Consider the following 57,671-nt stretch of genomic DNA (forward strand, 5'->3'; position numbering starts at 1 on the left):
AGCATGGGCTAAGAATTTTCCCGGTTCGTCGGTGATGTTTATCGAAGTCGGTAAGCAGGTCAGTGTCGATGACTTAAACCACGGGATCATTATTCAATCTGGCAATGATGCTTGTGTTGCAATGGCCGAGCACATTGCTGGTAGCGAAAGTGCGTTTGCCGATCTGATGAATGCACATGCTGAAAAGCTAGGCATGACGAATAGTCACTTTATCAATAGCCATGGCCTAGACACCGATGAGCATTACACCACTCCAAGAGACATGGCGACTCTAGGTGCCGCACTTATTCGTGATGTACCTGACGAATACGCTTTATACAAGAAAAAGTCTTTTTCATACAATGGTATAAAGCAATATAACCGTAACTCACTACTTTGGGATGCAAGCCTTGAAGTGGACGGCATTAAAACCGGCCACACCTCAGATGCCGGCTACAGCCTTGTTACTTCAGCGGTTAAAGATGATATGCGTCTTGTTGCAGTCGTCATGGGTACTGAGAGTGAGCGAGCACGTAAAGTTGAAAGCAAAAAGTTGCTTAACTACGGCTTCCGTTTCTTTGAAACCATTACTCCTTACCAAGCCGGTGACGCTTTTGCCGATCAGCGCGTATGGATGGGTAACAAAGAAACCGTATCGCTTGGCATTATGGAAGACACGCCAATCACTATTCCACGTGGTCAAAGCAAGAACTTAAAGGCTAACTTTGAGTTAGATAAAACACTCGAAGCGCCGCTAGCAAAAGGTACTAAAGTTGGTACTTTGTTCTTACAGCTTGAAGGTGAAGACGTAGCACAATACCCGCTGGTTACGCTTGAAGAGATCCAAGAAGGTGGATTCTTTAGCAAGATCTACGACTACCTACGTTTACAGATCTCGCAGTAATTCCTTATCTGATAGGCCAGCCGAGACAAACTGGTTGGCTTATCTTTCCTATAAAGCTTATTTATTTCCCTTCACTTTCCTGACATTCATACTTTCTAATCTAGCCCCCTTTTCAACATACCACACGGCTGAAAACTCACTTTAAGTTTACAATTTAAAAACAATTTGTAATAATCAATTTCGGGTACAAACTCGAATTATAAATAAAAGGATATTTAAGTGATGATGGCGACAATCGCGGTAATAATGATGAAGTGTAGAAACTCCTTGTGACTGTGGAAATAATGACAGCGGTCCCAGTAGCTCTTCGGAGATTTTTGTTCAGCAGAGTATCCTGACTTGTACCGGTGATGACTGTTATGAATGAGAAGAAGTAGAGAGATGTTAATCTAAGAGGTGATACACAAAAGGCTTTCCTATGAACTACATAGATCATATATACCTAAAACCAGGCTTACCAGTAGCCAAGTTGACTATTGCAGTATTACTGCTTTTCTCTGCTATTTTATACAAGTCAAGCCTACTTTTATATATTGGTTTTTATATGGCGCTAATTGTACCTACTTGGGATTTATTATCCGTAGTGGCAAAAGAACAAGGAGCTTGTGCAAAAGTTACGCTCATAGCTTACTGTAAACAGCACTGGATACAGTTGCTACTTATGCTAGCGTTTGCTTGTATAAGTATTGCCGGGCTGCACCTTGAATACCTACTACTTACACTTTTTAATATTGCATTCGCTATGTTATTAGCAGCCCATGTTATAAGAATTGTGTATAAAATAAGAAAAATGTCCGCTATTGACGCGATAAAGGAGAGGTTAAAAACCAAGTCGAGGTTTATTCTTTCTGTTAACCTGGTACTCATTGTTGTGATGTGCACCACACCTTTTCTATCTATACCCGTAGAAGCGTTGGCTGCTAATTATATGGTTATTTTTAGCTGCTACATGCAGTACTTAAACCATATCATTAGTGAGGATATTTTTGAAACTGATTAAACTAGTTTAGAGTTCTCGCACTAGCCTATTTAGATAAACAGCGCAAATATCGAATGTAATCATCTTTTCTTTATAAGGTTTTTACCTCTGACAAGCATTAAATTAATTTATATAAAACAAAACAATAGAATCAAATGGAAAAATAAAAGGATAAATTAATGACTTTCATTGAACAAATAAAGTCCACTCCATTTTATATCTACATTAGCATGATGGCTTATCTTACCTTCCTTGCGTTAAGCTACCATTTAAAGATGCCAGAACTTTCATATATTGGATTTTATTTAATACTCTATTCCATGCTCTATGAGTTAAGTTCTTTAATAAAAAATAGCGATGCTAGCTTAGAATCAAGTCACAACTTTGGACACTTGAGATATTTATTTGCTTTCGTAGTAATATTTTTTGGTCTTATTGCTTTTCCACTTCGCCCTGTGTTCGTTACAGTAATCAATTTTATGGTGATTGCCGCTATCATCTATCAATTAATACTCGTTTTAAATACTAAGTTCTTACAATCTAAAGAAAATATTATTAATAGTTTTAAACGAAAAAAAACAGGAATTTTACTGCTACTATTCGTAATGACGGTATTGCAATTTTTCTTTGATGATCTAACCTTTGCTAACAATAGTCATTTTTTTCTTCTCATTCTCACCTCAGAAGTTTTCGATGATTGTAAGGGTTTAATCTCTAACACTCACTAAGCTCTATACGGCTTAGCAAAAACGTCCTGCGTATGGACGTTTTTTTTTGTCTTAAAAATGATAGAATGCGGCCAATAAATGACGACCTTGGAAACTCAAGGCTTGAAAGAGTCCCTAAGTGACCAAATAAAGGCGTCAGCAAGTAGTTCGTTGTGAGGATACCGTCGTGGTAAAACCAGTTAAAAATACTAAGTTTGATGAATACTTAGAATTTCCTTGCCCATTTACATTCAAAATTATGGGCCTAGCAAATGTCAATTTGACGGATCAGATCCTAGCCAAACTGCAGGTTATTGCACCTGGTGATTATGCACCAAAGGTTAAACCAAGCAGTAAAGGCACCTATGAAGCCGTATCTCTAGTCGTTACAGTAACCAGCAAAGAGCATATCGAGCAGATTTATACCGAGATCGGTGGCATCGAAGACGTCCGCTACATCCTGTAGTTGGTAAGGACCCTAGTTATGGAATCTCGTAAGTTAATTGTGCGCCAACTTGGCCTTTGTCGTTACGAACCAATTTGGCACAAAATGCAATCTTTTACCGACGAGCGTGATGACACCACAGCGGATGAAATCTGGCTGGTGGAACATGAGCCTGTTTTTACGCAAGGTCAAGCAGGTAAAGAAGAGCATGTTTTGGCGCCAGGTGACATTCCCGTCGTAAAAGTGGATCGCGGCGGTCAAGTTACCTATCACGGTCCTGGGCAACAAATGCTTTATGTGCTGCTCAACTTACGACGATTGAAAATAGGGGTACGTGAGCTCGTCACTTGGCTAGAAGAAAGCATTATCGACTCCCTAAAAGAATATGGGATAGAGGCTTATGCTAAAGCCGATGCACCAGGTGTATACGTCAACGATAGCAAGATAGCATCTCTTGGACTTAGAGTCCGTCGTGGCTGCTCATTTCATGGGCTCGCACTCAACGTCAATATGGATCTTGGTCCATTTTTACGAATAAACCCTTGTGGTTACGCGGGCATGAATATGGTGCAAAGTAGCGAAATTAATGGACCTCAAACCGTCGCTGATGCGGGGGCCGGTCTGGTAAAACACATGCTAAAACGCATTAATGCTGAGCATGTCGAATACACTGAAGGGTTTGAAAACGTATGAGTAAACCAGTCAAAATGGAGCCTGGGGTAAAGCTCCGCGATGCTGAAAAAATGGCATTGATCCCAGTAAAAGTCATGCCAACAGAACGCGAAGAAATGCTGAGAAAGCCTGAGTGGTTAAAGATCCGTTTGCCAAAATCAAGTGAACGTATCGATGGCATTAAACAAGCAATGCGTAAGCACGGCTTACACTCTGTTTGTGAAGAGGCGTCATGCCCTAACCTTTCTGAGTGCTTTAATCACGGTACAGCAACCTTTATGATTTTAGGTGCAATTTGTACTCGCCGCTGTCCATTCTGCGATGTGGCTCATGGTCGTCCACTAAAACCTGACGCCCAAGAGCCTGAAAAGCTAGCGCTCACTATCAAAGACATGAAGTTAAGCTACGTTGTTATTACCTCTGTTGACCGTGATGATTTACGCGACGGTGGTGCACAACATTTTGCTGACTGTATTCGTGAGATCCGTAAGCATAACCCAGGTATTACAATCGAAATTCTTGTGCCTGATTTCCGCGGCCGTATGGACAGAGCACTTGAAATTTTGAGTGAAACACCACCGGATGTATTCAACCACAACCTTGAAACTGCACCGAGACTTTACAAGCTAGCGCGTCCAGGTGCCGACTATAAGTGGTCACTCGAATTGCTACGCCGTTTTAAAGAAGCGCATCCAGAGGTAAGAACTAAGTCTGGCTTAATGGTTGGACTGGGCGAAGAAATCTCTGAAATTGAAGAAGTCTTAAGAGACTTGCGCGAGCATAACGTAGATATGCTTACGGTAGGCCAGTACCTACAACCTTCAAAGCACCACTTACCGGTAAAGCGCTACGTGCCACCGGCAGAGTTTGATGGGCTAAAAGAGTATGCCGACGAAATAGGCTTTAGCCACGCAGCTTGCGGACCATTTGTACGCTCTAGCTACCATGCAGATCAGCAAGCCGCCGGTAAAGAAGTAAAATAACTGCTGCTCCTGAACTTAAGTTCAAGTAAAACGTATATTGCTCCTAGCCGTAAGTAGGAGCAATATCCATGCAATTTCCACTCTCCCCCTACGCATTTTTGTAAATTCAATGTAAAATAGCCAAAGTTCAGTTACTTAACCTGAGAGAACTGCTCCCTAATTTTCGGACATAACTTTAATATGGAATACGGACCAATCAGCTTTTACGCTATTTTTATTGCCGTTGTGGTGCTTGGAGGCAGCTTAGGTGGGCTCTTACAAGCGATGCGTTCAACGTCGTCATATAAGTTTCGCAAACCTAAGTTTAAGAGTGCGAATAGCGCCGCCCCAGAGTATTGGGACTTAGGTGGATTCGGTGTCATTCTAGCCGGTGTGATCTCAGCATTTATGGCAATCGGTGTGCTCACCATGGCGGGCGCTGCAGACTTCAGCCCAGTCAGTAAGTATGCATTTAAATCATATCAAAATGGTGAGCACGACTCCCACCATCAAAACAATGACGAGATACTCATTCCCGTGGCAATGTTTTCATCTGCGCATAACGATAATGCCGTTGAGATCAACCGCATTATCAAAGTGGTCGTAGAGCACAATCTGAAACGGGAAAATGACTCAATTACCGGTTCTGATAAAGCATTTTGGACTTGGATTAAGATCTTTTCATTCTCTATTTTAAGCGGTTTTGGCGGTGTAGGACTCGTTTCTAGCGCCTACAAACGCTACGTTGGCGAAGATGAATTCAATGACATCCAACAAAAGGTTAAAGAAGAGTATGAAATAGCACGTAAGAATACCGTAGAGATCGCACTCCAACGTGCTAGGGAATTGATTGCAAACTCACAATACGATGAAGCAATTAAGGTTTGTGATGACATTCTTACCAACATTCACCCAAACCATGCAAGAGCAATTGGCATAAAAGCCAGAGCACTCAGCCGAGATGGTAAGCTCGCAGAAGCCATCAAGTTGCTAGAAAGCGCACTTTCCATTTCAGATATGAGTGAGTCCGTCAGAGCTCGTATGCATTGGAATATAGCCTGTTATCAGACTCGTATAGATTTTAGCGAAGGCTTACCTGAGGAGCTAGATTGTATGGTCCGGACGCTGGGTGAGATCCGCAGCCATTTGGAACGTGCAATTGCGCTTGATGAGCATCTAAGGTTGAAGCTACCTGACGGTGAAAGTGACCTTATTGTGCTAAAGTCGCTCAGTGCGAGAGGTCAAGATTGGTTTGACAATTTAGTACGAGCACAATAGACTCTTAGGTAAGTTAGCTTGATACGGTGCATTTTCATGAGAGATGAAGACTTTATATAAAAGTTAAGGGTACAAGCACAAATTCACTGGATGGAAATACTGGTGATTAGAATAAGCCGCATATTGATATGCGGCTTTTTTGTTTTTGACACATGAATTTTATACGCAAATTGGTATTAGCAGCAAAACGGTTTCAATTCCGTGCTATTCGTTATATCTTGCCTCACCAGATAATAATAATCAGGGGCAAAACGTGCTTAAGAATAAAACTTTGGGCAGCATGCTAATTGTAGCAGGTACTACAATTGGCGCAGGTATGCTCGCCCTCCCGATTGCATCCGCAGGACTCGGCTTTTCTACCGCTATCGCGTTATTAACAATCACATGGTTGCTAATGACCTATACCGCTTTACTTATGCTGGAAATACATCAGTACGCGGATCAAGACGCTACGCTAAATACACTGGCGAAAAACTTACTTGGTAAATCGGGCCAATATGTCGCTAACTTTTCTATGGTATTTTTATTCTATGCGCTGTGTGCAGCTTATATCGCGGGAGGTGGTGCACAACTTCAAAGCAAACTGATTAGTGTATTGGGTGACGGGATCACTCCCCAACTCGGTTCAGTACTACTTGCTGTTATCATTGCAACCATAGTGACATTAGGCACAAGTACCGTCGATAAGCTTAACCAATTACTATTTACCATTAAAGTTATCGTGCTCGCGAGTTTATTTTTTATCCTGACTCCCTATGTTCATGGCCAACATCTTATCGATATGCCTGTGGAGCAAGGGCTTGTAATTGCGGCAATTCCTGTAATTTTCACTTCATTTGGGTTTCATGGTTCAATCCCCTCAATCGTCAAGTACGTTGGTGTAGATATTCGTCAATTACGTAAAGTGATGATGTTTGGTGCCTCCCTCCCCCTTATCATTTATGTGTTTTGGCAATTACTAAGCCAAGGTGTTATGGGGCAAGAGAGCTTAATGGCAAGTGAGGGACTGCCGGGTTTTGTAACCAGTATTTCTTCTATCGCACACAACGACAACGTACAATTATTTGTAACTGTGTTTGCAGATCTTGCTCTCGCGACTTCATTCTTAGGCGTGAGTCTCGGCTTATTCGACTTTTTTGCAGATGCCTTTAAGAAGCAAGATACTAAGAAAGACCGCATCAAGACGGCATTCATTACCTTCTTACCACCGCTTGGCTTTGCCCTCTTTTATCCAAAGGGCTTTATTATGGCACTGGGATATGCAGCGATTGCGCTCGTGGTGTTAGCGGTATTTCTACCAGTTGCTATGGTATGGAAACAGAGAAAAACCAGAGGTAATGATGGATATCAGGTTAAAGGAGGTACGCTTGGACTAGGACTTGCCGCTGTTTTCGGTGTGATGATCATCACCTCTCAGCTAATGCAAATGGCTGGCCTTATTCCTAGTTTGGGGTGAGTATTTTTCAATAGCTGGCCGAACACTATCGGCTAGCTCCTGCTTTTTCCATATCATCGCTAATGTAATGAAGCTTCCAAAACATAATTATTGGAGCAAAAGCCAAACACAAAGTCACCACATTGGTGATGGGTATGATAGTTGCGTATAAATAAGTCGAATAACTCAAATCCATTAAATGGTAATCAGTTAATCTAAACAGTTGTAAAATAGGCGCGGGTAAAACAACGAGCTGGGCTAATATACTCTGCCACATATACATTTTATCTTTTACAGCCCAATACGCAACAATCCCCATAAATAGGATGTCATTCAAGGCCCAGTATACGTAACGGATGACTTGGTGCTCATCAATAGAGCGAACAAAGTCGCTCGAGAACGTACCCACAATATAAAAAATCGCAACAAGTAGTGAATATCTAAGCGCCTTTTTATCTTTTAACACAAAGCAAAGAAAAACAGAAAGCAAAGCAATCCACACACTGTTATGTGCAAAAAATATACGAATAGGTTCCCAAGCTTCTAACATAGCTAAACGCTACTCTGGCTTCTTTTCTACAGAACCATCATCGGCGTCACCACCATCGCCGTTACCACCTGGCAATCTATAATTTTGGGGCTTTTTTATTGAAATCATTCTATTTCTCCTTTAAGTAGAACCAAACGGAACAATAGCGAATTCCCTGTAATTTGGCAACAAACTGTAACTAATTTTTCCTAACTTCAATAGGGTCTGATTCTTTCGCTTTACCCTGTAAAATCGAGATTTCGACACGCCGGTTTCGGCGCCTATCTGCATCGCTGTCATTAGGTACTAAAGGTCTAGTGTCTGCATGACCAACTACAACCATTCTGTTCTTATCAAAGCCACGGACACGCTCCATTACAGTCGCAACGGCTACCGCTCTAGTTGCCGATAAATCCCAGTTATTCGAATAAAGTTCGTTAGTCACTCTAAAGTCATCAGTGTGACCCGACACTGTAATTTCACCAGGTACATCTTTGAGCAGCTCTGCAATTTCGGCAATCACAGGTTCAAATTTAGGTTGTAGAAACGCACTTCCCGCAGGAAAAGAACCATTTTCTTGGATGCGAATAATAATTTGCTGCCCTAATGACTCGAGTTCAATTGCACCATCCATAATTTGCTTTTCTAGCTGCTGTGCAATCTTTTTAACGAGCTCGTTTACTTGCTCTTGGTCCGCAGAAGCAACTGCTTGGGTTGACGCCATTTCCTGTGCAGTACTGGCAGACTCACCACCACGCTTATTGCCTCGTTGCTCCTGTCTGCCACCCGCCGAAGCCTCGTCACCAGCTTGGAACTCTAGCATTTGCTGCGTCATTTCTACGGTTTGCTGTTGAATCGTTTCAATCGGTGTTGGTTCTGGCTTTCCTGGAGTAAATTCCATCGCAATCACGCTGGTACCTTTAGGAATATCTTTTACTTCAATTTTATTTTGCACACCAAAAGCAAACTTCATCGATCCTGCAATTTGCTTAAACTTCAGTACATCCATTTCGGAGAATGCCAATAGCAGTACGAAGAAGCACATTAACAACGACATGAGATCAGCAAACGTTCCCATCCAGGCAGGAAGACCTGGGGGGGGACATTTACATTCTTTCTCATCTGACATGATTATTCCTCAGCCTCAGCGCCACGTTTAGATTCTGGCAGATAGTTTTTCAAGATACCTTCAATGACTTTTGGATTTTGGCCATCTTGAATGCCTAAGATTGCATCTAAGATAAGGCGCTGGTTTCGCTCTTCTTCATCTTTACGAAGTTCAAGCTTAACCTGAATTGGGATCGCAACCACGTTAGCCAAAAACGCACCGTATAAAGTTGTCAAAAGTGCAACAGCCATAGCAGGTCCAATTGCTTTTGGATCGTCCATGTTAGATAACATCGCTACTAGGCCGATGAGCGTTCCAATCATCCCCATAGCAGGAGCGATATCGGCGAGGGACTTAAATAAGCCAGCGCCTAACTCGTGTCTTGAGGACGTTAGGGCAATATCTTTTTGCAATGTGGCACGCACAACATCAGCATCATGCCCATCGACTAACATATCGACACCTTTACGCATAAACTGGTTGGGGATTTCGGCTTCTTCTAACGCTAAAAAACCACCTTTGCGAGCTGAATCAGCAAGCTCAACGGCTTTTTCAATCAGCTCTTCCGGAGTTTCAATCTTGAACATGAAGGCCTTCCCGGCCACTTTTCCAATTCCGAAAAACTGTCCAAGCGTAAAGTTAGACAATACGATAAAAATTGAACCACCAAATACGATAACGACGGAAGGCGTGTTATAGAACATAGCGATCTGGCCATCACTACTTAGTACCATGGACATTACAATTAAACCTATGGCACCCAGGATCCCTATTACCGTTGCTAAATCCACATGTCCTCCGGGGGAAGTTATTTGTGATAAATCACGCAGTTATTGTTGTTTGAGTTATCGGCAAGTTTTTCTACAACTTAACACTATTATATTAAAAAGTGTTTAAAATGCGAGTTTATAGCAGATCTTGTAATGCTGATACTCGGTCAGATCAAAAAGTCACTGGTTTTTTTGACCTTGGCGCACAATCACCCTAAAATTGCCACACTTTTACTTTACGGGTCAGCGTGACATATGGCAGTAAAAAAACCAGACAACTTGAGCTTTGAAGAAGCCATGCAAGAACTGGAGCAAATCGTTGCAGACATGGAAAACGGTAGCTTACCTTTAGATCAAGCACTTAAACAGTTTGAACGCGGGATAAAACTCGCAAAAGCTTCAAATCAGAAACTTCAGCAAGCTGAACAACAAGTCGCTATTTTAATGGGCGAGGATGAACAAGCACAATTACAGCCATTTGATAACGAAGCCTAATGTCGAAAAAATTACAAGAAAAGCTCCAGTTTGCTAAAACTCGTGTAGAAAACACCATTTTACACTATTTTGATAGTGTGCTTGAAACTGAAGAGAATATAAAAGCGGCTACACGCTATAGTATAGAAAACGGCGGCAAGCGCTTGCGACCGTTTTTAGTGTATTGTACTGGTGAATTATTTGGTGCTGCTCCAGAAGATTTAGACAAAGCTGCAGCCGCAATAGAGTGTGTGCATAGCTACTCTTTGGTGCACGACGATTTACCTGCTATGGATGATGATGATCTCAGACGCGGCCGTCCAACTTGCCACATCCAATTCGATGAGGCGACCGCGATTTTAGCTGGTGACGCTCTGCAAACGCTGGCATTTGAACTGCTAAGTGAACATTCATTCGCGGTAAGCCACCATGCCCAAATAAAAATGATTTCAGTGCTAGCCAAGGCATCGGGTCTACAAGGTATGATAGGCGGTCAAGCACTCGATATAGCAGCAACCAATCGTTTAATTACGATAGATGAGCTCGAACGTATTCATAAGCTAAAAACAGGTGCACTACTAAGCTGTGCAGTAGAACTTGGGATCTTATGTAGCGATCCGGAACGTGTTTCAGAGCAAGCACGTGATGCGATACGTACTTATGGACGTGCAATTGGCCTTGCATTTCAAGTCAGAGATGACATTCTTGATGTAGAAGGTGACACATTTGTGCTTGGTAAACCTCAAGGCTCTGATTTAGAACATAATAAATCTACCTATCCAGCATTATTGGGGTTAGAACAAGCAAAAGAAAAAGCTGAACATTTGATAGATGAAGCTTTAGAAGCGCTTACACGTATCAACGGTAATACAGAAATACTTGCAGATTTAGCAAAATACATCATAGATCGAGAATATTAAGCTGACGTATAAAATAGCTACGCCAAGCTAAGAAAATATTCACAAGAACTTTGTAAACGCTGGCTAACATAATATTATGACAAGTTAGTGAAGAATTTTAATAATTATGAAGTGGACCACGTGAGTAATTGCGCTGAGATTCACTTAGGACTCTGATAAATACCATGAAACTTGATAGTAGCAAGTATCCCTTACTCGCGTTAATTGACGAGCCAAGTCAACTCCGTCAATTACCCCAGCACAAGTTAACCGCCTTTAGTGATGAGCTTCGCGAGTATTTGCTGAACTCAGTCTCTCAAAGCAGCGGTCACTTTGCATCTGGTTTAGGCACTGTAGAGCTTACTGTAGCTTTACACTATGTGTATAACACACCAAGCGATAGGCTCGTTTGGGATGTAGGTCATCAAGCCTATCCGCACAAACTACTTACAGGTAGAAGAGATAGGATGCATACGATCCGCCAGAAAGATGGCCTGCATCCTTTCCCTTATAGAGAAGAAAGCGAATACGATACGTTTAGTGTTGGCCACTCAAGCACTTCTATATCAGCGGCACTTGGTATGGCTATCGCAGCTGAAAAAGAAGGGATTGGACGTAAGACCGTCGCCGTTATTGGTGATGGTGCAATGACCGCGGGCATGGCGTTTGAAGCCATGAATCACGCAGGCGACATCAATCCAGATATGTTAGTGATCCTAAACGACAACGAAATGTCTATCTCTGAAAACGTTGGCGCACTCACCAATCATTTCGCGAAGATCCTCTCTGGTAGCTTTTACACCAATATTCGAGAAGGCAGCAAAAAACTGCTGTCTGGTGTGCCGCCGGTAAAAGAGCTTGCAGGCCGTATGGAAGAGCATTTAAAGGGGATGATAATCCCTGGTACTTTCTTTGAAGAGCTAGGCTTTAACTATATTGGCCCAATTGACGGACATAACGTAGATACTTTGGTAGATACGCTGCGTAATATGCGTAACCTAAAAGGCCCTCAACTATTACACGTTAAAACCCAAAAAGGGAAAGGTTATAAACCTGCAGAAGCAGATCCTATTGGTTATCATGCCGTGCCTAAGTTCGATCCAAGCGTCCATAGCTTACCCAAATCAAAACCTAGTGCACCAACCTTTTCAAAGGTGTTTGGAGATTGGCTTTGCGATATGGCTGCACAAGATAATAAGCTCATGGCAATCACACCAGCAATGCGTGAAGGCTCGGGCATGGTACGCTTTTCTAAAGAGTACCCTGCTCAATATTTTGATGTTGCCATTGCTGAGCAACATGCTGTGACACTGGCAGCGGGTTTTGCTTGTGAAGACCTCAACCCAGTGGTTGCAATCTATTCTAGCTTCTTACAACGCGCATACGACCAACTCATTCATGATGTCGCACTACAAAATCTGCCAGTGTTGTTCGCTATTGACCGTGCCGGTGTCGTTGGTGCGGATGGTGAGACGCACCAAGGCGCATACGACTTAAGTTTCTTGCGCTGTATCCCGAATATGGTGATCATGGCACCAAGCGACCTTAATGAGTGCCGCCAAATGCTCTACACAGGTCATCGCCTAGATAGGCCAGCAGCAGTGAGATACCCCAGAGGTAGTGCGGGAAGCGCCGAGATTGATACGGAAATGACCGCAATAGAAGTTGGTAAGGGCAAGGTAGTAAGAGAAGGTGAAAAGCTGGCTATTTTAAGCTTTGGTACATTGCTTGAAAACGCTCAAGCCGTAGCCGAAGAGCTAAATGCCACACTTGTAGATATGCGTTTTGTCAAACCCTTAGACTGCGCCCTTATCGAAGAGTTGGTTGTAACTCACGAGCGCTTCGTCACACTTGAAGATAATGCTATTGCCGGTGGCGCAGGCTCCGCAGTAAGCGAGTATTTAATTGCTCAAGGCCATCAAAAACCAATTAAACTTCTTGGTCTACCTGACGAGTTTATTAAGCATGGTTCACAAACTGAGATCCATGCCGAGCTGGGCTTAAACAGCGAAGGCATCAGTCAACAAATTAAGGCTTGGCTTGCGTGAGTCTGCATTCAACCTAAAAAAGGCTTCCATTTGGAAGCCTTTTTGCTATGAGTTTTACCTCATCCATACACTGATTTCAGCAAGCCCATTACTTTGTAATAACTGTAATTGAGACTCTATATTCGCACTTTGTTCAAACTCAAAAGCATCTAACTGATCATCAAAAGTAATTGTTGCAGCACCATCCCCACCGCGTTGTTTAACTTGATGCAGCGCAATATCAGCCAAATTCACTGATGATTCCCAACCAATCACTTTGCCACCGAGTAGTGGTAGAGGGTAATAAGACCACCCCATAGAAACTGTCAGCTTAGTGGTTTTTCCATTAGGAAGTCGATAGTCCGTCTCAGCAATGGCTTTACATAAATCACTAACATACTCTTCAATGTCATCTCGACTGAAATCACGCAATAACAATAAGAATTCATCCCCACTCCATCTAACAACATAGTCTGAACCTTGAGTACGGGTATTTAAAAGTGTCGCTAACTGTTGTAAGCAACTGTCGCCACCAATAGGACCATAAGAATCGTTAATCTTACTAAAGTCATCGATATTCATGATCATGAGCACTAGGCTCTTATTTTGGGCTTGTAGTGATTGAGCATTGCGCTGGTAGTGCTCAACATCTTTAGGAAGTTGATCAAACAAAAAGCGACGACTTCGCAAGCCTGTCAGCTCATCGGAATGACTAACCAGCTTAAGTTGTGTATTAACTTGATTTAGCTTTTCATTTGCCTTTCTAAGCTCCGTTGTACGCTCTGCAACTAACGCCTCTAATGCGGCCTGCTTTCTTCTTTCTTGTGCTCTAAACACCCAAAAAATCAGATAGAACATAAAGATAAATGCACAAGTAATAAACAATCTAAAGTAAATCGTTTCGTCGAAGCGCCGAGGTAGTACAATTGATAAGCTTAGCACTTTAGCCTTTTCCCAATCTTGTCCTTGACGCTTAGCTTCTAACACAAAGGTAAAGTTGCCTGGAGGCAAATTGGTGTAAATGGCTTCACGCCGTGATTGTGCATCCCGCCATTGTGTATCATGGCCATTGAGTTTGTATCTAAACTCAATGCTATGAGGCGCATAAAAATCAATGGCTGTATAATTGATAGTTAAATCGCGTTCCGATGTTTCAAGCTGGATCACTTGATTTAATGATTCTGTACTAAATACTCTATCGTGGGTAGACAATGACTCTAGCCTTGGCAATAAATCCCCACCGCCAAAAAGCTGGACATTTTTAGGGATCTCAACAACGCCTTGTAAGCTGGGGTAAAAAATAGCTGACTCGGTTTCAACCACGGCATCATGCCCAAGGCCTGAACAACATTGGCTTGGTCTGCCATCAAGCTGCCTATCGAATGGGCTTATTACTTGTTCAACTTGCAAACTCTCTATAACGTGACCAAATTGCGCAACGGGCATGCGATATACCCCTTTCATTGTGCTCACCCAGATGAGCTGATTGCTCTTGTCATAATGCAAAGAAAATATCGATCCGTAAGGCAATCCATTTGAAGCATCAAGCTGATACCAATCACCGTCTGAGGTACGATAGAATAACCCATCGTTGAGAGAGCCAACTAAAGTCGTCACAGTATCCAAATGCAAAATACTGGTGATATAAGCGGTATCCAACGACGTTTGAGAACCAATTTTTTCGATGCCTTTATCATTGTAGCGATACGCACCTTTGTTAGTACCGATAAAACCATATCTCGGAAAATCCTCAACAAAAGTAACAAATTGACTACCAAGAAAAGCGTTGTAGGCAAATGGCGTTATCCCCTTGTAATCAAGACGATACAAACCTCTCCCTGTACCAAACCACATTCCCCCTCGGTTTGAAGGGCTTAGTGAAAAGACTGGATTCTGTCTGAGCTCTCGCTCAGTTAATTTTTGTAGTGTGCCATTTTCGTAGATAAGTGCACCACGGTCTGTCCCAAGAATGAGTTTTTCGCCAATAAACTCCAAGTCGTGTATCACGGAACGATTTAACTGCGCACTAGTTAGCACGGGTTGATAACTATCATTCAATCCCATAATGCCAAGCCCCTCACGACTAGCGACCCATAACTGACCAGAGGGCCCCTGTGTGATGGCTGAAATTGCTTGGTTTACTCTAGGACCAATATGATGCCGCTCCACTTTTCCTGAGTGGGCCAGCCACAAGCCTTCATTTAAACTGGCAAGCCAGATATTATTATCTTTGTCCATAAAGATATCTGCAAACCAGATACTTTGATCCAACTGAATTGGCTCGACAGCTTGCCAAACACCATTATTCTGTCGATATAACAGCCGACCATAAGTAGAGACCCATAGCCCGCCTTCCTTATCATTTAGAAACTTATATACGGCATTGTTACCCGCATCTTGATAACGGCGTAGTACTTCGTCAATATCTAGAAAATACGCACCCAACTCTGATGCTAAGAACAACTTACCATCGACCCAAGCTAAGTCATGTATAATGGTTTGCGCTAACTGCTCAGGTAGTGAAACCTTACTCGCCAGCTCAAGCCTAACGCCATCACCGTTGCGATTGCTTGATTCACTGATTTTAAGTAGGTGACGTTCATTCACTAGCCAAATACCATCAGGCACCAACGCCATTTTAGTCACAGAACCTACGATTTGGTTTATTTGAGTCACATCTAACGTACTTTGTTCGATGTTATTGGCGGCTAACGTCAGCTTTTTCGCAGAAACATAATACAGACCATTCGCAGCAATCCAGATCCCGCCATCTTCATCTTGCAAGATATCTCGTACAGGCCCCTGCAGATCGAAACGCCGAGCTTCTAAGGTTTGGGGATTGAGTCTTAACAATCCTCGACGCGTGCCAACCCAGAGCATGCCAAATCGATCCACCACCAATTTATTAATGGCATTACTATTTAAAAACTCGGTATTTTGGGTGTTGAAATTTTGGAATTGATGACCATCAAACCGACTTAAGCCAAACTGAGTTCCGAGCCAAATGTAGCCTTGATTGTCTTGAACGACACTCTTAACGCTTTGTGACGGTAACCCACTTTGGATATTCCACTGTTTAACTACGTAATCATCTATCGCCGCAAAACTCGTAATTGGTAGCAGCAAAGTGAAAATGAAAAACAATAGCCTTGTCATCTCGATTCCATCACATCAGCACAGTTAGACTAAAATGCCAGTTTTAAACAAAGCTTGCACGCAAATCAATGAAAAAATGCCAGCTAATACATCATCTAGCATAATCCCCGAGCCACCGTGCAAACGTTTATCGAGCCATCTTATCGGACCCGGTTTCAAAATATCGAAAAAGCGGAACAAAATAAAGCCAACGATTAATGACTGCCAGCTAAGCGCCGCCCCTATCATGGTAATATAAAAACCTGCCACTTCATCCCAGACAATGGCTGGGTGGTCATGAACATTAACATCGTCTGCTGTTTTACCACACACCCAGATCCCAAATAACGTCATGACAATCGCAACCAGACATTGCAGCCAAATTGGTGCGCCTTGGGTTGCAAAAATAAACGGTAATGCGGCGAAGGTGCCAAAAGTACCAGGTGCTTTTTTCGCTAAACCAAGACCAAACCCGAGTGCAAAGAATTGATGCGGCTTCTTTAAATTAAATACATACTGCTTAGCCAAACCAACTCCTAGCTAAAATGCTCAAAACCAAACCCTGAGAGCTGGTAAGGTTGACCTTTTTTGAGCAATTGAATTTCGCCATTATTAGCCGTAATTTGGCCAATACAAACTGGCTCAACACCATATTGCTTCAATCTGGTTTCCACGGCATTTTTGTTATTATCATTGACCGTGAAGAGTAACTCGTAGTCATCGCCAAAACCGAGCGCGAGCCGCATGCGTGCATCTTCATCAAGACTTGAGCGCAGCGCATCAGATTGAGGAACTTTATCGGCGTTTATCTTAGCGCCAACTAACGAGCTACGTAAAATATGCTTAAGATCCGCGAGTAGACCGTCTGAGATATCAATTGCAGAGGTAGCAAGACCCCTAAGAACTTGGCCCGCAGCAACCCTTGGTGCTGGGTAGTGAAACTTTTCAAGCGCCGCTTTGTAATGTTTTGGCTCAAGTGTCCAGCCCTGCTTTCGCGCTTCAATAGCAAGCCCTGCGTCACCAAGTGGACCTGTTACATAAATCCAATCACCCACCCGTGCTCCTGAGCGCTTGAGTGCTTTACCAGTTGGTACAATACCTTTTGCACATACAGTGATAGTCAATGGACCTTGCGTTGTATCGCCACCTATTACTTGTACGTTATAATACTCAGCAATTTCATGCATGCCCTCAGTGAAGGCTTCTAACCACTCCAAGTCAGCGTTAGGTAGCGTTAAACCAAGTGACACCCAAGTAGGTTCTGCACCCATAGCAGCTAAGTCGCTAAGATTCACAGCGATAACCCGATGGCCTAGTGCCCGAGGTGGAATATCTTCAAAAAAGTGCACACCCGCAACTAGCGTATCCGTAGTTACCGCAAGTTGATTGCCAGCAGGAACTGAAACCAAGGCGCAGTCATCACCGATCCCAAGCTCTACATCTCGGCGAGTAATGCCACGGCCTTTAAAGTAGTGATTGATTAGCTCAAATTCTTTCATACACAAAAAAGCCGGCCAAGGCCGGCTATTCCTATAGTAAAGCTTATTTGCGAATAAACTTAACCGCTTTGTCTAGTACACCGTTAACGAATTTGTGGCTCTCTTCAGCGCCAAACATTTTCGCTAACTCAATACCTTCGTTGATAGCCACTTTGTATGGCACATCTTCACGGAATTTAAGCTCATAAGCACTAACACGTAACACGGCAAGCTCAACCATATCCAATTCTTCAAGTGGACGAGCTAAATGCGGACGAATTGCTTCGTCTAGCTGCTTTTGGTTAACAACAACACCACGCGCTAAGTCTTTGAAGTATTCTACATCGACTTTAGTTACGTCGTTTTCGATCAGCATTTGCTGTTCGATATCGGCAATTGGGTTACCACTTAGCTGCCAAGAATAAATAGCTTGTAAAGCAAGTACACGTGCTTTGCGTCTAGCTGCTGGTTTCACTGAGATTCCTCTTAAATTTGCTCTAGCACGTTCACCATTTCTAGAGCTCCAAGGGCGGCTTCTCCCCCTTTGTTGCCCATTTTAGTGCCCGCGCGCTCGATAGCTTGCTCAATGCTTTCAGTAGTAAGTACACCAAAAGCGACAGGGATATCATAATCTAATGAAACGCTAGCTAAGCCTTTGTTAGACTCGTTAGCAACTAAATCGAAGTGTGGTGTACCACCACGAATAATCACACCTAGCGCAATAATCGCGTCGTGCTCTTTTTTCATCGCAACGCGTTTTGCTGCTAGTGGTAGTTCAACCGCTCCCGGTACATATACAACCGTGATGTCTTCATCGCTAACACCACCGGTACGTTTTAATTCATCTACAGCGCCTTCAAGTAAGCTGCTACCGATAAAATCGTTAAAACGTGAAATGACAATGGCAAATTTTTTGCCAGGAGCGTATTTATTACCTTCGATTACTTTCATTAGATGTTCCTAATCTGTATGAGCAATTGCCAAATTGAGGCGCATGATAGCACAGTAATGTGGCAATCGCCTACTATCTGAATATAGGCGATTGCGATCAATTTGGCATTTTGGAATTATTTTGGAATTATTTTGGTTCGACGTATTCAACCACTTCTAAGTGGAAACCAGACAGTGCATGATATTTTTTAGGTAGACTCATTAGGCGCATTTTCTGAATGCCTAAATCAGCCAAAATTTGCGACCCCACACCTACGGTACGCGAAGTACCTTGGAATTTACGGTAGTTCACCTGTTCACCCGCATCTTCCGCAGCAAATGCCTTAACCAGCGCTTCCATCTCTTCGCTGCGTTCTTGCTTACCAAGAATGACTAATACGCCTTCGTTGTCGGCGATGTGCTTCATGGCACTTTGCAGTGTCCAGCTTCTATCCGCGCTGCGATCTGAATGAAGAATATCGTTAAACGTGCTTTGCAAATGCACACGTACTAAATTGGCTTCTTCCGATTTGATCTCGCCCTTTACCATCGCATAATGCAGTTGATTATCAATGGTGTCTTTGTACGTCACTAGATTAAACTCACCAAACTCAGTAGGCAGTTTACACTCTGCTACTTTTTCGATAGTGGTTTCGTTTAAGTTACGATACTCAATTAAATCAGCAATGGTGCCGATTTTAATATCGTGTTCTTTTGCGAATACTTCTAGTTGTGGGCGACGTGCCATAGTGCCGTCTGGATTGAGAATTTCAACAATCACAGATGCAGGCTCCAGTCCCGCCAAACGCGCTAAATCACATCCGGCTTCAGTATGGCCTGCACGCGTTAAAACGCCGCCTGGTTGCGCCATGATTGGGAAGATATGACCTGGTTGTACGATATCTTCAGGTACTGCACCTTTGGCAACTGCAGCTTGTACTGTACGGGCGCGATCTGCCGCTGAAATCCCCGTCGTTACGCCTTTCGCAGCTTCAATAGACAAAGTAAAGTTGGTAGAGAACTGAGCGCCATTGGTTTTCACCATTAGTGGCAAGTTCAGCTGCTCACAGCGCTCCTGTGTCATGGTCAAACAGATTAACCCGCGACCATATGTTGCCATGAAATTAATTGCATCTGGTGTAATGTGCTCTGCTGCAATGATCAGATCACCTTCATTTTCTCGGTCTTCATCGTCCATCAAAATAACCATTTTACCGGCTTTAATGTCCGCGATGATTTCCTCAGCACTATTTAAACTCATAGTTTTCCCATTTTTACTTTGTCTATGGCTACTTTATAAAGCCAGCTTTCGCCAATAGACTGGTTGTGAGAGTGGACTCGCTGGCAGCGCTTGGCTCACCCTGAATTAGTCTTTCGAGGTAGCGGGCGATTTGGTCAACCTCTAGGTTTAATTTTGACCCGACTTGAAAACCTGCAATCGTCGTTTCTTGCGCCGTGTGTGGCACTATGGTCAATTTAAAGCGATTTTGTTCCACGGCATTGACCGTCAAACTGATACCATCAATGGCAACCGAACCTTTATACGGAATATACTTCATTAGCGATGACGGCGCAGCTAACCAATAGTCAGTCGCTCTGGCATTAGCGGTTATCTCAACCACTTCAGCAATACCATCCACATGGCCTGACACCAAATGACCGCCTAGGCGTGAAATCGGCTGCAGTGCCTTTTCAAGATTTACCTTTTGGCCTTGTTTGTACTCGGCAAAACGCGTCAAACTTAAGGTTTCGTTAGAAACATCGGCTTTGAAGCCATCATGAAACTTCTCAGTTACGGTCAGGCAAACCCCGTTCGTGGCAATACTATCACCCAAGTTTACATCACTCATATCAAGAGATGTCGTGGTCACACGAACAATTAAATCGCCGCCCTTGAGCTGCAATTGAGTTAATGTTCCTGTTGCTTCGATAATACCTGTAAACATTTTACTTCTCTTTAGTCGCGATAAGTTTGAGATCAGGCCCCACTTGGCAAACGTCGCCAAACACTAACTCAGGTATTTGCGACATGGCACTCAGTGGTGTGGTGTTAAACAGCCCTTTTCCAGCGCCAATTATTTTCGGTGCCAAATAGATGATATATTCATCGATTAGCCCTTGTTCATGCATTACCCCCGCAAGGGTGGCACCGGCTTCTAGCCAAACATAATTACAGTGCTTTTCAGCCAGCTTGTTGAGCACGGCTTTTAGGTCGAGCTTACCGTTGATTTCAGGCACGACAATTTGCTCTACGAAATGAGGCCATTGCACTGAATTATCAATAGTACGGCGGAAAATAATCACTGGAGATGCAATTGTAAATAGCGCAAGATCTGGTGTCAGACGATTTTGTGAGTCAATAATCGCACGTATCGGCTGGCGTAGCTCAGATTGAGGATAATCGGTGTCTTGCAAAAACTCCTCACGAACATTGAGTCTTGCGTTGTCTACCATAACCGTATCGGCTCCGGTCAAGACCACACAGCTCTGCGCGCGGTGGCGCTGTACGTCTAAGCGCGCTGCCGCTGAGGTAATCCACTTGCTCTGGCCATTGTTTAGTGCGGTTTTACCATCAACAGAAGCGGCCAGCTTACAAGTCACGAACGGCAACCCATACTCCATTCGCTTCAAGAATCCGGTATTCAGTGCCCTTGCTTGTGGCTCTAACAAACCAAAAGCCGTTGCAATTCCCGCGGCTTCTAACATTGCCAATCCACGCCCTGCAACTTGTGGGTTGGGATCAACCATGGCTGCAACCACTCTGCTGACGCCTGCGTCAATCAGACCTTTTGCACACGGCGGCGTTCTGCCATAGTGACTACATGGTTCAAGCGTTACATAGGCAGTTGCACCTGCGGCTTTAGCTCCAGCTTGCTTAAGCGCATGTACTTCAGCATGGCCTTCACCTGCTTTTAAGTGTGCACCTTCGCCGACGATTTCACCGTCTTTTACGATCACACAGCCGACGTTTGGATTGGGTGTTGTGGTGTATTTACCGCGCTTTGCAAGCGTGATGGCGCGGCTCATATAATCATGGTCTTGCGTTGTGAACTGGCTCAATCCCCCAACCTCGCAATTTCTTCACCAAACTCACGAATATCTTCGAAAGAGCGATATACTGAAGCAAATCGCACATAAGCCACTTTATCGAGCTTTTTGAGGGCTTCCATAATACATTCGCCAATCATGTCGCTTGGTACTTCACGTTCGCCAGTACCACGAATTTGAGATTTAATTTGGTGTACTACTTCTTCTATTTGTTCTGTACTAACAGGACGCTTTTCCAACGCTCGGTGCATGCCATTGAGTAACTTATCCTCATTGAAAGGCTCCCTGGTACCATCTTGCTTTATCACGCGCGGCATTAAGAGCTCTGCGCCCTCGAAGGTAGTAAAGCGTTCGTGGCATAAAATACACTCACGACGGCGACGGACTTGGTGGCCGGAAGCAACCAAACGTGAATCTATTACTTTGGTATCTTTGGCTGTACAGAATGGACAATGCATAGACGCTCTCGTTGACTCAAAAACAAAAAAGGCCGCTTGAATGCGGCCTTAATCATAACAAAAAACTGCTTTTTTGTGAGCGAAATTATGCGTAAACAGGTAATTTAGCGCAAATTGCTTTTACTTTTTCTTTCACTTGTGCCTGTACAGACTCATCATTGATGTTGTCTAGTACGTCACAGATCCAGCCAGCAAGCTCTTTCGACTCAGCTTCTTTGAAGCCACGACGAGTGATCGCAGGAGAACCGATACGAAGACCAGAAGTAACGAACGGTGAACGTGGATCGTTTGGTACAGAGTTTTTGTTTACTGTGATGTTTGCACGGCCAAGCGCTGCATCCGCATCTTTACCGGTGATGTCTTTATCAATCAGGTCAAGTAGGAACAGGTGGTTTTCAGTTTTGCCAGAAACCACTTTATAACCACGCTCCTGAAGTACCGCAACCATAGCTTGTGCATTTTTAACCACTTGCTCTTGGTATGACTTGAACTCTGGCTGTAGTGCTTCTTTGAACGCAACCGCTTTCGCAGCGATAACGTGACATAGAGGACCACCTTGACCGCCAGGGAATACCGCAGAGTTTAGCTTTTTATAGATTTCTTCATCATCACAAGCAGAGATGATAAGACCACCACGAGGACCCGCTAGCGTTTTGTGCGTTGTTGTTGTTACAACGTGTGCATGAGGCACTGGGCTTGGGTATATACCAGCGGCAACAAGACCTGCAACGTGCGCCATATCAACAAGTAGGTAAGCGCCTACTTTATCAGCGATTTCGCGGAACTTAGCCCAGTCAACGATACCTGAGTACGCAGAGAAACCACCGATGATCATTTTTGGCTTGTGCTCAAGTGCTAACGCTTCAACTTGCGCGTAATCGATTTCACCAGTTTCTTCGTTTAGACCGTACTGGATAGCATTGTACGTTTTACCAGAGAAGTTTACGTGTGAACCGTGCGTTAAGTGACCACCGTGAGCAAGGCTCATACCTAGCACAGTGTCATGTGGCTGAAGTAGCGCTTGGAATACCGCCGCATTTGCTTGTGAGCCAGCGTGAGGCTGAACGTTTGCGTAAGTCGAACCAAATAGCGCATTGGCACGGTCAATCGCGAGCTGCTCAACCACGTCAACGTGCTCACAACCGCCATAGTAACGCTTACCTGGGTAACCTTCAGCATACTTGTTTGTTAGCTGAGAACCCTGCGCTTCAAGTACACGTGGGCTACAGTAGTTCTCAGAAGCGATAAGCTCGATGTGCTCTTCTTGACGTGAAGTTTCTGCTTCAATCGCTGCAAATAGTTCTGGGTCAAAATCTGCAATATTCATGTTACGTTCTAACATGGTTTCTCCTAGGTAAACGTAAGGGTATTTTTAAAGACAATCTAGCATCATAAGATAACCAGTTTGCCTATGAAATCAGCATGGGCATATTTAAGCAGGGATTGAATTTATTTCACACCCCTATCGCGATGATATTTTTTTATTTAAACATTAATATTTTAAATAAGACAACCTAAGTTGCATTTGAAAAGCTAATATAGTCTTGGAATTGACCTTATCTGAGTGGGCGTTCTACCCACTCAGACAGGCTCTCTTATTTAGTTGAGTTTTGCTAACATTGCTGCCTTCAAAGCATCATAATCTGCACTAAGCGGCTCTGCCAAACATGGTTTTTGCAATGCATCGGCCAACGGCTTCGGCATATCAAGCTGCTGATTTAAAACACCTTCTACAGATTCTTTAAACTTCGCAGGATGCGCAGTGGCAAGGAAAATTCCGGTTTCATCCGCTTGAGGGTCCAGCGCTAATCCTTCGTAGGCTATCGCAGTGTGTGGCTCAGCCAAGTAACCTTTGTCATGTAATTCTTGCATTACCGCCTGAGTCCGTGCTTCCGATACCGAACGTGAATAAAAGTCATGTTTGTTAAAATCCCCTCTTTCTAACATGATTTCAACACGAGGCCAGTTATTAGGTTTACTCACGTCCATCGCATTAGAGAGTGACTCTAAAGTGTCGTTTGGTTGCCACTCACCCGAGGCAATGTAACGGGGCACAGTATCATTTTGGTTTGTCGTGGCACTTAACTTGGCAATAGGTAATCCAATCACCGCCGCAATCATTGCTGCACAGACGTTGCCGAAGTTACCACTTGGCACTGAAACATGCACTTTATCACGCTGAGATTTAGGTAATTGTGCTAGCGCTTCAAAGTAATAACACACTTGTGCCACTAAACGGCTGATGTTGATGGAGTTTGCCGAATTAAGACCAAGCTTTTGCTTTACTTCGTCATCAAGGAATGCAGACTTCACCATCGCTTGGCAGTCATCAAAGCTGCCATCTACAGCATAACAATGAATGTTTTTCCCAAGTGTTGTAAACAGCTTTTGTTGGGCAAGCGAAATTTTGCCATGAGGATAAAGGATCACCACATCGACATTTTCTTTTTCGTAAAATGCATGGGCAACGGCGGCGCCCGTGTCACCACTTGTTGCGGTGAGGATAGTCACGCGCTCACCTTGATTAAACATGCTAATGCATTCCGCCATAAAGCGGCCGCCAAAGTCTTTAAACGCCAATGTTGGCCCATGAAAAAGCTCTAAACAATGCTGATTTTTAGCAACTTCGACTAATTTAGCAGGGAAATTAAAGGCGCGTTTTACCATCGCATCGAGGGTATCTTGTGGTAGTTCATCACCAATAAGGTGATGTAATACCTTGGCACTGCGCTCAGCAAAAGGTAATTCAAGTAGTGCATCAACATCCGCAATACACTCAAATGTAGGAGGGAAAAATACCCCTTGGTTACGACCTAAACCAATTTTTACCGCTTCAACGAATGAGACTATCTGCTGTTCGTCTTTTAAATTCACTAATTTCATTACTTTTGATCCTTTAATTCTCTTGTGCCTAGCGTATCTAATCGGCAAATATGGCTAAAACCCGCTTCATTAATGTAATTTTGTTGCAACCATTGCTGCACTGCATTTGCCTGTTGCTCAGACTTACAAATAGCAAATAGCGTGGGCCCTGCCCCTGAAATACTTACCAGCTCGGCACCTAGGGCTGGTAGCGCGTCTTTTGCTTCGTTAAAGCCAGCAATGAGTGGCGCTCTCGCTTCTTCGGCAATGCTGTCTTTCATCATCGACAGTGCTTTGTCAAATTGACCTGACTGCATCAATAAACAAAAGCCCGACAGTCGCTGGGCAAACTCCACCGTATCATGCAAAGAAAACTGCTGTGGTAGTGCTTGCCTTGCTTTCGCTGTATTCAAGGCAAAGCCAGGATATGCAATAACATAAAACCAGCTTTCATCATGCGCAACGCTGATTGCTTTACTTGGAATGCAGTCTGCTGTCAGTTGTAGCCCACCAAGGTAGCAGGGCGTGATGTTGTCGTAGTGACGACCACCACTGACCTTAGCTTCAAAGTCGGCCATTAATTCAATAAGCGCCTCTTGGCTTAATTGCGTATTGGCAAAATCATTGAGTGCAGCAAAAGCGGCAACCACAGAGCAAGCGCTAGAGCCTAGACCTGAACCAACAGGAAGGCCTTTATACAAGGTCATGGCAACCGCCGGCATGTTGGGTGCCACATGCTGTTTGAAGTGCTGTAAACACTGAAACGCTAAATTGTCTTTAGGATCAGCGGAGAGCTTTTCAGCATATGGACCAATACAGTTGAACGTATCACGCTCTGCGGCTTCAACGCTGACCTGATCACCCAGTAAACTGCCATCAATAGGCTGGAGTGCGGCGCCAAGGGCATCAAAGCCAACACAAAAATTCCCCATTGACGCTGGTGCATAAAATGTTTTCATAGCTCCTACCTCGACAGCGTTTTTAGGATATCAGCAAATACGCCAGCAGAGGTCACTTCTGCGCCCGCGCCATAACCTCTGATCACAAAAGGCTTTGGTTGATAATATTGGCTCAAAATAGCCAGTGCGTTTTCACCGTCACGAATATCGTACAAAGCGTGCTCTTTATCTACCGCTTCAATGCCAACGCGGCATTTACCGTCAACAATTGAACCGACATAGCGTAGCACTTGGCCTTGTGCTTTGGCCGCCGCAATACGCGCTGCGAAAGCATCATCTAATTGCGGTAATTGCGCCATAAATTCATCAACACTGGCGCCCTCAGCAAACCCTTCAGGTAATACTGATTCAACTTCAATATCACTGAGTTCCAACGGCAGTCCCGATTCACGGGCAATGATAAGCAGCTTACGTGCGACATCCGTACCAGATAAGTCATCGCGCGGATCTGGCTCTGTAAAACCGCTTTGTTTGGCTTTCTCTGTCGCTTCCGATAGCGATAAACCATCCGACAATACGCCAAAAATATACGATAGCGAGCCAGACAAAATACCACTGAATGAAAGCAATTCATCTCCTGCGCCAAACAGCAATTTAAGGTTGTCTAATACAGGGAGTCCGGCGCCAACGTTGGTTTCGTATAGAAAGTGACGGCGTTTAGCTAGTGCAGCCTGCTGCAGTGACTGATAATACTCATAGCTGCCAGTATTGGCTTTTTTATTAGCCGCAACGACATGAAAGCCCGCGTTAAGAAAGTCTAAATAGCCATCGGCAACAAACTGAGCCGCACTACAATCGACAATCACAGGGTTAATTAAATGATTTTGTCTAACAAACTGGCTAACCTGTTGTAAATCAAAGCCCGACTCCGCTTTCTCAAGCGCCAATTCCCAGTTATCAAACGGAACGCCTTCAGGGTCTAAGTAACACTTACTTGAGTTTGCAATGCCATAGAGGTTCAAACGGATATTGCGTTTTTCAAGCCATGCTTGCTGCTTATGAAACTGCTTCATTAATTCTTGACCCACTAGACCGCAGCCAATCAAGAATACATCGATGGATGGCACGTGCGTGAAGAAGTTTTCGTGGCACACTTTTACTGCATCTTGGCAAAGTTCACCATCAACCACCGCCGAAATAGAACTCTCCGTTGAGTCCTGCGCGATGGCAACAATATTCACCTGAGCCTGTGCAAGTGACGCAAAGAATTTGGCCGCAAGACCTTTGTGCGCTTTCATGTTGTCGCCAACCAAAGTAACGATAGCAAGGTTACGTTGCACTTCAATTGGGTCGATTAATCCTGCTTGCGTTTCAAGCTCAAATGCCTGTTCAAGCGCAACCAGCGCAAGTGTTAAGTCTTGCTCATGGACACAGAAACTGATGCTGAATTCACAAGAAGATTGCGTAATAAGTACGATGGATACGTTATCTGCTGCCAGTGCAGAAAAGACCCGAGCAGCCATGCCAACCTTGCCTTTCATCCCAGGTCCTGCCACGGTCAGCATAGCAAGTTTATCAAGACTCGAAAGCGCTTTTACTGGAGCCTCGCCACCGCCCTGAGCACAAATCAGTGAACCCGGCACTTCTGGATCATGAGTATTTTTAATTTCACAAGGCACATCAGCTTTGGCGCAAGGTAAGATTGTTTTTGGGTGCAGCACTTTAGCGCCAAAATAAGATAGCTCCATGGCTTCTTTATAAGATAGCACGTCGACCTTAGTCGCTTTCTTTATCAGACGAGGATCTGCACTGTAAACGCCATCAACGTCAGTCCAGATTTGACAGATTTCAGCTTCAAGACACGCAGCTGCGACAGCTGCAGAGTAGTCAGAACCGTTGCGACCAAGCGTTGTCAGCTCGCCCGCTTCATTGCTTCCCGTAAATCCTGCCATGATATAAAAACGCGACGCTTGGGCACGCACTAACTCTGCAAAACATACTTTACTTAGCTTAAGGTCAACTTCAGCATCGAGATACCCGCCCTGCGTTTTTACACAAGCGTCAGCACTAAGCGCGACTGAATCTGATTGCAGCATGGTGTCCATCAGCGCAACGCTAATGCGTTCGCCAAAACTAATGACATAGGCTCTTGCTTGATCTGGACAATGTCCCAGTAACTTGGCCCCATCTAATTTATTCTTAAGTAATTCAAAGTCAGGCCAGCCTACAACACCACCGTACACCGCTTGTACTTCATCGTATAAGCCTTGGCTGCGGGAAGTAAATGACTGCCACTGGGAGTCAAACGCATCTCCTCGTCCAGCCAAATCAGCAAGCTCAACGAGCTGATCTGTCATGCCACCGGGAGCCGACAGCACGATAAGCGCTTGTTGTTGGCCATGGTCTTTAACTAGCTCGCTGACTCTTTGTAAACAGGCAAAATCTTTGAGGGAAGACCCTCCAAACTTTAGTACTCGCATCATTTTTCCTCATTCCAAAAACAAAAAAGGCCTGTGTTCTTAGTGAACACAGGCCTTTTTCAAACTCGCACTGACCTATGCCACTATCCCGTTAGGATGGTGGTTGTAATAATGGTCGTAGTGATAATATTCGTTTTCATAATTTTAGAGTGCCTGAAGTTTAGCCGCGCTGTCAATACGAAAGAGCAAAATAGATTATGCAAATTTTTAATAGTGACATTTGTAATTTGCATAGATAAGTTATCGGATACCAAACTGGTGCAGTAATCCTAATAACTGCTCTGCTTTAACCGGTTTTTCTAAAAACCCTAACGCCCCCAAATTTGCTACTCTTTCTTTCATCTTGGTCTGAACATCTGCCGAAATAACCACCACGAAACATTCAATTCGGTGTGCTTTTATTGCCTCTAACACAGCAATCCCATCAAGTATTGGCATGGTTAAATCCAGGCACAATAAATCTATTTGCTGGGTTTTCAGTAAATCAATCGCCTGCTGGCCATTCTGTGCTTGGTGCAAGGTCAGGTCTAATTTGCTTTGTAAGTTTTTAATGACTTGTTTACGGGCGACAGCCGAATCATCGCAAACTAAGACGGAATAACTCATAAAGTGGTCAGTCTTGTACTATCGTTAATAAAACGGTCACTGGATATCGCTATCTTATAACACATTAAACTTTCCTAGGTAAGGCGCTAAAAAGCATAATTAATGAAGATAATTATTTATTTTTAACCATTTATTGGCTAACTTTAAAAACAGATTATACAAAGGCGATGAACTTACCGTAGGAGCTCAGCTTAATTCATGCTGCAAAAAAGCCTCTCAAAAAAATTGCTCACCAATGTGCTGTCGGTTTACTTCCTTCTAACCTTTGTCGTCACATGTGGTCAAATCGTTGCCGAATACGTCAATACTAAAGACTATATTCGCAATGAACTTACTATGCTGCAAAAAACCTTTAGCCGCAGTTTGACCCGTGCCATATGGGAACTCAATACGAAACAGACCGTTACTACGGCTGAGGGGCTACTTGCGATCCCCATGATCGAAGGAATTATTGTACGAGATGACAGCGGCGAAATTATTTCACAGCTTGGCCGCTCACTAGATATTCACGAGCTGTATAGCCAACAGCTTGTTCAAGAAGAAGCAATAATCGAAGATACGCCATCCGGTTTGTTTGGTTATACGTTTCCGTTGATTTTTGAATTCTCGGGACGCGCAACGCAAGTCGGCGACGTAACATTATTTTCTAGCCGAGAGGTGGTCTTTAGTCGCATCATGATCTCTATCTACTTTTTGATAGGTAATGCGATGATCAAGACAACATTCTTGATTATTCTATTTTTAATTGCCTTCAGAAAGCTACTTACCGAACCATTAAGCGATCTCACCGAACAAATTGAAGACTTTGAGGTCGACAACGTTGATGGCCATAAAATAGATATCGGCGCAAAAGAGCGTAATGAACTAAAGATCATGGAAGAGGCATTCAATAAGCTAATTGATAAGGTCTCTGAATATCGTAAAAAGCTCGATCAAACTCAAAAAGAGCTTTTGATCAGCAATGAAAAACTTGATCAACATAACATTCAGCTGGAACAAGAAGTCGCACGTAAGACCTCAAACCTGAGCCAAGCGATGATGGATCTTCAGCAACAAAAATATGAATTAGAAAAGCAGAAGTTAACGCTCACAGAAGAGATTGATTTAAGAAAACAAACAGAAGAAGAACTATTAACGAAACAAAAAGAACTTGAGAAATACGTAGATGAGCTGAACATGGCACAAGAGCGCTTAGTCGGCTCTGAAAAAATGGCGGCACTTGGTGGTCTCGTTGCCGGTATTACGCACGATATTAATACCCCCGTTGGTATTGGCGTGACTGCGACGTCGTTCTTACAGGAGCGTTTAGATCAGCTTGAGGCGGCTTACAACGGAAAAACCTTATCACCAAAAGCGTTAGAAGAATTCATTAGCGAAGCAAAGCAAAGTGCTAGCCTACTTACAACCAATTTAGACCGCGCATCTGAGCTTGTCGCAAGCTTTAAACAAATTGCAGTCGATCAGGCCAGTGAGGCGGTTCGTACCATTAACCTGAAGCAATACCTTGGTGAAGTGATCCGCTCATTACATCCAAAATTGAAGAAAACTCATCATCAAGTGAATATTGAGTGCCCTGAAGACATGACACTAAATTTACCAGCTGGGGCAATTAGCCAAATATTCACTAATCTGATCATGAACTCTTTGATCCACGGTTTTGAAAATCAAGACCAAGGACAAATAGATATTAAGATTAAAGAAGACAATGGTATGGTAAATATCGTCTACAAAGACAACGGCAAAGGCGTAAGTAAAGCCCAACTAGACCGGTTGTTTGACCCCTTCTTTACGACCAAACGCGATCAAGGTGGCAGTGGGCTCGGTACCCATATTACCTTAAACCTCGTAAAACAAACCTTGAATGGGGATATCGAAGTAAATAGTGAAGAAGGCAAAGGCCTCACCTACTACATCAGTTTCCCAAAAGACTTACAAAAACCAATGGCGATGTTTAGCTAACCAAGTTTAGAGCACAACAACCGTCCAATACGCCATACTGCAAAGTGGCGTATTGGCGCAAGATATCTCCCCCACCACCAAACATCATCTAGTGGAATACAAGCTGTGACCTTTTTGCTATGATGACCGCAATTTTATTCCAGACGGGCATATTTCTATGTGGTTCAGTAACTTAATCTGCTACAAATTCAAACAAGATGTAACTTACGCACAAGAAGATTTCGAAAAAGCACTCGAGCAGGATATTTTTCGTCCTTGTGGTAGCCAAGACATGACCACTTTTGGCTGGACAAAAGCTTTTGGCAAACATGGCCAAATGCTTTCACATTTTTCTCAAGACAGTATCTTAGTTTGTGCTAAGCGTGAAGAAAAGGTGCTTCCTGCAGCCGTAGTCAATGAAATGGTCGCCGAAAAAATTGAGCTAATAGAACAACAAGAAAATCGTCCGGTAAAGAAAAAAGAAAAAGACGATATTAAAGAAAATATCCTAGCCACTTTATTGCCTCAAGCGTTCAAAAAATCGAGCCTGCAATTTGCTTTTATCGACCAAAAATCAGGTTGGGTGATTGTAAATAGTGCCAGCTTCAATAAAGCGGAAGAACTACTTGCATTACTGCGTAAGTCTCTGGGCACGCTTCCTGTTGTACCTGCGTTTGCAAACTACGATTTAGACTTACAGCTAACACACTGGCTCACCGAGTTTAGTGCACCTGAAGGCTTTGCAATAGGCACCGACGCAGAGTTGCAAGAGCCAGACGACAACGGCGCTCAAGTCAAGTTAAAACAACATGACCTTTCATCAGACGAAATCAAAACGCACCTAGAAAACGGTAAACGTGTGACTAAACTCGCGTTAGATTGGCGTGAGCGCGTGAAATTCGTTTTACAAAACGATGGTACATTAAAACGTTTAAGCTATGCAGAAGCACTTAAAGACCAAAATGCAGATATCCCAAAAGAAGATCTAGCCGTTAAACTTGATGCTGACTTTATTTTGGTATCGGAAGAAATCAAAGAGTTGTTAGAAGATCTAACCAAAGGTCTTGGTGACGACGAAGGCCTAGAGTCTTAATTTTACCATCTATAGTCTGTTGAGCTTTGGGTACGAAAAATTGATAGCGGATATGGCTATCAATTTTTCTTTATCCAGCTCAATACGCTATCTTCACAAGGTCACTTTGCGCCAATAGCAAGCAGATTGCACGCACTCAAGTACGAGCGTATAGTTACTGACTCGCGAGTTTATTTGCACTAACCAACGTATTTGTCGCGCTTTATTTACTCTTCAATGGCATGATAGCAATTCGGCTTCGGCAGTAACGCTTTGCTAACCTGAATTTCAGGCATCGAAGACAATTTACGCCAGTAGTCCGATACCCGAAAACGGTAACTCTTACAATTAAACGGAGTTTGACGCGCGTGAATGTAAAAAGCATTTCATTGGCTTTAATAGTAGTGATAATTTGGGGGCTTAACTTTTCGGTCATTAAATTTGGCCTAGCAGAGTTACCTCCTATTTTATTCTCAGGCTTGCGTTTTTTGGTAGTCGCGATCCCAGCAGTATTCTTCATTCCTTTTCCTAACACGTCGGTATGGAACGTACTCGGGGTTGGGCTATTTTTAGGTGTGCTTAAGTTTAGCTTGCTGTTTATTGCGATGGAATCAAATGCATCAGCCGGCATTGCTTCTTTGCTGCTACAAGCCCAAGTCATTTTCACGATTTTGCTAAGTGTTTTGTTGTTAAAGGAAACCATGAATCGCTTTCAAGTGGTAGGGATTAGCATTGCAACGTTTGGCTTTAGTTTGTTTTTTATCAACTCCTCTGGGTCAACGACAATGTTGGGCGCGGTACTCATTCTATTCGCGGCATTATTTTGGTCGTTTTCAAACCTCATTATGAAGCGCCTGCAAGACGTGAATTTACTCCATTTTATTGTTTGGGTAAGCCTAGTGCCGCCGTTACCACTTTTTACACTGTCTTATTTTATTGAAACTGACGCCCCATTGACCTTACTACTAAACACTACAACACAGTCTTGGTTATCCATTGCCTATGTGGGTTATATCTCGACACTGATTGCATTCGCAATATGGGGGTGGCTACTTAAAAATCACAAGGCCGCAGCAGTGACGCCTTTTGCTTTATTAATCCCTATTGTCGGCATTGTAGGTTCAGCCTTATTACTTAATGAGCGATTGATGCTAATTGAAGCCACCGGGGGTAGTTTTATTTTATGTGGCTTAACGATTTCAGTTACAGGTGCTCGGATAAGTAAAATATTTAGAAAGTCCCAAGCCGAGGCTATCCCCTAAACGGTAAAGACCTCAACAGAGGTCTTTATATTCACGGCAAACGAAGGCGCTGAAACTGCGCATTAAGTTACAAGGATTAGGCAAACATTGTTTTAACGTCTTCGAGTACATGCAAATAAGTGTCATCAGCAAACATATTCACCTCTCTTATTACCCCCTTTTCTTCATATTGCTTTAGCGCTGCAGACTTATCCGACACCTGCAAAATACCTTCTACAATCGCACCAACACGAATAAAGTCGACATAACAAACATGTTCAGGTCGATAATTAGGATTTGCCCAGCTTTCTGCAACTTCAACAAATTCATCGGTGAATTCCCACTCTCGCATTATTGCCCCCCCAATTTTGCCGCCTAATTTCTGGATTGCATGAGCCAAAAAGCTTGGATTGGCAAACACTTCAGGGTGACGTTCGGCCTCCGTCAAAATCGGTAAAACACCGATATTAAACACCAAAGAAGCCAGCGTGATTGTATCTTTGTTAAGCGACGTGTGCTTATTGACGCGAAGATAAAAATCCATCGTTGTTATCGCTTGGCAAGCAACTTTTAGCGTTTTCTGCCAAGCTTTGTCCATGTAAGTTTTAATAAGCTTGTTATTAGAAACAAATAGCTGCTCCATCGCCATTGCAGTCGCTATATTCTTGATTTGTCTGAGACCGATACGAGTTACTGCTTGGTTTAAGGTGTTTACCTTCACCGAACGGCCCATAAATGCGCTGTTGGCAACTTTGATCATACGTGCTGCAAGGGCTGGGTCGTGAGAAATAACATCTGCCATCTGCATCAAGTTAATTTCAGGGTCATCTGCCGCTTGCCTAACCCGCACTGCGATTTCAGGTAATGTCGGCAATACCAAGGTGTCGTTATTGATTCTGTCAGTTAGAATCGTGAGCAAAGCATTTTCTGTAGACATGAAACCAAATCCCTTAATAACTGAATAAAAGACCCGACTACAAGCGTAAGCTTATGGCAAAAGTAAGCACTTGCTTGCTGGAGGTCACACTGCTGATTTTTAGTATCTATGACGTAAGTATTGTCTAACTTTCGGATAAAGTTAAGAAAATCTAATAAAATAATATTTTATTTATATACCCTCAATAATTAGCAAGTTAGAATTCATAGCATATGGTGCTTTGTGGCAAACTTTGCCGCAAAAATACTGAAGATAACCCATAGCTGGACACAAATGATGACCTTTCACGTTAACAGCAGCTTGCGTATCACACGCCAACCTAAGTTAACTAAGTATTGTGATACAAAATCGTGTAAGGTGATCGCCACATAATTAAGACAACAAGGGAGCATTATGAAACACTCAATGATTTCGGTTGCAATCGCACTTGCAACAGGTCTCACCCTAACTGGCTGCTCTGAGCCATCAACCTCTTCTGAGAAACCTAGTGCACAAACTGAGCAAGCACAAGTTGATACTAAACAATCAGGCTATAAGCTAGTTAATGCATCTCAAGACCGGCTAGATATTTATACCCCAGTAACACTCGAAACAGACTTGAGTCACTTAAACGATAACCAGAAAAAGATGCTAGCTTTACTCATCGATGCTTCGGTTATTATGGATGATTTATTTTGGCAGCAAGCGTTCGGCGAAGACAAAGCAACATTCCTAAGCAAAATCTCAGACGAAAAAGTACGCCAATTCGCGGACATTAACTATGGGCCTTGGGATCGTTTAAATGGCGACCAAGTTTTTCTTTCTGGCTTTGAAGAAAAAGCACTGGGTGCAGAATTTTACCCAAGCGACATTACCAAAGACGAGCTAAATAACGCCGAAGTAAAAGATAAAACAGGATTGTATTCTGTTATCCGCCGCGATGAAAACGGCAAGCTATACAGCACTTCTTACTCATCCGCGTATAAAGCTGAATTGGATAAAGCCGCAGAGCTTTTACGCCAAGCAAGTAAACTGGCACAAGACAAAGAGTTTGCAAACTACTTAAACTTGCGTGCAGATGCGTTAGTCAATAATAGCTACCAAGCGTCTGATTTTGCTTGGATGGACATGAAGAATAACCCGATTGATGTGGTGATCGGCCCAATTGAAACCTATGAAGACCAGCTATTTGGCTATCGCGCCGCTTTTGAGTCTTACGTTCTGGTTAAAGACTTAGCGTGGAGTGAGCGTCTCGCTAAATTTGCCGCCTTCTTACCTGAGCTACAAACCGGCTTGCCTGTTGATGATAAATACAAGCAAGAAGTGCCTGGCTCTGATGCCGACCTAAACGCATATGACGTCATTTATTATGCTGGCCACTCAAACGCGGGTAGTAAAACCATTGCGATTAACTTGCCAAATGACGAAGAAGTGCAACTCCAAAAAGGTACGCGTCGCCTACAGCTTAAAAACGCTATGCGCGCAAAATTCGATAAGATCTTAGTACCAATTGCTGACCAACTTATCGTCCCTGAGCAACGTAAGCACATCACCTTTGATGCTTTCTTTGCTAATACCATGTTCCATGAGGTGGCCCATGGTCTAGGCATTAAAAATACCATTACAGGTAAAGGCACCGTGCGCCAATCACTGCAAGAACACGCCAGTGCGCTTGAAGAAGGTAAAGCCGATATCCTAGGTCTATACATGGTCGAGCAATTGCTTAAAAAAGGCGAGATCACCGAAGGTACGCTTGAGGATTACTACATCACCTTTATGGCTGGTATCTTCCGCTCAGTACGTTTTGGCGCATCCAGTGCACATGGTAAAGCGAACATGATCCGCTTTAACTTCTTTAAAGAAGAAGGCGCATTTTCTAAGAACACGGATGGTCTATATCAAGTGAATATGGAAAAGATGGGCGCAGCGATGGAGAAACTGTCTAACCTTATCCTAACGCTACAAGGTGACGGCGACTATCAAAAAGTAGATCAACTGATCGCCACACACGGCGATATCAAAGCGGAACTGCAAAAAGATCTAGATAAGCTTTCCAAAGCGAACATTCCTGTTGATGTTACCTTTAAGCAAGGTAAGCAGGTGCTAGGACTGTAACTTCAGTATCATCAAAAACAAAAGGCGCTTCATATGAAACGCCTTTTAATCCAATATTCACGCTTAAGCTTTTTCTTTACAGGTAAAGCTTGTCGTTGATACCGATTTAACATTACCCTTGCCACACTCTACAACAGCCATCTCAGCATGTTTTTCTACTAATTGAACATTGTTAGAAGAGGTACAGCCGATTAGAGTCAAAGGTAATACAAGCAAAACAAGTTTCATAATTTCATCCTTTAAATTACCCAAAAAAGGTAACTTCATCTTATCAAAAAATTCTCGCCAAACAAAACTCATTATAATTTAAACTTGAAAACACCATCTAATTACGAAACAACAGTATCAACATCTTACTTTTACTTTGCCTCTCATAAAAGAGCCATCAAACTATAAAAAATAAGCTAATTCAGATACTAACAAACGAATATTCCTGTTGATGTTACCTTTAAGCAAGATAACAGTTGCTCGGTAATTAACCCTAGATACAATAATCTTTGATTTCTCTTTGGTGTTTTTTGATGGCTTTTGTGGCTTTGTCAGATTTAGCAATCGCTAAATTTACTTTCGCATCATCGCATTTGTCTTGTAGCTCTTTGCGCATCAAATAGTTTTGATCTTGCTGTTGCTGCGCCAACCCTTCCACACCACTATATTCAGTTCTGGATTCTGGTTCACGATCTTTTTGATAAGGCTCTGGCACAGTCGCCTTACAGGCGGATAATAATGATACTGCCAAAATAACAACTAAACTTTTATTCATATCGCGTACTCCTTGATTTAAAACGGCAAAAGTCAATTTCAGTTATAACAGTTCCAGATATAAACACAAAACACGTAGAACTTAACAGTTTGTAAAGCGCTTGATGTGTTTACAGTCTCATTGCCTTTTTGAGGCTTTAAGCAAAACTCGCCTTTAGCTGCTCAATTTCCTCATCACTGTAGGGTTTTGCTGGATAGAGCCCCCAAACCGGTTTTGGCCATGCAATATCGGTTTTAAATCGTGCGATGTGGTGCACATGTAGTTGTGGCACCATATTACCAAGCGCAGCCACATTTAATTTATCTGGGGTAAAGGTGTCTTGTAACAGCTGACTAAGTTTGGCCGATTCTTGCCAAAATTGAACTTGCTGCGACTCAGGTAAATCAATAATTTCTTTCGCGCCCACAACCCTAGGGACTAAGATAAACCAAGGGTACTGAACATCATTCATTAACAACACGCTACACAGCGGCCACTCGGTAATTAAGATACAGTCTCGTTGTAATTCTTTAGCTAATTCAAATGACATAGTGAAATTCTATAAATCCTATTTACACGGCACTCTATCCGAATTTGTTGCTATTGCAAAGCGGCTTCATTACCATCCAATCAGACTTTAAAAATATAACAAGGTGGCTACCGTGCACTCTCGCATTAAACACTACACCATCGCTCTTCCATTAGCACTTGCCTCTGTCACCGCTAGCGCAGAGCAACTAACGCTAGAGCGACTTTTTGACGATCCGTCTCTTTCAGGTAAAGCACCTGTAAAACTGCAATTTTCTCCTGACGGTTCTCGTGTTACTTATCTTCAAGGTAAAAAAGAAGACTATAACCGTTACGACCTTTGGGAATACAATCTCAAAGACAATACAAACCGCTTGTTGGTAGATTCTGCGGCACTATTTTCTGGCCCAGAGAACCTCTCAGATGAAGAAAAAGCACGTCGTGAGCGTCAACGTATTTTTGGCCGTGGTATTTTAGAATACAAATGGTCAAAAGATGGCAAAGCGCTACTTTTCCCACTCAATGGCGACTTGTACTACTATGAAATCGCTTCTGGTAAGAGTAAGAAACTAACGGAAACGGAAGCATTCGAAACCGACGCTCGCTTCTCGCCAAAAGGCAATTTTGTTTCTTTTATTCGTGAGCAAAACCTCTATGCCATTGATCTTAAATCGGGTAAAGAAACGCAATTAACTAAAGACGGCGGTGGCGTAATTAAAAACGGCATGGCTGAGTTCGTTGCTCAAGAAGAAATGAGCCGTATGACAGGCTATTGGTGGTCGGGTGATGAGCAACAAATTGCTTTTACTCGCATTGATGAAAGCCCAGTTCAGGAAGCCATTCGTAACGAAATCTATGCCGAAGAGGTCAAGCTATTCAATCAACGTTATCCATACACCGGGACTGCTAACGTTGAGATTGAATTAGGTGTTGTAAAGATCAATGACCAAAAGGTGGATTGGATTGATTTAGGCGAAGATAAAGATATCTATATTGCCCGTGCAAATTGGTTAAAAGACAATAAAACATTGTCATATCAGTGGCAAAATCGCTCACAGCAAAAACTAGAACTGCGCTTTTACGATACTAAAAGCAAAAAGCAGCAAGTCGCCCTAACCGAAACCAGTGATACTTGGATTAACCTACACTTTGACCTTGAATTCTTAAAGGACAAAAAGCATTTCGTTTGGGCATCTGAGCGCGATGGCTTTAAACACCTTTACCTGTATAGAACCAATGGCCAACTGGTGCGCCAAATCACTAAAGGCGATTGGATTGTTGAGAGCCTTCAGGGAATTGATGAGAAAAAAGGCATCGTATACTTCTCCGGCCGCAAAGACACGCCGCTTGAAAGCCACCTATACAGCGTACCACTTTTTAAAGATGGCGATGCAAAACGTATTACCGAAGAAGGCAGCTATCATAGTGTCGTACTGGCAAAAGATAACCGTACCTTTATCGATAAAAGCTCTTCTGTAAACCGTCCACCAGCGGTTGCGCTACGAAAAGTGAATGGTGACTTTGTGACTTGGCTTGAAGAAAATGCGCTGAATAACGAACATCCGTTAACGCCTTATTTGAGCAATCTAGCTACGCCAGAATATGGCACACTTAAAGCGGAAGATGGTCAAACTATGTATTACCGCTTATTTAAGCCAGCAAAGCTTGAAAACGGTAAGAAATATCCTGTTATTGTGAACGTGTATGGCGGACCTCATGCACAACGCGTGACCAACAGCTGGCGTAGTAAAAACTTGTACTTCCAATATCTTGCCCAGCAGGGTTATGTGATTTTCCAATTAGATAACCGAGGTTCTTACAACCGTGGTAAAAAGTTTGAAGATCCAATCTACAAGCACTTAGGTGTAGTGGAAGTGGCTGACCAAATTAAAGGCGTTGAGTTCTTACGTACACTAGAGTACGTCGACCCTGAGCGTATCGGTATTTATGGTCACAGCTATGGTGGTTATATGGCGCTGATGACAATGTTTAAAGCAGGCGACTACTTTAAAGCTGGTGTCTCTGGTGCGCCAGTAACAGATTGGGCTCTATATGACACCCATTACACTGAGCGTTACTTGGGTCACCCAGATACAAATGCTAAGGGCTATGAGCAAAGCGCGGTGTTCCCTTATGCTGATGGACTAAAAGGCCCGCTGATGATCTATCACGGTATGGCGGACGATAACGTGCTATTTACCCATGCAACGAAACTATTTAAGCAGTTGCAGGACGAGGTTAAGCCATTTGAAATGATGACTTACCCTGGATCGAAGCACAGTTTACGTGGCAAAAAAGTACAAACCCACTTGCATCAAACCATTACTGACTTCTTTAATCGTCATTTTGAGGTTGAAGCTAAGTAAACACTTAATAGCGCCTAGCTTCCTATGAGCTGGGCGCTTCTTCTTTTCTCTCCATTTAGTTCTAATCCATTGGTCTAATTGTTTATTCTTCTAGACTAAGAAAAACTGAAATTATTGTTCTATCTCAAGTTATATATCAATTGCATTAAGTAAATGAGCTATTTGAAGCGGAGAAATAGCTTTAGTAGCAAGGCAAAAATTTTGCTATTTAGTTGTTCTAAATGAGAAATTTTTAACTAAGCTAATATGGTATTTCACCCTTCAAATTGGTTGGAGAATTAACGCAATTGGTATTACTACTAAGATTAACTAGTATGAATTGATGAGGCGTTCGCGCTTGCTACTTTCAATAATAAAAACGACATAAGGATTGCGTTATGTCCAAACAGTTTTTTCGAAATCTCACCATTTTCCAGCGCCTCGCGTTACTGATCATTGTCGTTATTATCGGCGTTATCCTTCAAAGCGCAGTAAGCTTATCGCAACAGTATGATGCTCTCGAAAAGCAGCAATATCATAAAACTCAAAACCTTGTTGAAAATGCCTATAGTTTAGTGGCTTACTTTCATCAACAATATGTATCAGGGAAACTCCCAGAAGCGCAAGCGAAATCCGCAGCTCTTGATGCCGTTGCCGCTTTACGATACGAAGGTAACAATTACTTCTGGATCAACGACTACCATCCCAAAATGGTGATGCACCCATTTAAAAGCGAGCTCAACGGCAAAGATCTCAGCCAATCAAAAGATCCCACAGGCAAGCGCTTATTCGTTGAAATGGTACAAGTGGCAGAAAAAAGTGGTGCGGGATTTGTTCCCTACCTTTGGCCAAAGCCCGGTAAAGAAGCCCCTGTCGAAAAAATATCTTACGTCAAAGCGTTTACACCTTGGGGTTGGATCATCGGCTCCGGTGTGTACCTCGACACTATCGAAGCTGAGTTTGCCTATATTCGAAATTTGCTATTAATTGAGATGGTGGTGCTTATTATTCTGCTATTCCCATTTAGTGCAATCATAGGTAAGAGCATCATCACCCCCATTCAACAAGCCAAAGACATGATGAAAGATATCGCTCAAGGCGAAGGCGATTTGACTCGACAACTCGACGAAAGCGGTAAAGATGAGATAACCGCGCTTGCCAAATACTTTAACTTGTATACTGAGAAGATGCGTCATTCCATCGCGACAGTGGCCCATAACGCTAAAGAAGTTGAAACACTGGCCAATCAGGTAAAAGCGGCTGGCGAAGAAAACTTGGCATTTATTGAGTCGCAAAATGACAATAGCCGCCAAGTCGCCACGGCTGCCGAACAAATGACCATGCAAGTTCGCGAGATCAGTAGCAATGCAGATACTGCAGAACATTCCGCCGCAGACGCACGCAATTACAGTGAAAAAGGCAAACAAACGATTTCTCAAACCATTGCCGCCATTAAAAAGCTGTCGGAGCAAATTCAATCTGTGAGCGTGACAACGACAAGCCTTGCACAAGAGAGTCAGCATATAGGATCGGTGCTCGATGTTATTCGAGGTATTGCGGAGCAAACCAATTTACTTGCACTAAACGCGGCAATAGAAGCCGCTCGAGCAGGTGAACAAGGACGAGGCTTTGCCGTAGTTGCAGATGAAGTTCGCACCCTTGCAAGTCGTACAGGTCAAAGCACAGATGAAATCCACAACATGATCGAGCGACTGCAAAAAGAAGCGCAGCAGGCCGTAGCAGCAGTTAAAGTTAGCCAACAAATCTCGGAGCAAACGGTTGAGCAGGTACAGCTTGCCGATAACGCATTAACCGAAATTGAGCACCTAATTGACGCTATCTCGGATATGAGTACCCACATCGCCAAAGCCACCGACGAGCAAAGTCTTGCAGCACAAGAAGTTAATGAGCGAATAGCTCAGCTTTCTGACTCCACCCATCACTCTTTGGATACCACGCATTCGCTCAACAACACCAGTGAGCAACTAACACGAGCAAGTCACGAATTGAGTGACATAGTTAACCGCTTTAGAGTATGATATCCACCCTGCAGAGCACCTGTCAGTGCTCTGCTTCTAGCCCAATAGATGATTGATATTCCTTATCTTGTCGATAAAAATAATCCGTGAGCGTCTAAGCTATTTTACCGCTATATTGCCAATTTATTTGCTGAGCAAAAATAGCCCGTGAAAATCTGTTTTATTATGTACCCTTGGGAGCGTGTAGAAGCTGAAAACGACAGCACGCTAAGACTTATCCACGAAGCCGTATCGCGCGGTCACGTCGTTGCCATCACCACCGTAAACAACCTCACTATTCGCGAAAGTGTCGCCAGTGCCTTCTGTGATGTATTTGTTGCGGGCCAAAAAGTATCTGACAACTTAGTGAGCTTTTACAACAAAGCTGAGTTTAAAAAAGTACAGCTTCCTTTGGCAGGTTTTGACGCAATATTTATGCGCGCCAACCCACCGCTTGATACCTTAGCGATGAACTTTTTAGACTCTGTTCGTGATGATACTTTCATCATCAACGACATCGATGGCCTGCGTATCGCAAATAACAAGCTATACACGGCATCTTTCCAAGGCATCGCGAGAGAATTTATTCCAAATACGCATGTATCTAAAAACAAAGAGTATTTAGAGCGTATATTCTCTGAATCAGAGCAAGAGAAAATGATCTTAAAGCCGCTTGATGGCTTTGGCGGTCGCGGTGTTATCGTCGTTGAAAAACGCGCGAAACAAAGCTTTAGCTCACTCCTTGAGTTTTATATTGGTGGCGACGAGGCTGGTAAAGGCAGCAACTACGTCATTTTACAAGACTATGTTGAAGGTGCCGACGAGGGTGATGTTCGTATTCTAATGCTTAACGGCGAACCGATTGGCGCCATGAAACGTGTGCCTGCAGCAAATGAAGTGCGTGCCAACGTACATGCCGGTGGCAAAGTAGTGAAACACAAACTCACCAACCAAGAAAAAGCGCTATGTAAGCACATCGGCCCTAAGCTTGTGCGTGATGGTTTGTATTTTGTTGGCATTGACGTGATAGGCGGCAAGCTTATTGAAGTTAACGTGCTCTCACCTGGCGGGATAACCCGTATTAACCGTTTAAACCGCTGTAAGCTGCAAGTGCAAGTTATCGATTTTGTAGAGAGTGTGGTGCACGCCAAAGAGCTAGTAACGCATCGCAAAAACCAATTCCGTCAAGTAATAGAAGATGCTCATGCTATCTGAACAAGCCATCATTGCCGCGCTTGAAGCCGGCAAACCCATCAGTGGGCAATTTGCTGAAGGTGCTTTTCACCTCGAAGTGAGGGAATACGTGCCTTATGTCGCCACTGCTGTACACGCAGGCCACCGCACCCGTGCTAGCCTAAAAGGCTTGTTCGCCATTAGCGATGCTGAGCGTTTACAAGAGGAAGATCCGTTTACCGACGGCATGATTGAATCATTACCCATCACGCTTATCGCGCGTGACTCACGTTACGAATACGATCTTAACCGTGCGCCAGAGCTTGCGATATACAAAGAAGCATGGGGTAAACAAGTGTGGAGCCAAGCGCTACCAAATGCAGACATAGATGTTAGCTTGTCTAAGCATGCAGCCTATTACCGTGTGCTCAGTGCGCTGTTAACCACGCTTGAGCGCAAGTTTGGTGCCTGCTTGCTATTTGATGTGCACAGCTATAATTATCAAATTCGTAGCTACCCTTATGCACCAACCTTTAATATTGGCACTGCACAACTTGATACCTTGCGTTTTCGTGCCGTATTAGATGAGCTGAAAAAACAGCTAGGACTGAAAAAACTGGCAGGCCAGCTGGTGGATTGTGCTGAAAATACCGTCTTTCAGGGCCATGGTTATCAAGCGCAATATATTACCAGCCACTTTGATAACACCTTAGTGGTACCGCTGGAAGTAAAAAAAGTCTTTATGGACGAAAACAGCGGCGAATTATTCCCTGTGGTGTTTGAAAAACTACAGCGCAACATGCATGTTGCTTTGAGCAAAACGGCAAAAACATTTGCTAAAAATCACTGCTATAAGCCACTTCGCAAAGCAAAATCAACGTCGCAGCTTGACCCTGCGCTGATTAACGTGGACTCTGCGCTGTACCGCATAGCCAGAAACCTTGAAACGCTGCATTATGTTAACCCAAGCAATATCGCCCAAGAGAAACGTCGCTTTTTCTCGAAACGTCATTATCAGCCTGCGTTTAAATATCGCCCGCTGAAAATTGACCCGTATGAGTTTAAAGAGCAACTCTATCGCTTGCCCGTTGGAAAAATCCAAGATCCGATCGTAAAAGATTTATATCGTAAAGTGATCGACAGCTACGCGACTAAAATCGAACTGATCACCCAAATTGGTCGCGAAGCCTTTTTGTATAACTCGCTACGCTATTATGGTGAGCCGGATTACAACGATATAAATAATGCGACCTTCTTGCTGCACGCGCGCGAAACAGAGACCTTGCCAAAAAAAGACATTACAGCCGAGCAAGCCTTGGTACGTTTTAATCAAGCGATTGAGGCTATGGGCTTACCTTGTAAGGTCGCTATATCAAGCAAGCTCGTTGCCAAAGCAATGGTCGACAATAGTAAGCGTCTTCTGCTTGTAAATAGCAGTGCGATGCTATCTGAGCTTGATATCAATGCCTTGATAGAGCATGAAATTGGCGTGCACTTACTCACGACTTTAAATGCTGACGCCCAGCAACTTAAAGTGCTGCACTTAGGTTTACCTGGCAATACCTATACTCAAGAGGGCCTTGCCATCTACCGCGAGTATCAATCTGGGCAAATAAATCTGACACGATTGAAAGTATTAGCGCTTAGGGTGATTGCGGTTAACATGCTACTTAAAGGCGATAAATTCTATCAAGTGTATGAGTTTTTAGCTGACTCGGGTGTATTAAACGTCAATGAAGCCTTTGCGCTGACCACTCGAATTTTCCGTGGTGGTGGCTTTACTAAAGATCATCTCTACTTAAAAGGCTTTAAAGACATAGTGCAGCTTGCCAATACCCGCAGCTTAGATAATTTATATCTCGGTAAAACGGGCATTGCGCACTTAGATGCACTGGACGCGTTAGTAGAACAAGGCATATTCACAAGGCCTAAATATCTGCCGGATACGAGCCGAGATCCCGAGCCAGATGCAATCCTAAGTTATTTAATTTCTTCAATTAAATAGGCCAAATTCGCCACTGTGGTTATACTAGTGCCATCTAGTATCTACCCAGTGGCTTTGTTTTGACACAACAGGAAATAGATTTACTCGCTTTTGAGCTGGCAAACCTTCGTCTCAATGCCGATCTCACGCTCGCACCAAAGTACAGTTATTTTTCAGATAAACCCTACCCGCTTGGTCGCTGCCTAGAAATTCGCGATGAAATGTTTAAACTCGTCACCACGGAGCTCAAGCAAAATTCAGAACGTTTATCTGTGCTCAGAAATTACATGCTTAAAGAGAATGCCGAGCTGAAAAAAGTATGGGGTTCGCTACGCGATGAGTACTTTCAAAATGCGATGTTGGTGGGAGATTGGTATATAGATACCGCAAACGATACCGTGAATGCAAACAAACCCAGAGTTGAAATCAAACCCATCGCACAATCAGGCTTTTCAGCCATCACTAATTTCGAGCAGTTTGTTAAGATTGCTCGCGCTTACTGGCAAGTGGAGGTGTTTAAAAACACCGCCTTTCCAGCCATCGCGCCTTATTTACCGTTAATTTGTGTCAACGCAAAAGGCGCTACTTGGTTAGCTGCGGCCAATGACGATATGATCAAGGTCGCTACCAACAGTGAGTTTAGGCTATCTGAGCAAATCCTCTGTCAGCTGCCAGAGCCTGACTCTGTTATCGTATCTCGCTGGCAACAGACCCTAACTGGCATCGATGCTTTAGATGACATCTTATTGCAAACAGGAAAGCCCGAGGGGTTTTGCCAACTATACAGAGCTGCCGAAAAGGCAACGGATTTAGCATTTAGGGATAGGGTCGTACGCGCCTATATGAGCTTACCCAAAGGCGCGTAGCGCGGCATATTAAAAGGAAGTGGGATAAGTCGGTTTTTCGTCTGTAATTTCCCATTTGTCTTCTGTTGGTCTATCCACTCGACATTGATTTTGCTGTTGGAAACACCTGTCCTCACAATTTTGTACTTGCATCGGATCCGAGTAATCTTTGCGACAGCTCATAGAACACGAACGTGAATCACCTTCGCAATCGACCGGCACATTGCTGACTCTAGTTGTAAAATGTCCACTACAGCCACTCACAAACGCAGCGGCGAACACTGCTGCTACACATAATTTTGTTGTCATTGTTCTGCTCTCAAAAACACCGGTTCTTGAGCCTTTTGCGTTGCTTCTTCACTAAAGCGGTATCCTGCAATATCAAACGCTTTCAGGCTTTCCAAATCCGATACTTGGTTCTCAATGATATACCTTGCCATCATACCGCGCGCTTTCTTCGCGTAAAAACTGATGACTTTGTATTGACCATTTTTACAATCTTTAAAGATAGGAGTGATAATGTCACCTTTCAGCGCCTTCTTATCTACCGCTTTAAAGTACTCATTTGAAGCTAAGTTCACCAAGTATTGTGTTTGTGCCCCTTCCATGACCTTATTCAGTTTTTCAGCGATAATCGTGCCCCAAAACTCATACAGGTTTTTGCCACGCGGGTTACTTAACTTTGTACCCATTTCTAAACGATAGGCCTGCATTAAGTCAAGTGGTTTTAGGATGCCATACAGCCCAGATAAGATACGTAAATGATTTTGCGCATAATTTAAATTAGCCTCAGTTAGGCTTTGCGCTTCTAAACCGACATACACATCGCCATTAAAAGCAAAAATAGCTTGTTTAGCATTGTCTTGTGTAAAAGGCTCTGACCACTCGGCAAACCTTGCCGCATTTAAGCCCGCGAGCTTGTCGCTTATCTTCATTAAGCTACCGATCTGCTGTGGTGATAAATCGCGACAAACTTGAATAAGTGACTCGCTATGCTCCAGCAGCTCTGGCTGTGTGTGCATCTTGGTTGGCGCAGGTGTTTCATAGTCTAGGTTTTTCGCTGGAGAGATAACTGTGATCATGGTTTGCCTATTGACTTAGCTAGTAATTAATGTCAATTTCAACACTATCCCCAAGTAACTTCAAGTGTTTGTCCGCTTTCACTTGGGCTTAAGCAATTCGCTGTTAAAATACAGCTTCGCTTTACAACTCGACCTTATATAACAATAACCCTAAATAACGAGTGTGATATGTCGCCCGATACGGACATATGACCTATTCAGCTATTTAATGGTGTTGCAACATAAGGCGTCTAATATCACTTCGCTGTTATCAATATTGGAATGAGGAACACATGACTTCAGCATTAGATAGGCTAAAACAACACTCATCAATCGTCGCTGACACCGGTGACATTGAAGCCATCCGCAAGCTACAGCCTGAGGATGCAACAACTAACCCTTCTCTTTTACTTAAAGCGGCGGAGACACCTGCTTATCAGCCTTATCTAACAGAAGCTTGGGATTATGCCAAAGCCAATGAAAGTGACGCCGACAAGCAGTTAGCGCTTGCTTGTGACTATTTTGCCGTTGTGATTGGCAAAGAAATCGCGAACTCTGTGCCGGGATATATCTCAACCGAAGTAGACGCACGTTTATCTTTTGATACCGAAGCGACTATCGCAAAAGCAAAAACGCTATTAAATTTATATCAAGCGCAGGGCGTAAGCAAAGACAAAATCTTGATTAAGATTGCATCGACTTGGGAAGGTATTAAAGCCGCTGAAGCACTGGAAAAAGAAGGTGTTAAGTGTAACCTAACGCTGCTATTTAGCGAAGCGCAAGCACGTGCATGTGCCGATGCAAACGTATTTTTAATCTCACCATTTGTTGGGCGTATTCTAGATTGGCACGTTGCCAACGGCCTAGAAAAACCAACTGACCCACTACAAGATCCGGGTGTGCAATCTGTTCGTAGTATTTTTGAATTCTATAAGCAGCACGGTTATAAAACCGTTGTAATGGGCGCCAGCTTCAGAAATACAGGTGAAATTCTAGCCCTAACGGGTTGTGATAAGCTCACGATTAGCCCTTCTCTATTAGAAGAGCTTGCCGCAATGCCTGCAAACGAAAATTACTTACTTGAGGCTGACTTTGCGCCTAAAGCAAAACCAGCTGCGCTTAGCGAAAGTGAGTTCCGTTGGTTACATAACCAAGACGCAATGGCCACAGAAAAGCTTGCTGAAGGTATTCGCTCATTTGCCGATGCACAAGAAACATTAGTCGCACGCTTTAAAGCACTGTAAGTGCCTTAAACATTCGATTTCGAAACGCCGCATATTGCGGCGTTTTTGTTATCGCTCTCAATACAAACCCTTCTGAACACCTCCTAGATATCACCCGAATTGACCTTCATCAAACTGTCACTTGGTTTTAACCCAAAAGACACAATTGTGTTTTATTTTTATCCCGTCTGTGGTATATCAATATCACTTGAAGTGAAAATTGATGCCGCTACTTTCTGGTTTTGGTACAAAAAGCAAGCAACGCGGGGTTGTTTGTAGCGTACTTTAGCTATCAGACTTTTATCGGTTCCTCATATTGAGGTTTGCCAAATAGTATGAAGAAATCAACGGTGTCATTGCAGTTGTAGTGCTAACAACAGCCAAAGCAAATGCCACTTTAGGTTGTTTTTATCAATAGGAGATTTTCATGGATACCCTAGACGAGTTATTAGAATTATTAGAAAGTCCGGATACTAGGAAAAAAACTTCATCTAAGGGCAAAAAAAGAAAATGGCGTGAAATTGAAGCGCTAAAAGATAAACAGCGACTACGCAAAGAATTACAGGAATTGGATATTTTCGCAGACAGTGTTGATTTAGACGAATTTGATTTTAACTAAAAAGAGCGCCCTTCACGGCGCTCTTTTTTGTTGTTATCTGCTATAGCTCGGCCAATCGCCAGTCGATTGGCAGCTTACCCATTTGGGTGAGCAGCTGATTAGTTTTGCTGAAATGGCCACTACCAAAAAAGCCGCGATGTGCTGAGAGCGGCGAAGGATGTGGCGCGTGTAAAACATGGTGACGATTTGTGTCTATGCTTTTACCCTTTTTCTGAGCGTGTGAGCCCCAAAGTAAGAAAATCACACCTTCGCTGTGGGCATTCAGCTTTTCAATCACTACATCAGTAAAGCGCTCCCAGCCCAAATGCTTATGAGAATGGGCTTGGCCTTGTTCTACCGTCAACACTGTATTTAACAGCAGTACGCCCTGTTTAGCCCAGTCAATTAGGTAGCCGTGATTAGGTATGCGAAAGCCGTTAATATCCTGCACTAATTCTTTATACATATTATTTAACGACGGCGGCGGCTTAATCCCTGGTAACACAGAGAAACATAGACCATGAGCTTGATTGGGGCCGTGATAGGGATCTTGCCCTAAAATCACCACTTTAACCTGATCAAAAGGCGTGACTTTGAACGCGTCAAATACTTGTTCATGGGGCGGAAACACATTTATACCTTGAGCGCGACGCTCTGCCACGTAATCCATGGTTTGTTTAAAGTAATCTTGTTGTTTTTCCTGACCTAACACGTCACTCCACGTTGTCATGCTTCACCTTTTTTCATCATATTATAATGGCTTCGAGAAACGTCGAGTTTACCACATAAATCCGATATTCCCTCGAGCATACGATAGCTATAACGATGAAGCAGATCGGCATCTACCGAAATAGTTTGTTGGTACTTTACTGCAGGGATCGAAGGCCATTGCTGCCATGCAATTGCTTTGACCTCTTGTTTGGTCTTTTCTTCTGGGATCACAATCACTTGTGGTGATTTCAACAGAACATTTTCAATGCTAATTTGTGGATAGTCCGTGGTGGCGTCGGCAAAAACATTTTTCACATTACACACAGTAAAGACTTGCTGTAACCAACTTTCGCCTCCTACGGTCATCAGCGGTGATGGCCACAATTGATAAAATACAGCTAAGCTAGCGCTTTGTTTATACTGGGCTTTTAGCTCATTTAAACGTTTAGTAAACAAATCTGCCTGTTGCTGTGCTTGAGATCCAAAGCCGGTAATTTTACCTAGGCGTAGCAACTCATTGGGCAGTTTATCTAGATATTTCGCTTCACTATAAATCACGTCAACACCAAAGCTTTCGAGCTTTTCAAGCATAGGAGCGTGACTTGCATTTTTCCACGCAATGATAAGATCAGGCTTAAGTGCCAAAATTTTCTCAACCGAAATGCCTTGATAGTCGCCAACTTGAGGCAGTTGCTTGGCTGATTCTGGATAATCAGCATAGGCGACCGTGCCTACAATCCGCTCCCCAGCTCCTATTGCATAAAGATTTTCGACAATATGAGGCGCAAGCGCGATGATCCGCTCTGCGGGCTTAGCACTAACGCTAAAGGCAAAGCCTAGTACAATAAATAAGGCGAATTTTAGCATCAGTAGTCAAACCCTTTTTGCGCCTTAATGCCGGCCTCAAACGCATGCTTCACATTACGCACTTCACTCACGGTATCTGCAAGCTCGGTCAGGCGTCGATGTGCACCGCGCCCAGTTACAATCACTGATTGCATGGTAGGACGGTTTTCTAGCGCCGTTATGACTTCGTCCAAATCTAGATAGTCATAGCTCAACATATACGTAATTTCGTCAAGCAATACCAAATCGATGCGTTCATCTTGTAGCCATACTTTCGCTTGCTGCCACGTCGCCTGGGCAGCGGCAGTATCGGTTTCACGGTTTTGCGTTTCCCACGTAAAGCCTGTTTTCATTACCGCAAATGGCACGCCGACTTTTTCGAGCAAATTGCGTTCACCGCAATCCCAGGTTCCTTTAATAAACTGTACAACCGCTGCGTTCATACCATGACCGACACAACGCGCAACGGTGCCAAAACCAGATGTTGACTTACCTTTACCGTTACCTGTGATCACTTGTAAAATGCCCTGCTCTTGCTGCGCTGCGGCAATTTTTTCATCGACTTGTTGTTTTACTTTTTGCTGTCGTTGCTGATGCTTATCTTGTTGTTCGCTCATGTTATTCCTCAATTATTTTCATCAATTTTTGCCAATCTAAATGTGCTTCACAGCTGTCGGCAAGACGCGTAATTTGCAGCTCTCTGTGCTTCGCTAAATCAATCGCGGCTGTTCCCGCTTGCTTACTACCGGCCCAAGACAAGATAGCCTGTGTGGCGGCGACCGTATCAAATAAACCATGTAAATAGGTGGCTGCAATTTGATTATCTCGGGAGATAAAACCGTCCTGCACACTGTTATTTGGATGTGTGTTAAATCGCAAGAATGGCACCTCTAGTGCCGCTCCAGAAGAGATCCCGGCATGGATCTCGTAACCACAAATTTCAGCACTTTGCTCATCCAATTGGCAAATGCCAGACACTTGCGTCAGTACTTTTTGCTCTGAGAGTGTGGTCTCAAAGTCAGCCAGACCAAGTCCTGCGACTTCACCGAGTGTTGATTCCACCGCATTTGGATCTCTGATGAACTTACCTAACATTTGCAAACCGCCACACACACCTAGTACCTTACCACCGTACCTTAGGTGCCGTTTGATTTCTTCTGCCCAACCCTGTTTGCGTAAGAAGGTTAAATCGCTCAACACATTTTTGCTGCCAGGCAGAATGATTAAGTCACAATGACCGATAGATTCTTGATAGCGTACATAACGCAAATCCACTTCAGGGTTTAAGCGCAAGGTGTCAAAGTCGGTGTGATTGCTAATATGAGGAAATAGTAAAACCCTAACGCTTAACGATCCCCGTTCACAGATATTGTCCACCGTCACCGCATCTTCTGCATCGAGCGCTAAGCCATGCAAATAGGGCAATACCCCAAGTACAGGCTTACCCGTTTTTTGCTCGAGCCAGTCAAGTCCAGATTGCAATAACGCAATATCACCACGAAAGCGATTGATCACAAACCCTTTAACCAAGCTTTGTTCATAGTCACTTAATAGCGCAAGTGTGCCAACCAAGTGTGCGAACACCCCGCCTTTGTCGATATCAGCGATAATGATCACGGGGCATGCAACTTCACAGGCAAACCCCATATTGGCAATGTCATTTTCACGCAGATTGATCTCAGCAGGGCTCCCCGCCCCTTCCACTATGCACAGCTCAAATTGTTCGCTGAGGCGTTGATGTGAGGAAAGTACGGCCTCCATCGCTACCTTTTTGTAATCATGATAAGCGGCTGCTTCCATATTGCTAATGGCTTTGCCGTGAATGATCACTTGTGCGCCAGTGTCAGAGTTTGGCTTAAGCAAAATAGGATTAAAGTCTGTGGATAGCGGGACTTTTGCGGCTTCGGCTTGGAGTGCTTGTGCCCGACCAATTTCACCGCCACAAGGTGTGACGGCACTATTTAGTGCCATATTTTGCGGCTTAAAAGGCGCAACAGATAAGCCTCTTCGTTGCAGCACCCGGCAAAGTCCCGCAACCAGTGTACTTTTACCGGCATCAGACGTGGTGCCCTGTACCATTAAGGTTTTCATACGTCTTGACCTTTTAAACATTGTGGCAAGCCTGCAATAACAAAATCGACTCTGTCGGCCACTTTAGCAATGTCTTGATGGAGCCAACCAGATTCATCAACAAACTCACGGCTTAGCTCGCCAAGCGGAATTATCCCATGCCCCACTTCGTTACTCACCAAAATAACAGTGGCAGCACAGCTTTCTAGTGCCGCCAGCACATGTTCTTTTTTGTCTATGGTCGCGGCCTTACCCATTTCGCATAAGCCAAAACTCAGCCATAAGGTCAAACAATCGATAAGTAACAGCGCATCTTCGCGTGCAGTAGCAATAAGCTTATCAATATGCCACGGCTCTTCCACTAGCTGCCAGCGGCTATCACGCTGCATCTGGTGAGCAAACACTCGGCTTTTCATTTCTTCATCTTGGGCTTTTGCAGTTGCAACATAGTAAAGTTCGTTCACCGCACCTTGCTCTAACAATAGAATAGCGCGCTGCTCTGCCAAGCGACTTTTGCCTGAGCGAGCACCGCCCAGTATTAACTGTATTTGTGCCATTAGAGATGACCCACAATAAAAAGCAAAATAACAAGCTCAGCAAGCTGTTGCGCAGCCCCTAAACAATCTCCGGTGTAACCACCAAGCTGAGCGTTAAACCATTTAATGCACACAAGTCTTAGCACAAACAAGCAAGTACACAGCATCAACAAGTCGAACAGTGAAAGCGCAAGCCATGGCCAACAGAAAATTAAAATCGCAATGGTAGTGAGCGTAAGGCGGGTCGCCGCAGCACTCGATATATGTTTCGCTACCGGCTTAACTTTGCTCAGCTCATCAGCCTGTACATAGTTAAGCGCACCGATTAAAGACACCGCAAAGGCACGACTTAGGCTATGGGCTAAAATAAGTGCAGCGAGTGTCACAGCAAAGTCATTAAAGAGCATGGTCAAAAGCGAAAATTTGGCCAATAACAGCAATATCAGCGCACAACTACCGTATGTACCAAGACGGCTATCTTTCATGATCTCAAGCTTTTGTTCACGGCTCCAGCCACCGCCAAAACCGTCAAAAACATCGGCAAGACCATCTTCGTGAAAAGCCCCGGTAAGTAAAATACTCGCAGCCAGTACGACAACGGCACCAAACATTGGCGATACACCACTACTGGCAACATAGCCAAGTATGGCCGAGAAGCTACCAACAAATAAACCAACTAAAGCAAAGTAACCACTCACTTCGTTAAGTTCATCAGATGAAGGGGCAGGATCCAAACGAATTGGCACCCGCGTTAAAAACACCACGGCAAGCTTAAACAGTCGCCACTCTTGTTGCCACTGCATTATGCGTCTACCACTTGCGTAACATAGGCATCGGCAAAGCTTGCCATTTCGCAAAAAAAGCCTAGCGCAGCTTGTAATAATGGAAGCGCTAGAGCGGCGCCCGTTCCCTCACCCAAGCGCATATTTAAATGTAGTAATGGCTCAGCGTTTAACTGCTCTAACATTAACTTATGACCTTGCTCCATAGAGCCGTGAGCAAACACCATATATTGCTTACTATGCGGTGCTATTCTACTTGCCAACATAGCCGCTGCGGTGGAGATGAAGCCATCCACTATAATCACTTTTTGTGCACGAGCAACCGCCAGCATAGCACCAACCATTTGCACAATTTCAAAGCCACCCAAGCGCTGCAAAATTTGTTCTGGCGTCGCAAGCTTATCTTGATGATATTCTAGAGCCTGTTTGATAAGTGCCCGTTTTTTGCAAAGCGTTTCATCGTCAATGCCTGTACCACGCCCCACACATAATTCCACACTCGCCCCGCTAAGCGCCGCTAAAATTGCAGCTGCGGAACTGGTATTGCCAATCCCCATTTCACCAAAAGCAATCACGTTGCTACCCGCTTCAATAGCGGGCATCACCACTTGCTCTCCATATTCAAGTCCTTGCTTGAGCTGCATTTCGCTCATCGCGGACTGTTTATGGAAAGCATGAGTAATATCGCCAAGTCGCTGTGAGCGCAAATTCGGCGCAGGCTCGCATGGCACTAACGTGCCACAGTCTACTACGGTTAACTGCCAACCAAGTTGTCGACAAAAGACGTTGATCGCAGCACCGCCCTGCACAAAGTTTGCAACCATTTGCCCAGTCACTTCGCTTGGCGCAATAGAAACCCCTTGGCTTGCAATACCATGGTCGCCCGCAAAAACAAACATTGCAGGGCGTGTTATTGCTAACTGCTCTATGTCTAATTGCGTCTGCCCTTGTGAGAAGATCTGTACTAGCTGCACAGCTAAAGCTTCAAGCTTACCTAGCGCACCTAGCGGTTTGGTTTTTAAGTCGATGCGCTGTTGAATAAGCGTGTCTAAGCGAGTATCTAACGGTTTAACCATGGGTAACTCCGACGCCTCCAGAGCGGCGATTTTTGAAAATAAGCAATGCTAAGAAGAACACGCTGCCAATGGCGGCGGTGATCACCCCCACAGGAAGTTCCTGATTATCGATAAGCGTGCGCGACAATACATCCACCCATAGCATCAAAAGCGAACCGCAAAGCGCGGTGGCCACAAGCCCAATGACCTTTGCTTGCGAGATAAAAAAGCGCACGATATGCGGGATCATCAAGCCTACAAATCCGACTCCGCCGCACGCAGCCACAAGTACAGCGGTGAGTAAGGAGCTCAATAACAACATGCCTATTCGCACTCGTCCTACATTCACGCCAAGCGTGGTAGCACTCTCATCTCCAAGCAACAAGGCGTTGAGTGGCCGACGCATCACTAAAAGCGTGATAAAACTCAGCAACACGGCCAAACAAGGAAGCCATAGCCATTGCCAGCTCGCCCTTGCAAACGAGCCTAGATTCCAAAACAAGATTGCACTGATGGCTTGAGGATCACTCCAATAAAGCAATAAGCTAGTAAAGGCACTGAACAGAAAAGAAAGTGCGACGCCCGCCAAGAGCATAGTTTCTACCTGCTGTAGCGCATTGCGATTTGCCACAAATAAAAGTAGTAAGATAGACAGCAAACTTCCGACAAATGCAGCCCCAGACATCATTAGGCTAGACTGTGCACCAAATAGCGCGATAAGCACCACCACACCGAATGAAGCACCTGAAGAAATTCCAAATAAATAAGGATCAGCTAGCGGGTTACGCGTCACGGTTTGTAAAATAAGACCCGCTATCGCCAGTCCTGCTCCCGCACTCATCGCCAGTAACGTCCGTGGCAGACGAAGCTCAACTACCACCCGTTGTTGAAGTACGCTGGGATCGAAATTAATAATCGCTTGTATAACCGTATGCCAAGATAAATCAATCGCACCGATCTTAAGTGCCATCAGCATGCTAAAACAGCACAAGGCCAATAGCAGTATCGATATCAACGCGATCCGCTTTGCGGCAATCATAATTGATACCCGTAATGAAAGCGTATATGTGGGATCTCACTGTTATTTGGCGGATGACGGACAGTAGAAACCTCTGCGCATACCCCAAAAACTTGGCTTAATAGGGTTTCGTTAATGACTTCAAGTGGCGACCCATCTGCAACAAGCTCACCGTTATTTAATACTAATAAGCGATCGCACAAGGCGCTAGCCAAATTTAAGTCGTGAAAAGACGCAATGATAGTAACACCAAGCTGTTTGGCCAGCTCCATAATTTGGATTTGATATTTAATGTCCAAATGGCTGGTGGGCTCATCCATTATCAATACTTGAGGCGCTTGCACCATGGCACGTGCGATCATTGCCCTTTGCTTCTCCCCACCAGACAAGGAGCTAAAACATTGCTCTAATTTATGGCTCAACCCAACCTGCTCAATGGCATGTAAGATTGCCTGTTTTTCAGCAGCCGTCGTTGTCGCGAGCAGTGATTTGTTCGGTGTTAGCCCCATCAATACCATATCAAATAATGGCAGAGTAAACTCAGCGGGGATCTCTTGTAGCACCACAGCAACATGTCTCGCGTAGGCTTTACGTCCATAACTAGCTAGCGGCTTACCATTGAAAAGTAGCGACCCAGAACTTGGCGCTGTGTATTGATATAAAGTGCGCAGCAAAGTCGACTTTCCAGCACCATTCGGTCCGAGCAAACCAATAAATTCACCCGAATTAATAGCAAAGCTGAGTGCCTTTAAGATGGCTTTACCACCAAGCTGCACGCTAAGTTTATCGACTTGAAACTGTGGAGTAACTGCCATAGCACCTCTGATTGGGCACGGCAAAGTAGTAGCTCATAGAGAAGCGACAACTTTGACTTAAGTCTGCCCGCTTAAGTATATGGTTAGGCCTTGGTATCTGACTTATACAAGAGACAAGGCTCAAGCACTTACAGTTGCGGGGACAGTTGAGGACTCACACCTCATTCCCAATATCTGCCTATCACGAAATTTGCAATATTATGAAGTCTAGACGTCTAAAATACAACTTTTGGCCAAGCAGTTTGGCTGCTGTCGTAAAACACCTCAACTTTTACTATACCCGCATAAGGAATATCTATCTTCGATTGGTATGCAGTAAGCTCAGGCGATAGGTCAAGAATAAGTGCTACAAGCGCTTTTATTACTCCGGCATGCGCTACGACGGCGGTACACTCTTCACTTGGCGACGCCAAAATACTGTGCCACCACGTGGCGACCCGATGATGAAAATCATACATAGACTCGCCCTCAGGAGGCGTGTGCAGCCAAGGGTTTTGCCAAAAATCGCCAATACTTGGAAATTGGGTTTCTCGCCAAAGCGTATCATAAGGTTGTCCATCCCATAATCCAAAATCAAATTCGGCGAGATTTGGCTCCACCTCAACGGGGAGTTGATACTGCTTTGCAAAGGCTGTGGCTGTATTCAGGCAGCGCTTCCTTGGAGAGCTAATAATACCCTGCAGGCCACTTAGGCTCGTTAACGATTGCAGCAATTGCTGAGCACCAGTACTACTGAGTTCGGGATCTGTCACTCCAAGTAAATGGCCTGATAGGGTCGTTTCACCATGACGAACAAAATATAGCTGCCGCTGCATTTTTACTTAACCTAAGGTTTGTTACCCAAAAAGCAAAAACGCAAGCTAAGCTTGCGTTTTCAATTAATATCATTCTACGGTTATAGGATCTGGTTTTCTTTCCACATCTCTTCTTTTGCTAACCGCTTTTTGCGTTTGTCGCATGGATCGTCGCAATCAC

Annotated in this window: 56 protein-coding genes and 1 riboswitch (2 of these 57 cut by a window edge); of the genes, 22 read left to right on the forward strand and 34 right to left on the reverse strand. The window is 43.8% G+C overall.

Annotation, left to right across the window (positions count from 1 at the left end):
- From ABMY45_RS11435 to ABMY45_RS11470, 8 genes are all read left to right on the forward strand, one after another.
- A protein-coding gene (locus ABMY45_RS11435; protein WP_102057334.1) for a serine hydrolase crosses the window boundary here: on the forward strand, positions 1-883 show its 3' portion. The gene continues 281 nt to the left of window position 1, outside the view; only the last 883 of its 1,164 coding nucleotides appear in the window; its start codon lies off the left edge, out of view; the stop codon is at positions 881-883.
- 418 nt (positions 884-1,301) lie between these two features.
- Positions 1,302-1,883: a hypothetical protein gene (locus ABMY45_RS11440; protein ID WP_211866777.1), complete on the forward strand. Its 582-nt coding sequence runs from the start codon at positions 1,302-1,304 to the stop codon at positions 1,881-1,883.
- 158 nt (positions 1,884-2,041) lie between these two features.
- Positions 2,042-2,590: a hypothetical protein gene (locus ABMY45_RS11445; protein ID WP_211866779.1), complete on the forward strand. Its 549-nt coding sequence runs from the start codon at positions 2,042-2,044 to the stop codon at positions 2,588-2,590.
- Between the two features lie 166 nt (positions 2,591-2,756).
- Entirely contained in the window at positions 2,757-3,035 is a 279-nt protein-coding gene (ybeD, locus tag ABMY45_RS11450) for a DUF493 family protein YbeD (protein WP_010606146.1), read from the forward strand.
- Positions 3,036-3,053: 18 nt separating this feature from the next.
- The gene (lipB, locus tag ABMY45_RS11455) at positions 3,054-3,707 is read left to right on the forward strand and encodes a lipoyl(octanoyl) transferase LipB (protein WP_174169868.1); all 654 of its coding nucleotides are present in this window, start codon (positions 3,054-3,056) and stop codon (positions 3,705-3,707) included.
- On the forward strand, positions 3,704-4,669 hold the full coding sequence (lipA, locus tag ABMY45_RS11460) for a lipoyl synthase (RefSeq protein ID WP_010606145.1): 966 nt from the start codon (positions 3,704-3,706) through the stop codon (positions 4,667-4,669). Before lipB ends, lipA begins: the two co-directional genes overlap by 4 nt.
- Before the next feature lie 180 nt (positions 4,670-4,849).
- Positions 4,850-5,926 carry a tetratricopeptide repeat protein gene (locus ABMY45_RS11465; protein WP_174169867.1) on the forward strand — a complete coding sequence of 359 codons (1,077 nt, stop codon included), beginning with the start codon at positions 4,850-4,852 and terminating at the stop codon, positions 5,924-5,926.
- 253 nt (positions 5,927-6,179) lie between these two features.
- Positions 6,180-7,382: an aromatic amino acid transport family protein gene (locus ABMY45_RS11470; RefSeq protein WP_211866783.1), complete on the forward strand. Its 1,203-nt coding sequence runs from the start codon at positions 6,180-6,182 to the stop codon at positions 7,380-7,382.
- Between the two features lie 25 nt (positions 7,383-7,407).
- On the opposite strand, the gene ABMY45_RS11475 is transcribed toward ABMY45_RS11470, so the two are convergent.
- From ABMY45_RS11475 to pomA, 3 genes are all read right to left on the reverse strand, one after another.
- Positions 7,408-7,911: a hypothetical protein gene (locus ABMY45_RS11475; protein WP_147389350.1), complete on the reverse strand. Its 504-nt coding sequence runs from the start codon at positions 7,909-7,911 to the stop codon at positions 7,408-7,410.
- A gap of 178 nt (positions 7,912-8,089) precedes the next feature.
- On the reverse strand, positions 8,090-9,019 hold the full coding sequence (locus ABMY45_RS11480) for a flagellar motor protein MotB (RefSeq protein WP_174169865.1): 930 nt from the start codon (positions 9,017-9,019) through the stop codon (positions 8,090-8,092).
- A 2-nt stretch (positions 9,020-9,021) separates the two neighbouring features.
- Positions 9,022-9,789 (reverse strand): flagellar motor protein PomA, encoded by a 768-nt coding sequence (pomA, locus tag ABMY45_RS11485; RefSeq protein ID WP_010606140.1) that lies wholly within the window; start codon positions 9,787-9,789, stop codon positions 9,022-9,024.
- Between the two features lie 234 nt (positions 9,790-10,023).
- Between pomA and xseB the strand changes: the two genes are divergently transcribed.
- The 3 genes from xseB (at position 10,024) to dxs (ending at position 13,189) form a co-directional block, all read left to right on the forward strand.
- A complete protein-coding gene (gene xseB / locus ABMY45_RS11490; protein ID WP_010606139.1) occupies positions 10,024-10,263 on the forward strand; it encodes an exodeoxyribonuclease VII small subunit in 240 nt (79 codons plus the stop codon).
- Complete coding sequence (ispA, locus tag ABMY45_RS11495; protein ID WP_174169864.1) at positions 10,263-11,162, forward strand: (2E,6E)-farnesyl diphosphate synthase; 900 nt, start codon at positions 10,263-10,265, stop codon at positions 11,160-11,162. Before xseB ends, ispA begins: the two co-directional genes overlap by 1 nt.
- 164 nt (positions 11,163-11,326) lie before the next feature.
- Complete coding sequence (dxs, locus tag ABMY45_RS11500; protein ID WP_102057344.1) at positions 11,327-13,189, forward strand: 1-deoxy-D-xylulose-5-phosphate synthase; 1,863 nt, start codon at positions 11,327-11,329, stop codon at positions 13,187-13,189.
- Positions 13,190-13,243: 54 nt separating this feature from the next.
- On the opposite strand, the gene ABMY45_RS11505 is transcribed toward dxs, so the two are convergent.
- The 14 genes from ABMY45_RS11505 to ABMY45_RS11570 form a co-directional block, all read right to left on the reverse strand.
- On the reverse strand, positions 13,244-16,324 hold the full coding sequence (locus ABMY45_RS11505) for a ligand-binding sensor domain-containing diguanylate cyclase (RefSeq protein ID WP_010606136.1): 3,081 nt from the start codon (positions 16,322-16,324) through the stop codon (positions 13,244-13,246).
- Between the two features lie 24 nt (positions 16,325-16,348).
- Positions 16,349-16,831 carry a phosphatidylglycerophosphatase A gene (locus ABMY45_RS11510; RefSeq protein ID WP_010606135.1) on the reverse strand — a complete coding sequence of 161 codons (483 nt, stop codon included), beginning with the start codon at positions 16,829-16,831 and terminating at the stop codon, positions 16,349-16,351.
- Between the two features lie 8 nt (positions 16,832-16,839).
- Entirely contained in the window at positions 16,840-17,802 is a 963-nt protein-coding gene (gene thiL, locus ABMY45_RS11515; RefSeq protein WP_174169863.1) for a thiamine-phosphate kinase, read from the reverse strand.
- A 43-nt stretch (positions 17,803-17,845) separates the two neighbouring features.
- On the reverse strand, positions 17,846-18,256 hold the full coding sequence (nusB, locus tag ABMY45_RS11520; protein ID WP_010372094.1) for a transcription antitermination factor NusB: 411 nt from the start codon (positions 18,254-18,256) through the stop codon (positions 17,846-17,848).
- Between the two features lie 11 nt (positions 18,257-18,267).
- Positions 18,268-18,732 carry a 6,7-dimethyl-8-ribityllumazine synthase gene (ribE, locus tag ABMY45_RS11525; RefSeq protein ID WP_010372096.1) on the reverse strand — a complete coding sequence of 155 codons (465 nt, stop codon included), beginning with the start codon at positions 18,730-18,732 and terminating at the stop codon, positions 18,268-18,270.
- Positions 18,733-18,859: 127 nt separating this feature from the next.
- Positions 18,860-19,972: a bifunctional 3,4-dihydroxy-2-butanone-4-phosphate synthase/GTP cyclohydrolase II gene (ribBA, locus tag ABMY45_RS11530; RefSeq protein ID WP_010606133.1), complete on the reverse strand. Its 1,113-nt coding sequence runs from the start codon at positions 19,970-19,972 to the stop codon at positions 18,860-18,862.
- 28 nt (positions 19,973-20,000) lie between these two features.
- Positions 20,001-20,657 carry a riboflavin synthase gene (locus ABMY45_RS11535; protein WP_010606132.1) on the reverse strand — a complete coding sequence of 219 codons (657 nt, stop codon included), beginning with the start codon at positions 20,655-20,657 and terminating at the stop codon, positions 20,001-20,003.
- Between the two features lies 1 nt (position 20,658).
- The gene (gene ribD / locus ABMY45_RS11540; RefSeq protein WP_235366552.1) at positions 20,659-21,771 is read right to left on the reverse strand and encodes a bifunctional diaminohydroxyphosphoribosylaminopyrimidine deaminase/5-amino-6-(5-phosphoribosylamino)uracil reductase RibD; all 1,113 of its coding nucleotides are present in this window, start codon (positions 21,769-21,771) and stop codon (positions 20,659-20,661) included.
- Positions 21,768-22,217 (reverse strand): transcriptional regulator NrdR, encoded by a 450-nt coding sequence (nrdR, locus tag ABMY45_RS11545; protein ID WP_010372109.1) that lies wholly within the window; start codon positions 22,215-22,217, stop codon positions 21,768-21,770. Before nrdR ends, ribD begins: the two co-directional genes overlap by 4 nt.
- 85 nt (positions 22,218-22,302) lie before the next feature.
- Positions 22,303-23,559: a serine hydroxymethyltransferase gene (gene glyA, locus ABMY45_RS11550; RefSeq protein ID WP_010372111.1), complete on the reverse strand. Its 1,257-nt coding sequence runs from the start codon at positions 23,557-23,559 to the stop codon at positions 22,303-22,305.
- Between the two features lie 257 nt (positions 23,560-23,816).
- Complete coding sequence (thrC, locus tag ABMY45_RS11555; RefSeq protein ID WP_349288906.1) at positions 23,817-25,100, reverse strand: threonine synthase; 1,284 nt, start codon at positions 25,098-25,100, stop codon at positions 23,817-23,819.
- Complete coding sequence (thrB, locus tag ABMY45_RS11560; RefSeq protein ID WP_174169860.1) at positions 25,100-26,038, reverse strand: homoserine kinase; 939 nt, start codon at positions 26,036-26,038, stop codon at positions 25,100-25,102. Before thrB ends, thrC begins: the two co-directional genes overlap by 1 nt.
- A gap of 5 nt (positions 26,039-26,043) precedes the next feature.
- Positions 26,044-28,458: a bifunctional aspartate kinase/homoserine dehydrogenase I gene (gene thrA, locus ABMY45_RS11565; protein ID WP_174169893.1), complete on the reverse strand. Its 2,415-nt coding sequence runs from the start codon at positions 28,456-28,458 to the stop codon at positions 26,044-26,046.
- A gap of 240 nt (positions 28,459-28,698) precedes the next feature.
- Complete coding sequence (locus tag ABMY45_RS11570) at positions 28,699-29,064, reverse strand: response regulator (protein WP_102057351.1); 366 nt, start codon at positions 29,062-29,064, stop codon at positions 28,699-28,701.
- Between the two features lie 198 nt (positions 29,065-29,262).
- Between ABMY45_RS11570 and ABMY45_RS11575 the strand changes: the two genes are divergently transcribed.
- The 3 genes from ABMY45_RS11575 to ABMY45_RS11585 all read left to right on the forward strand — a co-directional run bounded on the left by ABMY45_RS11575 (position 29,263) and on the right by ABMY45_RS11585 (position 33,336).
- On the forward strand, positions 29,263-31,023 hold the full coding sequence (locus tag ABMY45_RS11575) for a HAMP domain-containing sensor histidine kinase (protein ID WP_010606127.1): 1,761 nt from the start codon (positions 29,263-29,265) through the stop codon (positions 31,021-31,023).
- A 157-nt stretch (positions 31,024-31,180) separates the two neighbouring features.
- Positions 31,181-32,095 carry a recombination-associated protein RdgC gene (gene rdgC / locus ABMY45_RS11580; protein WP_174169859.1) on the forward strand — a complete coding sequence of 305 codons (915 nt, stop codon included), beginning with the start codon at positions 31,181-31,183 and terminating at the stop codon, positions 32,093-32,095.
- Between the two features lie 368 nt (positions 32,096-32,463).
- On the forward strand, positions 32,464-33,336 hold the full coding sequence (locus tag ABMY45_RS11585) for an EamA family transporter (RefSeq protein WP_254605832.1): 873 nt from the start codon (positions 32,464-32,466) through the stop codon (positions 33,334-33,336).
- Positions 33,337-33,412: 76 nt separating this feature from the next.
- Here ABMY45_RS11585 and ABMY45_RS11590 read toward each other — a convergent pair whose 3' ends face one another.
- A complete protein-coding gene (locus ABMY45_RS11590) occupies positions 33,413-34,252 on the reverse strand; it encodes an HDOD domain-containing protein (RefSeq protein WP_010606124.1) in 840 nt (279 codons plus the stop codon).
- 393 nt (positions 34,253-34,645) lie between these two features.
- On the opposite strand from ABMY45_RS11590, the gene ABMY45_RS11595 reads away from it, so the two are divergent.
- The gene (locus tag ABMY45_RS11595; protein WP_211866793.1) at positions 34,646-36,346 is read left to right on the forward strand and encodes a Zn-dependent hydrolase; all 1,701 of its coding nucleotides are present in this window, start codon (positions 34,646-34,648) and stop codon (positions 36,344-36,346) included.
- Between the two features lie 63 nt (positions 36,347-36,409).
- On the opposite strand, the gene ABMY45_RS11600 is transcribed toward ABMY45_RS11595, so the two are convergent.
- The 3 genes from ABMY45_RS11600 to ABMY45_RS11610 all read right to left on the reverse strand — a co-directional run bounded on the left by ABMY45_RS11600 (position 36,410) and on the right by ABMY45_RS11610 (position 37,638).
- Positions 36,410-36,646, reverse strand: a complete 237-nt coding sequence (locus tag ABMY45_RS11600; RefSeq protein ID WP_349288907.1) for a hypothetical protein — start codon at positions 36,644-36,646, stop codon at positions 36,410-36,412.
- 181 nt (positions 36,647-36,827) lie between these two features.
- Positions 36,828-37,109 carry a hypothetical protein gene (locus ABMY45_RS11605; RefSeq protein ID WP_010606121.1) on the reverse strand — a complete coding sequence of 94 codons (282 nt, stop codon included), beginning with the start codon at positions 37,107-37,109 and terminating at the stop codon, positions 36,828-36,830.
- Between the two features lie 136 nt (positions 37,110-37,245).
- Complete coding sequence (locus ABMY45_RS11610) at positions 37,246-37,638, reverse strand: HIT domain-containing protein (protein ID WP_010606120.1); 393 nt, start codon at positions 37,636-37,638, stop codon at positions 37,246-37,248.
- A 112-nt stretch (positions 37,639-37,750) separates the two neighbouring features.
- On the opposite strand from ABMY45_RS11610, the gene ABMY45_RS11615 reads away from it, so the two are divergent.
- From ABMY45_RS11615 to ABMY45_RS11635, 5 genes are all read left to right on the forward strand, one after another.
- The gene (locus ABMY45_RS11615; protein ID WP_349288908.1) at positions 37,751-39,982 is read left to right on the forward strand and encodes a S9 family peptidase; all 2,232 of its coding nucleotides are present in this window, start codon (positions 37,751-37,753) and stop codon (positions 39,980-39,982) included.
- 377 nt (positions 39,983-40,359) lie between these two features.
- Positions 40,360-42,000, forward strand: a complete 1,641-nt coding sequence (locus tag ABMY45_RS11620) for a methyl-accepting chemotaxis protein (protein WP_349288909.1) — start codon at positions 40,360-40,362, stop codon at positions 41,998-42,000.
- Positions 42,001-42,147: 147 nt separating this feature from the next.
- Positions 42,148-43,194, forward strand: a complete 1,047-nt coding sequence (gene gshB / locus ABMY45_RS11625) for a glutathione synthase (protein WP_010606117.1) — start codon at positions 42,148-42,150, stop codon at positions 43,192-43,194.
- On the forward strand, positions 43,178-45,157 hold the full coding sequence (locus ABMY45_RS11630) for a flavohemoglobin expression-modulating QEGLA motif protein (protein ID WP_174169853.1): 1,980 nt from the start codon (positions 43,178-43,180) through the stop codon (positions 45,155-45,157). Before gshB ends, ABMY45_RS11630 begins: the two co-directional genes overlap by 17 nt.
- 59 nt (positions 45,158-45,216) lie before the next feature.
- Positions 45,217-46,002: a hypothetical protein gene (locus ABMY45_RS11635; protein WP_102057359.1), complete on the forward strand. Its 786-nt coding sequence runs from the start codon at positions 45,217-45,219 to the stop codon at positions 46,000-46,002.
- 9 nt (positions 46,003-46,011) lie between these two features.
- On the opposite strand, the gene ABMY45_RS11640 is transcribed toward ABMY45_RS11635, so the two are convergent.
- Entirely contained in the window at positions 46,012-46,290 is a 279-nt protein-coding gene (locus ABMY45_RS11640) for a hypothetical protein (RefSeq protein WP_158299126.1), read from the reverse strand.
- On the reverse strand, positions 46,287-47,063 hold the full coding sequence (gene yaaA, locus ABMY45_RS11645; RefSeq protein WP_010606114.1) for a peroxide stress protein YaaA: 777 nt from the start codon (positions 47,061-47,063) through the stop codon (positions 46,287-46,289). The genes ABMY45_RS11640 and yaaA overlap by 4 nt, the downstream gene beginning before the upstream one ends.
- 272 nt (positions 47,064-47,335) lie before the next feature.
- Here yaaA and tal point away from each other — a divergent pair, with 272 nt between their 5' ends.
- Both tal and ABMY45_RS11655 read left to right on the forward strand, forming a co-directional pair.
- The gene (gene tal / locus ABMY45_RS11650) at positions 47,336-48,286 is read left to right on the forward strand and encodes a transaldolase (protein ID WP_211866801.1); all 951 of its coding nucleotides are present in this window, start codon (positions 47,336-47,338) and stop codon (positions 48,284-48,286) included.
- Between the two features lie 406 nt (positions 48,287-48,692).
- Positions 48,693-48,884, forward strand: coding sequence for a DUF3545 family protein (locus ABMY45_RS11655; protein WP_010372168.1), 192 nt, complete (start codon positions 48,693-48,695; stop codon positions 48,882-48,884).
- 40 nt (positions 48,885-48,924) lie between these two features.
- On the opposite strand, the gene ung is transcribed toward ABMY45_RS11655, so the two are convergent.
- The 11 genes from ung to nqrM form a co-directional block, all read right to left on the reverse strand.
- Entirely contained in the window at positions 48,925-49,593 is a 669-nt protein-coding gene (ung, locus tag ABMY45_RS11660; protein WP_211866802.1) for a uracil-DNA glycosylase, read from the reverse strand.
- On the reverse strand, positions 49,590-50,441 hold the full coding sequence (locus ABMY45_RS11665) for a cobalamin-binding protein (protein WP_349288910.1): 852 nt from the start codon (positions 50,439-50,441) through the stop codon (positions 49,590-49,592). Before ABMY45_RS11665 ends, ung begins: the two co-directional genes overlap by 4 nt.
- Positions 50,441-51,037 carry a cob(I)yrinic acid a,c-diamide adenosyltransferase gene (cobO, locus tag ABMY45_RS11670; RefSeq protein WP_235366543.1) on the reverse strand — a complete coding sequence of 199 codons (597 nt, stop codon included), beginning with the start codon at positions 51,035-51,037 and terminating at the stop codon, positions 50,441-50,443. The genes ABMY45_RS11665 and cobO overlap by 1 nt, the downstream gene beginning before the upstream one ends.
- A gap of 1 nt (position 51,038) precedes the next feature.
- Complete coding sequence (locus tag ABMY45_RS11675) at positions 51,039-52,511, reverse strand: cobyric acid synthase (RefSeq protein ID WP_349288911.1); 1,473 nt, start codon at positions 52,509-52,511, stop codon at positions 51,039-51,041.
- The gene (cobU, locus tag ABMY45_RS11680; protein ID WP_010606107.1) at positions 52,508-53,047 is read right to left on the reverse strand and encodes a bifunctional adenosylcobinamide kinase/adenosylcobinamide-phosphate guanylyltransferase; all 540 of its coding nucleotides are present in this window, start codon (positions 53,045-53,047) and stop codon (positions 52,508-52,510) included. The genes ABMY45_RS11675 and cobU overlap by 4 nt, the downstream gene beginning before the upstream one ends.
- Positions 53,047-53,829, reverse strand: a complete 783-nt coding sequence (locus ABMY45_RS11685; RefSeq protein ID WP_174169849.1) for an adenosylcobinamide-GDP ribazoletransferase — start codon at positions 53,827-53,829, stop codon at positions 53,047-53,049. Before ABMY45_RS11685 ends, cobU begins: the two co-directional genes overlap by 1 nt.
- Positions 53,829-54,884 carry a nicotinate-nucleotide--dimethylbenzimidazole phosphoribosyltransferase gene (cobT, locus tag ABMY45_RS11690; protein WP_206472239.1) on the reverse strand — a complete coding sequence of 352 codons (1,056 nt, stop codon included), beginning with the start codon at positions 54,882-54,884 and terminating at the stop codon, positions 53,829-53,831. Before cobT ends, ABMY45_RS11685 begins: the two co-directional genes overlap by 1 nt.
- Positions 54,877-55,902: an iron ABC transporter permease gene (locus ABMY45_RS11695; RefSeq protein ID WP_349288912.1), complete on the reverse strand. Its 1,026-nt coding sequence runs from the start codon at positions 55,900-55,902 to the stop codon at positions 54,877-54,879. The genes cobT and ABMY45_RS11695 overlap by 8 nt, the downstream gene beginning before the upstream one ends.
- Positions 55,899-56,696 (reverse strand): ABC transporter ATP-binding protein, encoded by a 798-nt coding sequence (locus tag ABMY45_RS11700; RefSeq protein WP_045987680.1) that lies wholly within the window; start codon positions 56,694-56,696, stop codon positions 55,899-55,901. The genes ABMY45_RS11695 and ABMY45_RS11700 overlap by 4 nt, the downstream gene beginning before the upstream one ends.
- Positions 56,697-56,765: 69 nt before the next feature.
- A riboswitch (cobalamin riboswitch) is annotated at positions 56,766-56,921 on the reverse strand.
- A complete protein-coding gene (locus tag ABMY45_RS11705; protein ID WP_206472235.1) occupies positions 56,912-57,511 on the reverse strand; it encodes a histidine phosphatase family protein in 600 nt (199 codons plus the stop codon). Its footprint overlaps the riboswitch before it by 10 nt.
- Positions 57,512-57,591: 80 nt before the next feature.
- Positions 57,592-57,671, reverse strand: the end of a protein-coding gene (nqrM, locus tag ABMY45_RS11710) for a (Na+)-NQR maturation NqrM (RefSeq protein WP_010372193.1). 133 nt of this gene lie beyond the right edge of the window; only the last 80 of its 213 coding nucleotides appear in the window; its start codon lies beyond the right edge, outside the window; it ends in the stop codon at positions 57,592-57,594.

The organism is Pseudoalteromonas sp. XMcav11-Q (assembly GCF_040104525.1).
In the GTDB taxonomy this organism is placed as follows: Bacteria; Pseudomonadota; Gammaproteobacteria; order Enterobacterales; family Alteromonadaceae; genus Pseudoalteromonas.

Bases quoted from the DNA above. Each gene is read 5' to 3' on its own strand.
- ABMY45_RS11440 (WP_211866777.1), top strand. From the start codon at position 1,302: ATGAACTACATAGATCATATATACCTAAAACCAGGCTTACCAGTAGCC.
- ABMY45_RS11445 (WP_211866779.1), top strand. From the start codon at position 2,042: ATGACTTTCATTGAACAAATAAAGTCCACTCCATTTTATATCTACATT.
- lipB (WP_174169868.1), top strand. From the start codon at position 3,054: ATGGAATCTCGTAAGTTAATTGTGCGCCAACTTGGCCTTTGTCGTTAC.
- lipA (WP_010606145.1), top strand. From the start codon at position 3,704: ATGAGTAAACCAGTCAAAATGGAGCCTGGGGTAAAGCTCCGCGATGCT.
- ABMY45_RS11465 (WP_174169867.1), top strand. From the start codon at position 4,850: ATGGAATACGGACCAATCAGCTTTTACGCTATTTTTATTGCCGTTGTG.
- ABMY45_RS11475 (WP_147389350.1), bottom strand. From the start codon at position 7,911: ATGTTAGAAGCTTGGGAACCTATTCGTATATTTTTTGCACATAACAGT.
- ABMY45_RS11480 (WP_174169865.1), bottom strand. From the start codon at position 9,019: ATGTCAGATGAGAAAGAATGTAAATGTCCCCCCCCAGGTCTTCCTGCC.
- xseB (WP_010606139.1), top strand. From the start codon at position 10,024: ATGGCAGTAAAAAAACCAGACAACTTGAGCTTTGAAGAAGCCATGCAA.
- ispA (WP_174169864.1), top strand. From the start codon at position 10,263: ATGTCGAAAAAATTACAAGAAAAGCTCCAGTTTGCTAAAACTCGTGTA.
- dxs (WP_102057344.1), top strand. From the start codon at position 11,327: ATGAAACTTGATAGTAGCAAGTATCCCTTACTCGCGTTAATTGACGAG.
- ABMY45_RS11505 (WP_010606136.1), bottom strand. From the start codon at position 16,324: ATGACAAGGCTATTGTTTTTCATTTTCACTTTGCTGCTACCAATTACG.
- thiL (WP_174169863.1), bottom strand. From the start codon at position 17,802: ATGAAAGAATTTGAGCTAATCAATCACTACTTTAAAGGCCGTGGCATT.
- ribE (WP_010372096.1), bottom strand. From the start codon at position 18,732: ATGAAAGTAATCGAAGGTAATAAATACGCTCCTGGCAAAAAATTTGCC.
- ribBA (WP_010606133.1), bottom strand. From the start codon at position 19,972: ATGAGTTTAAATAGTGCTGAGGAAATCATCGCGGACATTAAAGCCGGT.
- ABMY45_RS11535 (WP_010606132.1), bottom strand. From the start codon at position 20,657: ATGTTTACAGGTATTATCGAAGCAACAGGAACATTAACTCAATTGCAG.
- nrdR (WP_010372109.1), bottom strand. From the start codon at position 22,217: ATGCATTGTCCATTCTGTACAGCCAAAGATACCAAAGTAATAGATTCA.
- glyA (WP_010372111.1), bottom strand. From the start codon at position 23,559: ATGTTAGAACGTAACATGAATATTGCAGATTTTGACCCAGAACTATTT.
- thrC (WP_349288906.1), bottom strand. From the start codon at position 25,100: ATGAAATTAGTGAATTTAAAAGACGAACAGCAGATAGTCTCATTCGTT.
- thrB (WP_174169860.1), bottom strand. From the start codon at position 26,038: ATGAAAACATTTTATGCACCAGCGTCAATGGGGAATTTTTGTGTTGGC.
- thrA (WP_174169893.1), bottom strand. From the start codon at position 28,458: ATGCGAGTACTAAAGTTTGGAGGGTCTTCCCTCAAAGATTTTGCCTGT.
- ABMY45_RS11570 (WP_102057351.1), bottom strand. From the start codon at position 29,064: ATGAGTTATTCCGTCTTAGTTTGCGATGATTCGGCTGTCGCCCGTAAA.
- ABMY45_RS11575 (WP_010606127.1), top strand. From the start codon at position 29,263: ATGCTGCAAAAAAGCCTCTCAAAAAAATTGCTCACCAATGTGCTGTCG.
- rdgC (WP_174169859.1), top strand. From the start codon at position 31,181: ATGTGGTTCAGTAACTTAATCTGCTACAAATTCAAACAAGATGTAACT.
- ABMY45_RS11590 (WP_010606124.1), bottom strand. From the start codon at position 34,252: ATGTCTACAGAAAATGCTTTGCTCACGATTCTAACTGACAGAATCAAT.
- ABMY45_RS11595 (WP_211866793.1), top strand. From the start codon at position 34,646: ATGAAACACTCAATGATTTCGGTTGCAATCGCACTTGCAACAGGTCTC.
- ABMY45_RS11600 (WP_349288907.1), bottom strand. From the start codon at position 36,646: ATGAGTTTTGTTTGGCGAGAATTTTTTGATAAGATGAAGTTACCTTTT.
- ABMY45_RS11605 (WP_010606121.1), bottom strand. From the start codon at position 37,109: ATGAATAAAAGTTTAGTTGTTATTTTGGCAGTATCATTATTATCCGCC.
- ABMY45_RS11610 (WP_010606120.1), bottom strand. From the start codon at position 37,638: ATGTCATTTGAATTAGCTAAAGAATTACAACGAGACTGTATCTTAATT.
- ABMY45_RS11620 (WP_349288909.1), top strand. From the start codon at position 40,360: ATGTCCAAACAGTTTTTTCGAAATCTCACCATTTTCCAGCGCCTCGCG.
- ABMY45_RS11630 (WP_174169853.1), top strand. From the start codon at position 43,178: ATGCTCATGCTATCTGAACAAGCCATCATTGCCGCGCTTGAAGCCGGC.
- ABMY45_RS11640 (WP_158299126.1), bottom strand. From the start codon at position 46,290: ATGACAACAAAATTATGTGTAGCAGCAGTGTTCGCCGCTGCGTTTGTG.
- yaaA (WP_010606114.1), bottom strand. From the start codon at position 47,063: ATGATCACAGTTATCTCTCCAGCGAAAAACCTAGACTATGAAACACCT.
- tal (WP_211866801.1), top strand. From the start codon at position 47,336: ATGACTTCAGCATTAGATAGGCTAAAACAACACTCATCAATCGTCGCT.
- ABMY45_RS11655 (WP_010372168.1), top strand. From the start codon at position 48,693: ATGGATACCCTAGACGAGTTATTAGAATTATTAGAAAGTCCGGATACT.
- ung (WP_211866802.1), bottom strand. From the start codon at position 49,593: ATGACAACGTGGAGTGACGTGTTAGGTCAGGAAAAACAACAAGATTAC.
- ABMY45_RS11665 (WP_349288910.1), bottom strand. From the start codon at position 50,441: ATGCTAAAATTCGCCTTATTTATTGTACTAGGCTTTGCCTTTAGCGTT.
- cobO (WP_235366543.1), bottom strand. From the start codon at position 51,037: ATGAGCGAACAACAAGATAAGCATCAGCAACGACAGCAAAAAGTAAAA.
- ABMY45_RS11675 (WP_349288911.1), bottom strand. From the start codon at position 52,511: ATGAAAACCTTAATGGTACAGGGCACCACGTCTGATGCCGGTAAAAGT.
- cobU (WP_010606107.1), bottom strand. From the start codon at position 53,047: ATGGCACAAATACAGTTAATACTGGGCGGTGCTCGCTCAGGCAAAAGT.
- ABMY45_RS11685 (WP_174169849.1), bottom strand. From the start codon at position 53,829: ATGCAGTGGCAACAAGAGTGGCGACTGTTTAAGCTTGCCGTGGTGTTT.
- cobT (WP_206472239.1), bottom strand. From the start codon at position 54,884: ATGGTTAAACCGTTAGATACTCGCTTAGACACGCTTATTCAACAGCGC.
- ABMY45_RS11695 (WP_349288912.1), bottom strand. From the start codon at position 55,902: ATGATTGCCGCAAAGCGGATCGCGTTGATATCGATACTGCTATTGGCC.
- ABMY45_RS11700 (WP_045987680.1), bottom strand. From the start codon at position 56,696: ATGGCAGTTACTCCACAGTTTCAAGTCGATAAACTTAGCGTGCAGCTT.
- ABMY45_RS11705 (WP_206472235.1), bottom strand. From the start codon at position 57,511: ATGCAGCGGCAGCTATATTTTGTTCGTCATGGTGAAACGACCCTATCA.